This is a genomic window from Enterobacter sp. PL_is514 (genome assembly GCF_055816715.1).
Genome location: NZ_JBVPGN010000027.1, coordinates 57,672 through 114,107, shown reverse-complemented (window position 1 = coordinate 114,107; position 56,436 = coordinate 57,672). Strand labels below are relative to the sequence as shown.

Here is a 56,436-nt window from a genome sequence, read left to right as displayed (position 1 = left end):
TTTCTTTCAGCTCTTCCTGGGTTGGGTTCAGCACGTACTGGTCGTTGATGTAGCCAACGCGCGCGGCACCGATTGGACCATTGAATGGAATACCAGACAGTGACAGGGCAGCGGACGCACCGATCATCGCTACGATGTCCGGGTTAACCTGCGGGTTAACGGAAACAACGGTCGCGATAACCTGTACTTCGTTAACGAAGCCTTCCGGGAACAGTGGACGAACCGGGCGGTCAATCAGACGCGCGATCAGGGTTTCGCCTTCGCTTGGACGGCCTTCACGACGGAAGAAACCACCCGGGATTTTACCGGCAGCGTAGGTACGCTCCTGGTAGTTAACGGTCAGCGGGAAGAAGTCCTGACCTGGTTTAGCTTTTTTCTGGCCAACAACGGTAACGAATACCGCAGTGTCATCCATGCTTACCATAACGGCAGCAGTAGCCTGACGAGCCATCATGCCGGTTTCCAGCGTGACGGTATGTTGACCATACTGGAATTTACGAACGATCGGATTCAGCAAAGTTCTGTCCTTTCTTAAATGTTTGACAGCACACCACCGGTGTGCTGTCGATTTAACCCGACCTTCTTCGCATCCTCGCGACTAATGACAACCAACACCCCCATGGGTGAAGCCTCTCATTAGCCGCGCGAACCTCTGCAATGAAGATCATTTATAGCAACAATACAATAGTTTCCAGTGAATTGCTGCCGTCTGGTTGAAAAAAGGGGCCATCAGGCCCCCTTTTCTGAAACTCGCAAGACTTAGCGACGCAGACCCAGACGCTCGATCAGCGCGGTGTAGCGTGCAACATCTTTACGTTTCAGGTAGTCGAGCAGTTTACGACGCTGAGAAACCATACGCAGCAGACCACGACGGCTGTGGTGATCTTTTTTGTGCTCTGCAAAGTGACCCTGCAGGTGGTTAATCTGTGCAGTCAGCAGTGCAACCTGAACTTCGGTAGAACCGCTGTCGTTAGTACCACGACCAAACTCAGAAACGATTTTAGCTTTAGCTTCAACGCTTAGAGACATTTTCAAACTCCAAAGTATAAAGAATGTAAGGGTGCCGATCTCTAATTCAGCGACCCCATGTACGCCCCGCAGATTGTTAAACAATTTACCAGGCGTTAAGCGGCGATATTCTACTCGTCTCCCCTGCTTATCGCAAGGTGAGCCGTCATCACCGTCATGCTTCGATCGGATACTCGACGACCAGACGACGCGGCGCAACGCGCCCCTCACCATCCATTTCGCCCATACCGATGAATTTCCCTTCGTCACCTTCGGTCACGCGTACCAGTCCTTCCAGCGGCGCTTCCGCCGTACGAACCGGGTTGCCGTTCTTAAAGTAAACGGAGGATGTTAAAGGAAGATTAACAACCGGGAAGTCCGCTGCCGGACTGTCCATCGGCATCAGCAATGGATCCAGCAAATCTGCCGGCGCGATCCCCTGCACTTCCGCCTGTTCTACCAGCTCGCGCAGTTGCTCCAGGGTCACCATCCGCTCTACCGGGTACTTGCTCACCGCCAGACGACGCAGGTAAATCACATGTGCGCCGCAGCCCAGCTTTTCACCGAGATCGTCGATGATGGTGCGAATATAGGTCCCTTTCGAACAGTGCACTTCCAGCTCAAGCTCATCACCTTCGTGGCGAATAAACAGCAGCTCATACACGGTTATCGGACGGGCTTCACGCGGGACGTCAATGCCCTGGCGCGCATATTCGTAGAGCTTCTTGCCCTGATATTTCAGCGCCGAATACATCGACGGCACCTGCATCGTGTCACCACGGAAGCTTTCCAGCGCCGCATCAAGCTGCTCCGCGCTGAAGGTCACCGGGCGCTCTTCTACTACCTGACCGTCCGCGTCGGAGGTATCCGTGCGCTGGCCCAGTTTAGCGATAACGCGGTAACGCTTATCGGAGTCGAGCAGATACTGGGAAAACTTTGTCGCCTCTCCCAGGCAGACCGGCAGCATGCCGGTTGCCAGCGGATCGAGCGCGCCGGTGTGGCCCGCACGGTTGGCGTTATAAATACGCTTAACTTTTTGCAGCACGTCGTTGCTGGAAGCGCCCTGGGGTTTATCCAGCAGCAGCACACCATGCACGTCGCGACCACGACGACGAGGACGACTCATTAGTCCTCCTTGCTGTCGTCCGCCGGGTTAACACGACGCTCGTCGTCATGTTTAACCACGCTGGTCACCAGGTTGGACATACGCATACCTTCGACCAGCGAGTTGTCGTAGAAGAAGGTCAGTTCAGGCACGATACGCAGGCGCATCGCTTTGCCAAGCAGGGAGCGGATGAAACCAGAGGCTTCCTGCAGCGCTTTAATGCCGTTTTTCACTGCCGCTTCGTCCTGATCGTTCAGGAAGGTGACGAACACTTTGGCATAGGCCAAATCACGGGACATTTCGACACCGGAAACGGTGGTCATCATGCCGACACGTGGGTCTTTAATTTCACGTTGCAGAATGAGTGCGATCTCTTTCTGCATTTCCTGCGCTACGCGCTGAGGGCGACCAAATTCTTTCGCCATAATAAATTCTCCAGACAAAAAAGGGGCTAAAGCCCCTTTTTGAAATTATTGCCGGGTGGCGCTTCGCTTACCCGGCCTACGTCAACCAATCTTCAGCCGACGAAGATTACGCGATGGTACGCTGAATTTCGATGATCTCGAACACTTCGATCATATCGCCAACGCGAACGTCGTTGTAGTTCTTCACGCCGATACCACATTCCATGCCGTTACGGACTTCGTTAACGTCATCTTTGAAGCGGCGCAGGGATTCCAGCTCGCCTTCGTAGATAACCACGTTGTCACGCAGTACGCGGATTGGGTTGTGACGCTTGATGTTACCTTCGGTCACCATACAGCCCGCGATCGCACCGAATTTCGGTGATTTGAACACGTCACGTACTTCAGCCAGACCGATGATCTGCTGTTTCAGCTCAGGAGACAGCATACCGCTCATCGCGGCCTTCACTTCGTCGATCAGGTTATAGATGACGGAGTAGTAACGCAGATCCAGGCTTTCGGATTCAATCACTTTACGCGCAGACGCATCCGCACGAACGTTGAAGCCAACCAGGATAGCGTTAGAGGCAGCAGCCAGGGTAGCGTCGGTTTCGGTGATACCACCTACGCCCGAACCGATGATCTTCACTTTCACTTCGTCGGTAGACAGTTTCAGCAAGGAGTCGGAGATCGCTTCCACAGAACCCTGAACGTCGGCTTTCAGAACGATGTTCACTTCGTGAACTTCGCCCTCGGTCATGTTGGCAAACATGTTCTCGAGTTTAGATTTCTGCTGACGAGCCAGTTTAACTTCACGGAATTTGCCCTGACGATACAGTGCCACTTCACGCGCTTTCTTCTCGTCACGCACAACGGTCACTTCGTCACCGGCAGCCGGAACACCGGACAGACCCAGGATTTCCACTGGAATGGACGGACCCGCTTCCAGCACTTCCTGACCCAGTTCGTTACGCATCGCACGAACGCGGCCGTATTCGAAACCGCACAGAACGATATCGCCTTTATGCAGCGTACCTTCACGAACCAGAACGGTAGCAACCGGGCCACGACCTTTATCCAGGAAGGATTCGATCACCGCGCCGCTCGCCATACCGTTACGGATGGCCTTCAGCTCCAGAACTTCGGCCTGCAGCAGGATCGCGTCCAGCAGTTCGTCGATACCGGTACCCGCTTTCGCAGACACGTGTACGAACTGGCTTTCACCGCCCCACTCTTCCGGCAGGATACCGTACTGGGAAAGTTCGTTTTTAACACGATCGGGATCCGCTTCTGGCTTATCGATCTTGTTCACTGCAACCACAACTGGCACACCTGCAGCCTTCGCGTGCTGGATAGCTTCGATGGTCTGTGGCATCACGCCGTCGTCTGCGGCAACAACCAGAACAACGATATCCGTCGCCTGAGCACCACGAGCACGCATTGAGGTAAACGCGGCGTGGCCTGGGGTATCCAGGAAGGTGATCATACCGTTGTCAGTTTCTACGTGGTATGCACCGATGTGCTGGGTAATGCCACCCGCTTCACCCGAGGCAACCTTAGTAGAACGAATGTAGTCAAGCAGAGAGGTTTTACCGTGGTCAACGTGACCCATGATGGTCACAACCGGTGCACGCGGTTCAGCCGCAGCGCCAGTATCACGGTCGCTCATTACTGCTTCTTCCAGCTCGTTTTCACGACGCAGGATTACTTTGTGGCCCATCTCTTCAGCAACCAGCTGTGCGGTTTCCTGATCGATCACCTGGTTGATGGTCGCCATGGCGCCCAGTTTCATCATCGCTTTGATGACCTGAGAGCCTTTAACCGCCATCTTGTTCGCCAGTTCGCCAACGGTAATGGTTTCGCCGATCACAACGTCACGGTTAACGGCCTGAGCAGGCTTCTGGAAGCCCTGCTGCAGTGCGGAACCTTTACGCTTACCGCCTTTACCACCGCGAACAGCCGCGCGTGCTTCTTCACGGTCAGCTTTGGATTCAGCGTGCTTGTTGCCTTTTTTCGCCGGACGCGCAGCTTTTGCATTACGGCCACGGCCACGGCCGCCTTCTACTTCACGGTCGTTATCATCTTCTGCCTGACGTGCGTGCTGAGAAGTGGTCACGTGATAGTCGCTGGTGTCTTCAGACTGCTCAACGGTATCAACACCGTTCTTCTCATTTTCTTCTGCCATACGGCGCGCTTCTTCGGCGACGCGGCGAGCTTCTTCTTCCAGCTTACGGCGGGCTTCTTCTTCCGCTTTACGCTTCAGCTCGGCAGCTTCATTTTCACGGCGGGCTTTTTCAGCCTGGGCGGTTTTGGTCATTTCGTCTGTCTGTTGATTGCTCACTTTGTCTTTTTCCGCAGCGTCACGCTTCACTTTATCACTTGCGTCGCGTTTCGCTTTTTCTGCGGCCTCACGTTCAGCTTTTAATTCTGCTTCACGTTTGGCGGCTGCTTCCGCCTCACGCTGAGCTTGTTCTTCCGCTTCACGCTGTGCCTGCTCTTCCGCGGCAAGGCGTTCTGCCTCTTGCGGATCACGTTTTACAAAGGTGCGCGTCTTGCGGACTTCAATTTGTACCGATTTGCTTTTGCCACCGGTACCAGGGATGTTTAACGTGCTACGCGTTTTGCGCTGCAGCGTTAACTTGTCAGGCGTAGAGCCGTGTTCACGGTTCAGGTGCGTTAACAAGGTTTGTTTTTCTTGCGCGGTCACCGAGTCATCAGCGGACTTCGGGATCCCTGCATCAGCAAATTGCTGTACCAGGCGGTCCACGGAGGTCTGAATCTCAGCAGCCAGCGATTTTACAGTTACATCAGTCATGCTGTTCCTTCCTGCTACAGTTTATTACGCTTCGTCGCCGAACCAGCAAATATTACGTGCGGCCATGATGAGCTCGCCGGCTTTCTCGTCGGTTAAACCTTCGATATCAGCCAGGTCATCAACGCCTTGCTCAGCGAGATCTTCCAGCGTACAAACACCACGGGCAGCCAGCTTGAACGCAATCGCACGATCAAGACCTTCCAGATTCAGCAGGTCATCAGCCGGCTTCTTATCGCCAAGGCTTTCTTCCTGAGCCAGTGCCAGGGTGGTCAGTGCGTTTTTAGCGCGTTCACGCAGGGCTTCAACGGTTGGTTCATCCAGACCGTCAATTTCCAGCAGCTCTTTCATTGGCACATAGGCCAGTTCTTCCAGCGTAGAGAAACCTTCTTCAACCAGAACAGTGGCGAAGTCTTCGTCAATATCCAGGTATTTCGTGAAGGTATCGATCGCCGCATGGGCTTCAGCCTGATGCTTAGCCTGCAGGTCATCAACGGTCATCACGTTGAGTTCCCAGCCGCTCAGCTGTGACGCCAGGCGTACGTTCTGGCCGTTACGGCCGATTGCCTGCGCCAGGTTGCCCGCTTCAACAGCGATATCCATGGTGTGTTTGTCTTCGTCAACAACGATAGACGCCACATCAGCTGGAGCCATTGCGTTGATCACGAACTGCGCCGGGTTGTCATCCCACAGAACGATATCAATACGTTCGCCGCCCAGCTCAGTAGACACTGCCTGGACACGCGCACCGCGCATACCGACGCAAGCACCGACCGGGTCGATACGCTTGTCGTTGGTTTTCACCGCAATTTTCGCACGGGAGCCCGGATCGCGAGCCGCCGCTTTAATCTCGATAACTTCTTCACCGATTTCCGGTACTTCGATACGGAACAGTTCTACCAGCATTTCTGGTTTAGAACGGGTCACGAACAGCTGTGCGCCACGCGCTTCAGGGCGAACGGCGTACAGAACACCGCGAATACGGTCGCCTGGACGGAAGTTTTCACGCGGCAGCATATCTTCACGCAGGATCACGGCTTCAGCGTTACCCGGCAACCCTTCGGATTTGATCTCCAGGGAGATGTTGTCGCGGTTCACTTTCTTCACCACGCCGGTGATGATCTCGCCTTCCTGATCGCGGAACTGATCGACAACCAGCGCGCGCTCGGCTTCGCGCACTTTCTGCACGATAACCTGTTTAGCGGTCTGGGTGGTGATACGGTCGAAGGTCACAGATTCAATCTGATCTTCAACGTAGTCACCCACGTTCAGACTTTCGTCTTCAAAACGGGCGGCTTCCAGGGTGATCTCTTTGGTCGGCTGGGTCACTTCTTCAACGATTACCCAACGACGGAATGTATCGAAGTCACCGCTTTTACGATCGATTTCTACGCGAACATCGATCTCTTGTTCGTATTTTTTCTTGGTTGCTGTAGCCAGTGCACTTTCCAGCGCTTCAAAAATCTTTTCACGCGGCAGTGATTTCTCGTTGGAGACGGCTTCAACAACAGCCAAAATTTCTTTGTTCATCGCGGGCTTTTCACCTCAATCCAGACTGTTAAAAGTGGGGAACCAGGTTCGCCTTCTGGATATTACTCAGCGCGAACACTTCATCTTTGCCTTCGACTGTCACCGTGATCATTTCACCATCAACGGCTTTGATAATTCCCTGCCATTTACGGCGGTTCTGTACGGCCATACGCAGAACGAGAGCCACTTCTTCACCGGTAAAGCGCACATAGTGCTCGGCCGTGAACATCGGGCGATCGAGGCCAGGTGAGGAAACTTCCAGGTTGTACGCAACGGTAATCGGGTCTTCAACATCAAGAACCGCACTCACCTGGTGGCTGACATCAGCACAATCATCAACATTGATGCCATCTTCACTATCAATATAGATGCGCAGCGTCGATGTACGGCCGCGAACGAATTCGATGCCGACCAGTTCGTAGCCCAGTGCTTCGACCGGTGCAGTAATCATCTCTGTTAATTTTTGCTCTAATGTGGACAAGCCCACCCCCAAGACATAAAAAAAGGGCGTAAAGCCCAGTTATTCTGTAGTCAGATAACAAAAAACCCCGATAAATCGGGGCTTTAGATAACTGAACCCTATAGCCACAACTGTGGCCTGGAGCACTTTCCGAAAGAATTTTTTCAAATCCAGCTACGAAGGCTCTAAGTCTTCACAGTATATTTGAAAAAGAACTTTATGGGAAAGTGGTTGCGGGGGCCGGATTTGAACCGACGACCTTCGGGTTATGAGCCCGACGAGCTACCAGGCTGCTCCACCCCGCGCCTGAAACGTGGCAAATTCTACGCGTTTTGGACAGAATTTGCAAATAATGCTGGGATTTGGTACCGAAGACGGGACGTAAAATCGGCGTTTAGTATATTGATAGTTGACCCCACCTGTCAAGGCGACTTCCGCCAGATCGATCAGACCAAAATTTTTACAAAAAACGCATGACTCTCTTCCGGTCTTCGCCAAAAGATGATTAAATGAATACTCACTTATTTTGCATAAAAATGCACAAGAGAGCGAAAGCGGTCTCTAATCAGTCAATCAAGCAGGGTTTTATTCTATGACGACGATTCTCAAGCATCTTCCGGTAGGACAACGTATTGGCATCGCTTTCTCAGGTGGCCTGGATACCAGCGCTGCACTGCTGTGGATGCGCCAGAAGGGAGCGGTTCCGTATGCCTATACTGCGAACCTGGGTCAGCCGGATGAGGACGACTATGATGCCATTCCTCGTCGCGCTAAAGAGTATGGTGCAGAGAACGCGCGCCTGATTGACTGCCGTAAGCAACTTGTCGCGGAAGGTATCGCGGCTATTCAGTGTGGTGCATTCCATAACACCACCGGCGGTCTGACCTATTTCAACACCACCCCGCTGGGCCGTGCGGTCACCGGCACCATGCTGGTTGCGGCGATGAAAGAAGACGGCGTCAACATCTGGGGTGACGGTAGCACCTATAAAGGTAACGATATCGAACGTTTCTATCGTTATGGCCTGCTGACCAACGCCGAGCTGCAGATTTACAAACCATGGCTGGACACCGACTTCATCGACGAGCTGGGTGGTCGTCATGAGATGTCCGAGTTTATGATCGCCTGCGGTTTCGACTATAAGATGTCAGTCGAGAAAGCCTATTCCACCGACTCCAACATGCTGGGTGCGACGCACGAAGCGAAAGACCTGGAATTCCTGAACTCCAGCGTGAAGATCGTTAACCCGATCATGGGCGTGAAGTTCTGGGACGAGAACGTCAAAATCCAGGCAGAAGAAGTGACCGTGCGTTTCGAACGCGGCCATCCGGTTGCGCTGAACGGTAAAACCTTCTCTGATGATGTTGAGCTGATGCTGGAAGCTAACCGTATTGGCGGTCGTCACGGTCTGGGCATGAGCGATCAGATTGAAAACCGTATCATCGAAGCGAAAAGCCGTGGCATTTATGAAGCCCCGGGAATGGCGCTGCTGCACATCGCTTACGAGCGTCTGCTGACCGGCATTCACAACGAAGACACCATTGAGCAGTATCACTCTCATGGCCGTCAGTTGGGCAAACTGCTGTATCAGGGCCGCTGGTTCGATCCACAGGCGCTGATGCTGCGTGATGCGCTGCAGCGTTGGGTGGCGAGTGCAATCACCGGTGAAGTGACCCTGGAACTGCGTCGCGGTAACGACTACTCCATCCTGAACACCGTGTCTGACAACCTGACCTATAAAGCAGAGCGTCTGACTATGGAGAAAGGTGAATCTGTGTTCTCACCAGACGATCGTATTGGTCAGCTGACCATGCGTAACCTGGACATCACCGATACACGTGAGAAGCTGTTCAACTATGTTGAGAATGGCCTGCTCTCCGCCAGCTCCGGTAACGGCCTACCGCAGGTTGAAAACCTGGAACACAGCGATAAGAAGTAATCGACAGCAAGACATGCAAAAGGCGCCGACAGGGCGCCTTTTTTATTTGGTATTTGTAGGGCGGGTAAGCGCAGCGCCACCCGCCATTTTGCCCGCTACCACAATATACAGACGAAAAAAAAGACGTCTTTCGACGTCTTTCTTCTGGAATATTGGTACCGAGGATGGGACTCGAACCCACAAGCCCGTTAGGGCACTACCACCTCAAGGTAGCGTGTCTACCAATTCCACCACCTCGGTACAGAATACTTAGTGCGGGATATCGCTGGTTGGCTTAGCCGGTGCAGCTGGCTGAGTCTGCTCAGTTTTCGCTGGCGCGCTCAGGTTTTCCCACTCGCTTCCTTTGCTGGTCTTATTGCTGTTGATATTGCCAAGCACCAGACTGATGATGAAGAACAGCGTAGCCAGAATCGCCGTTGTGCGGGTCATGAAGTTCGCAGAACCACTTGAACCGAACAGCGTACCGGAAGCGCCTGCTCCGAAGGAGGCTCCCATATCAGCGCCTTTACCTTGCTGCAGCATAATCAGCGCTACGAGAGCGATGGCTACAATAAGGAAAACAACTAAAAGAGCTTCGTACATAATCAACCTGTTCCTTGCGGATTTGCCGCATACCAATGCTTCGACCAATTAGCAGGATTTTTGTTTCCCACTGAAGCGGGTGTGAATACTAACCAAAGCGAATCACCTTCGCAAGGGCATTTTCGACGCATTGTATCAACTGCGGAAAAAAACAGCAAAAAGCCATGAATTGCTTAAAACAAAGGCGGCAAACGCCGCCTTTTTAAACATTTAGCGTGCAAGATTATGCAGCTTTTACGGCATCCGCAATACGGTGCGCAAATTCGGTGACCTGCGCTTCGTCTTCACCTTCCACCATCACGCGGATCAGCGGTTCGGTACCGGACTTACGCAGCAGCACGCGTCCACGGCTGCCCAGAGCCGCTTCAACATCAGCCATCACCGCTTTGACGTTCTCATTTTCCAGCGGATCGCCTTTGCCAGCAGTAAAGCGCACGTTCACCAGGATCTGTGGGAACATTTTCATCCCGCTGCACAGATCGTGCAGGCTCATATGGTTGCGCGCCATCGCGGCAACCACCTGCAGCGCGGCCACGATACCGTCACCGGTGGTAGTTTTGTCGAGCAGGATGACGTGACCCGAGTTTTCTGCACCGATGCGCCAGCCCTTCTCCTGCAGTTTTTCCAGCACGTAGCGATCACCCACTTTCGCGCGCACGAACGGAATACCGAGCTGTTTCAGCGCCAGTTCCAGGCCCATGTTACTCATCAGCGTACCTACCGCACCGCCGCGCAGCTGGCCCTGACGCAGACCTTCACGTGCAATGATGTAGAGGATCTGATCGCCGTCGACCTTGTTACCTTCGTGGTCGACCATGATCACGCGGTCGCCGTCGCCGTCCAGCGCAATACCCAGATCGGCTTTCTCCGCCAGAACACGCGCCTGCAGAGCACGAACGTCAGTTGCACCCACCTGCTCGTTAATGTTCAGACCATCCGGCTCGCAACCAATGGCGATCACTTTCGCACCCAGTTCGCGGAAAACATTTGGGGCGATGTGGTAGGTCGCCCCGTTCGCACAGTCCACCACAATTTTCAGATGAGCCAGGCTCAGCTCATTCGGGAAGGTACCTTTACAGAATTCGATGTAACGCCCCGCCGCATCGACGATACGGTTCGCTTTACCCAGCTCTGCGGAATCAACACAGGTGATCTCTTTTTCCATTTCGGCTTCAATCGCCTCTTCCACGTCATCCGGCAGCTTGGTGCCGTCAATGGAGAAGAATTTAATGCCGTTGTCATAGAACGGGTTGTGAGAAGCCGAAATGACAATCCCCGCTTCCGCACGGAAGGTGCGCGTCAGATACGCAACTGCAGGCGTTGGCATTGGGCCCGTAAAGGAGGCGGACAGTCCGGCAGCCGCCAGACCCGCTTCAAGCGCGGACTCCAGCATATAGCCCGAAATACGGGTGTCTTTACCGATGATAATTTTACGTGAGCCATGACGCGCCAGTACCTTGCCAGCAGCCCAGCCGAGCTTCAGGACAAAATCAGGGGTGATGGGAGCATCGCCTACACGCCCACGGATACCGTCGGTACCAAAATATTTACGATTACTCATAGCGTTTGTTTTCCTTCGCTGCCAGTGTGGCTTCCACCACACGCATGGCTTCTACTGTTTCTTTGACGTCATGGACACGAATAATGTGCGCACCCTGCATCGCCGCAATCACTGCGCAGGCCAGGCTGCCGCTCAGGCGTTCGCTCGGCCCCACGTTCAACAACTGCCCAATCATCGACTTTCTCGACATCCCCACCAGTAACGGCAGGCCAAAATGATGGAATTCCGACAGGCGCGCAAGCAACGCATAATTGTGTGAGAGATTTTTACCGAAACCGAACCCCGGGTCGAGCAGCAATTTCTCTTTTGGGATACCTGCACGTTCACAGCGTGCAATATGCTCAATAAAGAAGCGATTCACGTCGGCAAAGACATCGTCATACTTCGGTGCTTCCTGCATGGTTTTCGGTTGGCCCTGCATGTGCATCAGGCATACCGGTAACCCCGTCTCTGCCGCGGCTTCAAGTGCGCCAGGCTCGGTGAGTGAGCGAATATCATTAATAATGTGAGCGCCCACTCTCGCCACTTCACGAATCACTTCGGGTTTAGAGGTATCAACGGAGATCCACACTTCAAACCGCTGTGCAATCGCTTCAACCACCGGCACGACGCGCGCCAGCTCTTCTTCCACAGACACGTCCGCCGCACCAGGACGCGTCGATTCGCCGCCAACGTCAATGATGGTAGCACCCGCATTAATCATTAAATTCGCGTGCTTAACCGCCTCGATAAGCGTGTTATGCGTGCCGCCGTCAGAGAAGGAGTCAGGGGTAACATTCAGGATCCCCATCACATGGGGATGTGAAAGATCGAGATGCGAGTCCTGAGCGAATAATTTCATGGCGAAATCCCTGATATCTATATGGTTAAACAGAAATGAAAAACCCCGGAGCAAGCTCCAGGGTTTGAGGTACAGACAAACGCGTCAACAGCAGTAACTTACTTATCGCCCAACTGTTCTGACATGGTGTTGCCCGGGTTTGGCGTACGCGGTTCATCAACCGGACGCGGCGCACGCGGGGTGCCATTGTTGTCAGAATTATTGGAAGCGCCTGGGTCTTCCCAGCCTGCTGGCGGACGTACTTCACGGCGCGCCATCAGGTCGTCAATCTGCGGTGCATCGATGGTCTCATACTTCATGAGCGCATCTTTCATCGAATGCAGGATGTCCATATTGTCGTTCAGGATCTGGCGAGCACGTGCATAGTTACGCTCTACCAGAGATTTTACTTCCTGGTCGATGATACGTGCCGTCTCATCGGACATATGTTTCGCTTTCGCCACAGAACGGCCCAGGAAGACTTCACCCTCTTCCTCTGCATACAGCAGCGGACCGAGTTTGTCGGAGAAGCCCCACTGCGTCACCATGTTACGCGCCAGGTTGGTCGCGACTTTGATGTCGTTGGACGCACCAGTAGAAACATGTTCCACACCGTAGATAATCTCTTCTGCCAGGCGACCACCGTAGAGGGTAGAAATCTGACTTTCCAGTTTCTGACGGCTGGCGCTGATCGCGTCGCCTTCAGGCAGGAAGAAGGTCACACCCAGCGCACGACCGCGCGGAATAATCGTCACTTTATGCACCGGATCGTGTTCCGGCACGAGGCGACCGATAATCGCGTGACCCGCTTCGTGGTATGCCGTGGACTCTTTCTGCGCCTCCGTCATCACCATGGAGCGACGTTCCGCACCCATCATGATTTTGTCTTTCGCTTTCTCGAACTCCACCATGGACACCACGCGCTTGTTACCGCGAGCGGCAAACAGAGCTGCTTCGTTGACCAGGTTAGCCAGGTCCGCACCGGAGAAGCCAGGGGTACCGCGCGCAATGATTGCCGCGTCGATATCTGGTGCCAGCGGTACGCGACGCATGTGAACTTTCAGAATCTGTTCACGACCGCGAACGTCCGGCAGACCCACAACAACCTGACGGTCGAAACGGCCTGGACGCAGCAGCGCAGGGTCAAGTACGTCCGGACGGTTAGTCGCCGCGATAACGATAATGCCTTCGTTACCTTCGAAGCCGTCCATCTCAACCAGCATCTGGTTCAGCGTCTGTTCACGTTCATCATGACCACCGCCCAGACCTGCGCCACGCTGGCGGCCTACGGCGTCGATTTCATCGATGAAGATAATGCACGGTGCTGCCTTCTTGGCCTGCTCGAACATGTCACGCACACGAGATGCACCGACACCCACGAACATTTCAACGAAGTCAGAACCTGAAATAGTAAAGAACGGCACCTTCGCTTCGCCCGCAATGGCTTTCGCCAGCAGGGTTTTACCGGTACCCGGAGGGCCAACCATCAGCACGCCTTTCGGGATCTTACCGCCCAGCTTCTGGAAACGGCTCGGTTCACGCAGGTATTCAACCAGTTCGCCGACCTCTTCTTTCGCTTCGTCACACCCGGCAACGTCTGCAAAAGTGGTCTTGATCTGATCTTCCGTTAACATACGCGCCTTGCTCTTACCGAACGACATGGCACCTTTGCCACCGCCGCCCTGCATCTGGCGCATAAAGAAGATCCAGACGCCGATAAGAAGCAGCATCGGGAACCAGGAAATGAAGATAGAAGCCAGCAGGCTTGGTTCTTCTGGCGGCTCGCCAACTACCTTGACGTTTTTGGTCAGAAGGTTATCAAGCAGCTTAGGATCGTTCACCGGGATGTAAGTCGTGTAACGGTTACTATCTTTCTTGGTAACGTTGATCTCACGTCCGTTGATACGCGCTTCGCGAACCTGGTCCTGATTGACCTCCTGCAGGAAGGTAGAATAATCCACCTTGCGGCCATTCGACTCGCTGGGCCCAAAGCTCTGGAATACTGACATCAGCACAACGGCAATGACCAGCCAGAGTATTAGGTTTTTCGCCATGTCACTCAAGGGATTAACCTCATATTACAACTGTGTTAAAAACAGCGTCAGGATACTCTATATCCAGTTTCATTCAAACTTTCGTCTGAAATCTCCCGGTTATCATTTTCGCCCGGTCGCTACAATATACACTTCACGGGAACGGGCCCGGGAAGAGTCCGGCTTACGAACTTTGACCTTCGCAAACAGGGAGCGAATTTCCTTAAGATACTCCTCGAAACCTTCGCCCTGAAACACCTTCACAACAAAACTACCACCAGGCGCTAGTACATCACGACACATTTCTAACGCTAGCTCCACCAGATACATGGCGCGGGGGATATCCACCGCCGGTGTTCCGCACATATTTGGTGCCATATCTGACATGACAACCTGGACCTTACTGTCACCTACACGATCAAGTAACGCTTTCAGCACTAATTCATCACGAAAGTCGCCCTGAAGGAAGTCGACACCGACGATGGGATCCATTGGTAAAAGATCGCACGCGATGATTCGGCCCGTTCCGCCGATCTGCGTGACCGCATACTGGGACCATCCGCCAGGTGCCGCACCGAGGTCAACAACCGTCATCCCCGGCTTAAAAAGTTTGTCACTTTGCTGTATTTCATCAAGTTTAAACCAGGCACGGGAACGCAACCCCTTTTTCTGTGCCTGTTGAACATATTTATCGCTAAAGTGTTCCTGGAGCCAGCGGCTGGAGCTGGCAGAACGCTTTTTACCTGTCATTTAACATTTCCGTCCTGGTTCATCGTTGCTTGCCTGTGACGTAAATTTCTACGCAGCTATTTGGCGATATAAGGGAGATGGCGGTAGAATGAACCGTTTTCAATCCCAACGTAAGCAAAAATATACGATGAATCTGAGTACTAAACAAAAACAGCACCTTAAAGGTCTGGCACATCCGCTCAAGCCTGTAGTGATGCTTGGCAACAATGGTTTGACCGAAGGGGTGCTTGCCGAGATTGAACAAGCGCTGGAACACCACGAGCTGATCAAGGTGAAAATCGCCTCTGAAGACAGAGACACTAAAAACCTGATCGTGGAAGCCATCGTGCGCGAAACCGGCGCCTGTAATGTACAGGTCATCGGTAAAACGCTGGTGCTCTACCGCCCGTCTAAAGAGCGTAAAATCTCGCTGCCACGTTAAGGATATCCTGAATTAAACACATTTTCTGTGTGAAACGAGGGATTTCTGTCAGCAGGCGAGCAAAATGCCATGCTCCTTGAGTTGATAAAAGGCCGCTACGCGGCCTTTTTCTTTTCTTTACAATGTATCAACATCTTAGTAGAGAAGCGAATTACAGGTATTCAACCTTAATAATTTCGTATTCTACTTCACCGCCAGGGGTGCGGATGGTGACGACATCGTCCTGCTCTTTGCCAATCAGGCCGCGAGCAATCGGCGAGTTCACCGAAATCAGGTTCTGTTTGAAGTCGGCTTCATCATCACCCACGATGCGATAGGTCTGCTCTTCGTCGTTGTCCAGGTTTAGCACGGTCACGGTAGAACCAAAGATCACACGCCCGTTGTTAGGCATTTTGGTGATGTCGATAACCTGTGCATTGGACAGTTTTGCTTCGATATCTTTAATACGCCCTTCACAAAAGCCCTGCTGCTCACGCGCGGCGTGGTATTCAGCATTCTCTTTCAGGTCGCCATGCTCGCGCGCATCCGCGATAGCGGCGATGATTTCAGGACGACGCACGGATTTCAGGAAATCCAGCTCTTCGCGCAGTTTTTCGGCACCACGTAAGGTCATCGGAATAGCTTGCATTTGTTATACCTCTTAAACATTCCTGTTGGGAGCAGTGTTCCCTGCTCCTGCCCCCCTAAGCGGGCAAGAAGCAAAAAGAAAACCGACCCGGGAGCAATGCCCCAGGTCAGCAGCAATTTTTCAATTTGATATGCATTTTACCGCGAAGTTCACTATGGGTCATCGTTTACTTTGCAGTGCCATGCACCGTAGTATGACGGTTTGTTTTCGGGTTGTTAGCGCGAGATTATGCGATTTTCCAGATTTATCATCGGATTGACTACCAGTATAACGTTCACCGCCCAGGCCGCGAATGTTGATGAGTACATTAATCAGCTCCCCGCAGGCGCGAACCTTGCCCTGATGGTGCAGAAGGTTGGCGCACAGGCTCCCGAGATTGACTATCACAGTCAACAGATGGCGCTGCCTGCCAGTACCCAAAAGGTGATCACTGCCCTCGCCGCCCTGCTCCAGCTCGGGCCTGACTTCCGTTTTACCACCACTCTTGAAACCAAAGGTAACGTTGAGGGTGGCGAACTGAAAGGCGATCTTATCGCCCGTTTTGGCGGCGATCCGACCTTTAAGCGCCAGGATATCCGCAATATGGTTGCGGTGCTGAAAAAATCTGGCGTGCAGAAAATTGATGGCAATGTGCTGATCGACACGTCCATCTTTGCCAGCCACGATAAAGCCCCAGGCTGGCCGTGGAACGACATGACCCAGTGCTTTAGCGCCCCGCCCGCCGCCGCGATTGTCGACCGTAACTGCTTCTCGGTTTCGCTTTACAGCGCGCCAAAGCCGGATGATTTAGCGTTTATCCGCATAGCGTCCTACTACCCGGTCACGATGTTTAGCCAGGTCCGCACGCTGGCGAAAGGCTCCCCGGATGCGCAATATTGTGAGCTGGACGTCGTACCAGGCGATCTTAACCGCTTCACGCTGACCGGCTGCCTGACCCAGCGAGCCGATCCGCTGCCGCTGGCATTTGCGATACAGGATGGCGCAAGCTATGCAGGCGCCATTCTGAAAGATGAACTGAAACAAGCGGGAATAACCTACTCGGGCACGCTGCTTCGTCAGACGCAGGTCAACCAGCCCGGTACGGTCATCGCCAGCAAACAGTCTCCACCGCTGCACGATTTATTGCGCATCATGCTGAAAAAGTCGGACAACATGATTGCCGATACGGTGTTCCGCATGATTGGTCACGCCCGTTTCGGCGTGCCGGGAACCTGGCGCGCGGGTTCAGACGCGGTTCGGCAGATCCTGCGCCAGCAGGCGGGGATCGAACTGGGTAATACCATCGCTGTCGATGGCTCCGGACTATCGCGCCATAATTTGATCTCTCCGGCCACGATGATGCAGGTGCTTCAGTACATTGCACAGCATGACACTGAGCTAAACTTTATTTCAATGCTGCCGCTGGCCGGGCATGACGGTTCACTGCAGTACCGCGCCGGGCTTCACGCTGCTGGTGTGGATGGCAAAGTATCCGCTAAAACAGGCTCACTGCAGGGGGTTTACAACCTTGCAGGCTTCATCACTACCGCCAGCGGACAGCGCATGGCATTCGTGCAGTATCTTTCCGGCTATGCCGTCGAACCGACCGACCAGCGCAATCGTCGTATTCCACTGGTTCGCTTCGAAAGCAGGCTTTATAAGGACATCTACCAGAATAACTAGCGATGAAACTACTTATAGTTGAAGACGATCTGTTATTGCAGGAAGGGCTGGCGCTGGGGCTGGCCAATGAAGGGTATGCCCTCGACTGTGCCGGCACCGCAGCGGAGGCGGACGCCCTGATTCAGAGCGGCGAATACAGTCTGGTGATCCTCGATTTGGGCTTGCCTGATAAAGACGGCGCCACGCTGCTCAGCCAGTGGCGACGCCGCGGTATCGCCAACCCGGTGTTGATCCTGACGGCACGCGATGCCATTGAGGATCGCATCACCGGCCTCGATGCAGGCGCAGATGATTACCTGGTGAAGCCTTTTGCGCTTGCGGAGCTGCAGGCTCGGGTGCGAGCGTTGATTCGCCGCTATCAGGGACATAGTGATAACTTACTGACCGACGGCGATATTACGCTGAATCTGCAAACCCAGCAGGTACTGCGCCAGGATCAGGCGGTCGAGGTAACACCAAAAGAGTTCGCCTTGCTTACGCGTCTGATCATGCGCAGCGGGCAAACGGTGCACAGAGAAACGCTCCAGCAGGATATCTACTCCTGGCAGGACGATCCGGGGTCAAATACCCTTGAAGTCCACATTCACAACCTGCGTCGTAAGCTCGGCAAGGACAGAATCAAAACCGTCCGTGGCGTTGGCTATCGCCTGGAGAGCCAGAAATGAACAGCATGCGTCGGCGTTTGATGGTGCTGCTGGCGGTCATTCTGTTATTTTTCCAGCTGATAAGCGTCATCTGGCTGTGGCATGAAAGCCGTGAGCAGATTAGTTTCCTGGTCAGTGAAACGCTGTCAGCAAAAGCGCGTAATAACCATGTCGAGAAAGAGATCCGCGAGGCGATTGCCTCGCTGCTGGTCCCTTCTCTGGTGATGGTCGGTTTTACCCTGCTCTTCTCCTTCTGGGCGGTCACCTGGATCACCCGGCCCCTGAATAAACTGCGTGTCAGCCTGGCTAACCGTTCGGCGGATAACTTAACCCCGCTTCCTATGTATTCCGACATGGAAGAGATCGGCGCGGTGACGACTTCCCTGAACCAGCTCCTCGCCCGGCTGGACAATACCATTCAACAGGAGCGTCTCTTCACTGCAGACGCCGCGCACGAGCTTCGAACGCCTCTTGCCGGTATCCGGCTCCATCTGGAGCTGATGTCGCAGTCTGGTGCGCCACAGGCGGCAACGCTGATTAGCCGTATCGATCAGCTCATGCATACCGTCGAACAGCTGCTGATGCTGGCCCGGGCCGGACAGGCAATGGCGAGCGGCCACTACGAAACCGTAAGCTGGACGGAAAATATCATTGAACCTCTCGGCCTTGGTCATGAAGCCAAAGAGCATACGGTAATTTGGCCCGCTAAAAGCGCGCTCACGGTTCAGGGAGACGCCGTGCTCCTGCGCCTGATGCTGCGCAACCTGCTGGAAAATGCAGGACGCTACAGCCCGGCAGGGACAACGATTACAGTGACGTTAACCGAGGTCGACGGGGGGACGCAGATCAGCGTTATCGATCAGGGCCCAGGGATTGATGAAGCGCACCGGCAGTCCATTACCGAGCCATTCCGCCGTCTTGACCAGCGCTACGGCGGCAGCGGTCTGGGGCTGAGCATCGTGCAGCGCATCGTCCAGCTTCACCACGGCAGGCTCACGCTTGAGAATGGCGCTGAAGGCGGTTTAATCGCCAGCTGCTGGCTGCCTGCGACGCTGGAATAAAAAAAGCCCCCATAATGGGGGCTTTGGACAGATATTAGTGCTTGTAGATGAACTCGACGCCTTCTTCGTCGTCTTCATCCCAGTCATCGTCCCAGTCTTCATCGTCTTCTTCTGCTTCCAGCTCTTCGAGCTGCTGGCGGTGGTAGTCATCCCACATGAATTCGACTTTTTCAGGCTGTTTGGCTTCTTCCGCCTGAACGATTGGGTTCTCAATGATGAAGGTCATCACATCCCAGCACAGATCTTTCACGCCAACCTGGCTTGCCGCAGAGATCAGGTAGTATTTATCTTCCCAACCCATCGCTTCAGCAATGGCTTTCGCTTTTGCTTCCGCTTCGGCTTTGTCCATCAGGTCGATCTTGTTGAAGACCAGCCAGCGTGGTTTATTCGCCAGCTTTTCGCTGTATTTTTCCAGCTCACCGATGATGATGCGGGCGTTTTCAACCGGATCGGAACCATCGATAGGATCGATATCAATGAGGTGCAGCAGTACGCGGCAACGCTCAAGGTGTTTCAGGAAGCGAATACCCAGACCCGCGCCTTCCGCAGCGCCTTCAATCAGACCCGGAATATCGGCAACCACAAAGCTCTTCTCGTTATCCATGCGGACAACGCCCAGGCTTGGTACCAGCGTGGTAAACGGATAGTCCGCCACTTTCGGTTTCGCCGCAGAGACGGCACGAATGAACGTTGATTTACCGGCGTTTGGCATACCCAGCATGCCCACATCTGCCAGAAGCATCAGCTCCAGCTGCAGGTCGCGCTTATCGCCCGGGGTACCCATCGTTTTCTGACGCGGCGTACGGTTAACGGAAGATTTGAAACGGCTGTTACCCAGACCGTGCCAGCCGCCTTTCGCTACCATCAGGCGCTGACCGTGTTTGGTCATGTCACCCATGGTTTCACCGGTTCCCTGGTCAATCACACGCGTACCGACCGGAACCTTAATGGTGACGTCTTTACCGCGTTTCCCGGTACAGTCACGGCTCTGGCCGTTCTGGCCACGTTCAGCGCGGAAGGATTTTTCGAAACGGTAGTCGATCAGCGTGTTGAGGTTCTCATCCGCCTCCAGCCACACGTCACCACCATCCCCACCGTCGCCGCCATCAGGGCCGCCACGAGGGATATACTTTTCACGGCGGAAGCTCACGCAACCGTTGCCGCCATCACCAGCCACGACCAGAATCGTCGCTTCATCAACAAACTTCATTTTACTCTCCGTAACTCATTCGCCTGAGCGGGGGACTACTACAACCGCTTCATTTTTGCGCCAACGTCCCCAAAGACGATGACCAATGGCGGAATACATCGCGCCCGCAACCACGACAAACGCACCGAGATAGCCCAACAGGTTGAGCATCGGTCTGACGAAGACATCGGGCCAGGCCATTGATAACAAATCTGAAAATAACAGCGTAAACAGCGGAGTAAGCGTAATTAACGCGCTCACCTGTGCTGCCTGCCAGCGCGCCATCGCTTCGGCCAGCGCGCCATAACCGACCAGCGTGTTCAGCCCACAAAAAATGAGGCACGCCAGTTGCCAGTCGCTAAGCTGAGTAATCACACCCGGCTTCGCTAATGGCAGCAATGCTATTGTACACAAAGTGTACAGCAAAAAGAGGATCTGCTGTGAGGCAAGTCGACGCAATAACACCTTTTGTGCGACGCCATAGCTCACCCAGACCGTTGCTGCCCCCACACCGAAAATGACACCCCATGTGTAATCCGTCAGGCGGGTAAAAATCTCGATCAGACTGGTGTTGAAGAACATCACCAGACCGCACAGCAGCATGCTCGCCCCGATAATCTGCGTACCGCGCATCTTCTCCTTGAGGATAAAGACGCTGGCGACCATCATGCCCACCGGTGAAAGCTGACCAATCACCTGCGACGCCGTGGGGCTGAGATATTGCAGGGAAGAGCTGAACAGGATGAAGTTACCGAACAGACCGCCCGTCGCGATAGCCAGCAGCACCAGCCAGCGCGGTTTACGGAAGAGCCGCAAGGGTGGAAGCTTACCTTTGACGGCCAGAATGGCCCCGAGGCCAATGCTTGCCATCAGAAAGCGATAAAAGACCACCGTAGGCGGCTCCATCACTTCCAGCACCTGCTTCATTGCAATTGGCAACGCACCCCAGCACATTGCGGTGGTGAGCGCCAAAAGAATTCCTATGCCGGCCTGCTGCTTCATGCCCGTTTTCCCTACAGAAAAAATTACCGGGTTTCCAATGTAAAAAGCCCCGCAACAGGGTGCGGGGCTTTAATCCGTTACCGGACCGAGAAAACCTTACTCAGCAACGATGCTGATGTATTTACGGTTGTTCGGGCCTTTAACTTCAAATTTCACTTTACCGTCTGCTTTAGCAAACAGAGTGTGGTCACGACCGCAACCTACGTTGTTGCCAGCGTGGAATTTGGTACCACGTTGACGAACGATGATGCTACCCGCCAGAACGGATTCGCCACCGAAACGCTTAACGCCCAGGCGTTTAGCTTCTGAATCGCGACCGTTACGTGTGGAGCCGCCAGCCTTTTTATGTGCCATTTAAATCTCTCCTCAGGTCTTAGGCGCTGATGCCAGTAATTTTCACATCAGTGAACCACTGACGGTGGCCCTGCTGCTTACGGTAGTGCTTACGACGACGAAACTTAACGATTTTAACTTTCTCGCCACGACCGTGTGCAACAACTTCAGCTTTGATAACGCCGCCATCAACGAAAGGAACGCCGATTTTGACTTCTTCACCGTTTGCGATCATCAGAACTTCTGCGAACTCAACAGATTCGCCAGTTGCGATGTCCAGCTTTTCCAGGCGAACGGTCTGACCTTCGCTTACTCGGTGTTGTTTACCACCACTTTGGAAAACCGCGTACATATAAACTCCGCTTCCGCGCACATCCTCGTATGATTCAGAGTGCGCTATAAATATTCACAATAGGGCGCGAATATTACGCAAAACGCGAGCCTTTGACAAGTGCTACCGTCAATACATGAAGAAAAAAAACACAACACGTACGGTAACGTTTATCTGAGCCGTTTTTTCAGTACAATCAGCACTACTATTGATAAACCGAAACCCTTCGTTACCCCATTGAAGATGGGATCAACAGGATAAAAAGCCCGGCTTTTGCGATGAATTTAGAAAAAATCAACGAGTTAACCGCGCAAGATATGGCGGGTGTGAATGCAGCAATCCTGGAGCAACTCAACTCTGACGTCCAGTTGATCAATCAGTTGGGCTATTACATTGTCAGCGGCGGTGGTAAACGCATTCGTCCGATGATCGCCATTCTGGCTGCCAGAGCCGTTGGTTATCAGGGAAATGCCCACATCACTATCGCAGCGCTCATCGAATTTATCCACACGGCGACGCTTCTGCACGACGATGTGGTGGATGAATCGGATATGCGTCGTGGCAAAGCCACGGCTAACGCCGCGTTCGGGAACGCAGCCAGCGTACTGGTGGGGGACTTTATCTACACCCGCGCCTTCCAGATGATGACCAGTCTGGGCTCCCTGAAAGTGCTGGAAGTGATGTCCGAAGCCGTAAACGTCATTGCTGAAGGCGAAGTGCTGCAGCTGATGAACGTCAACGACCCGGACATCACCGAAGAAAACTACATGCGCGTGATCTACAGCAAAACCGCGCGCCTGTTTGAAGCGGCGGCCCAGTGTTCCGGCATTCTGGCTGACTGTACCGAAGCACAGGAAAAAGGCCTGCAGGACTATGGTCGCTATCTGGGTACGGCATTCCAGCTGATTGATGATTTGCTGGACTACAGTGCGGACGGCGAGACGCTCGGCAAAAACGTGGGAGATGACCTTAATGAAGGCAAACCGACCCTGCCGCTGCTCCATGCCATGCGTAACGGAACAGCCGAACAGGCGAAAATGATCCGTGAAGCGATTGAGCAGGGAAATGGCCGCCATCTTCTGGAACCTGTGCTGGAAACCATGGCTATCTGCGGATCGCTGGAATGGACGCGGCAGCGTGCGGAAGAAGAAGCCGACAAAGCCATCGAAGCTCTCCAGGTCATTCCCGACAGCCCCTGGCGCGAGGCATTGATAGGTCTTGCCCACATCGCCGTTCAGCGCGACCGTTAACCCTCCTTGTTTCTCCCCGCGACCATGGCGGGGGGATTCCAGAAAAATCCTGTAAATTACGTATTCCTGTAAATCCATCGGTTTAGAGACCGCATGAATAAAGCCATGTCTTATTCTGAATATCCCTTCAAGTAACGCGAACTTTTTAGAACAAAAGCTTGAAATGGGTATATTAACCCCGTCGTTTCAGAAGAAACGGCGTAGGTGAATCCGAACTTAAGGACGGTGTTATGGATACGAAATTTATCGACTGGCACACGGCTGATATTATTGCCGCACTGCGCAAAAGAGGCACTTCACTGGCAGCAGAGTCCCGCCGCCATGGACTGAGTTCTTCAACTCTGGCAAACGCCCTCACCCGCCCCTGGCCCAAGGGAGAATTAATCATCGCGACGGCGCTGGATACGCATCCGTGGGTGATTTGGCCTTCGCGCTACCACGATCCCATCACCCATGAATTTATCGACAGAACACGCATGATTCGCCAGAGAAAGGCAAAAAGAGAACCGCAGGAGTAATGCGTTTTTGACAGGAACAGCAACCCCCCGGTCATTGCTGGCAGGGGGCTGCCTGAACGATTACTCGCCCTTCACACGCTCGATATTGGCACCCAGCGCGCGCAGTTTATCTTCGATACGCTCATAACCACGATCGATGTGATAAATACGATCCACGATCGTTGTGCCTTCCGCGATACAACCCGCCAGCACCAGGCTTGCAGACGCACGCAGATCGGTTGCCATCACCTGAGCACCTGACAGTTTCTCAACGCCATGGCAAATCACGGTATTACTTTCGATCTCAGCATGCGCACCCATACGGATCAGCTCCGGTACGTGCATAAAGCGGTTTTCGAAAATGGTTTCTGTGATGAAGCCAGTACCTTCGGCGACCAGGTTCAACAGGGTGAACTGCGCCTGCATGTCCGTTGGGAACGCCGGATGCGGTGCCGTCCGCACATTGACCGCTTTTGGACGCTGGCCGTGCATATCAAGGCTGATCCAGTCTTCACCGATTTCGATATCCGCACCCGCATCGCGCAGTTTCGCCAGCACCGCATCCAGGGTATCGGGCTGCGCGTTGCGACAAACAATCTTACCGCCAGAGATCGCGGCAGCGACCAGGAAGGTACCGGTTTCGATACGGTCCGGCAGAACGCGATAAACACCACCGCCCAGACGCTCAACGCCTTCGATGGTGATACGGTCGGTACCCTGACCGGTGATCTTCGCACCCAGCGCCACGAGGAAGTTGGCGGTATCCACAATTTCCGGTTCGCGCGCGGCGTTTTCGATGATAGTGGTCCCTTCTGCCAGCGTCGCCGCAGACATAATGGTCACCGTTGCGCCCACGCTCACTTTGTCCATGACAATGTGCGCGCCTTTCAGACGACCATTGACGGACGCTTTAACGTAGCCTTCTTCCAGCTTGATCTCTGCGCCCAGTTTTTCCAGACCAAAGATGTGCAGGTCAACCGGACGCGCACCGATAGCGCAGCCGCCCGGCAGAGAGACCTGACCCTGACCAAAACGCGCCACGAGTGGGCCAAGCGCCCAGATGGATGCACGCATGGTTTTCACCAGATCGTAAGGGGCAGAGAAGTTGTTCACCTTGCTGGCGTCGATCCAGACGGAACCGTTACGCTCGACTTTCGTGCCCAACTGGGTGAGCAGCTTCATGGTGGTATCGATATCTTTCAGCTTCGGTACGTTCTGAATTTCTACCGGCTCTTCCGCGAGCAGCGCAGCAAAGAGGATTGGCAGCGCGGCGTTTTTCGCGCCAGAAATTGTGACTTCGCCCTGGAGACGCGTTGGCCCCTGTACACGAAATTTATCCATTGTGTGCTCTCTTATAAATTCAACCGTGCTGCGGGCCTGTCGCCCTCAGCTCAAAAACCGTTTAGTTTGCGATCGCGTGCCCACTCTTGCGGGGTGAACGCTTTAATCGACAGGGCGTGGATGCGGTTATCCGCAATATATTCCATCAGCGGCGCGTACACAGCCTGCTGTTTCTTCACACGGCTCATACCGTCGAACATCTCACCCACAGCAATAACCTGGAAGTGACTGCCATCGCCAGTGACGTGGGCTTCCTGAAGGGAGAGTGCATTCATCAGCACTGTCTGGATTTCATGATTTTCCATGGGTTCTTAATCATCTGATAGTGAAAACAAGCCCAACATCTTAGAGCAAAGTGGCGTCGTCTTAAACAAGCAAAAAGCCCCGACGATGAAACTGTCAGGGCTTTCGGAAGTAACGCACTGAAAATATTAACGAGGCAATACGTCCTGAGGCAGATTGTAGAGCTGCGCCAGGGTAACGACATTATCGCTCGCGCCGCGAAGCGTGACGCTCGCCCCCTGCTTTTTCCCTACCGCAACCAGATGGGCAAGCAGCGCAACGCCTGCCGTATCGACCCGTGTGATGTCGGTTAAGTCAATAAGCGTCACGCCCTGCATAGCCTCATGGCGTTTATCCCATAAGGGGTTCAGCAGATCCTGATCCAGCTCACCGGACAGCTTTAATGTCTCGCCTTCACGCGACCAGCTGAGTTGCTGTGACATTACTTCTTCTCGTCCAACGTGATTTTCTGACGAGCAATGGACTGCAGCTGCGCGGTCAGGCCATCAATACCCTTAGTGCGCAGCAGGTCACTCCACTCGTTCTGTTTGGTGGTGATCATGCTTACTCCTTCGGCGATCATGTCATACGCCTGCCAGTGGCCGGTCTGGCTGTTTTTACGCCACTGGAAATCCAGACGAACCGGCGGACGGCCGTTAGGATCGTTGATCGTTACGCGGATAGGCACGATGGTCGCATCACCCAGCGGCTGCTCAGGCGCAATCTGATAGGTCTGACCGTGGTACATCGCCAGCGCCTGGCCATAAGCCTGTTTCAGGTATTCACGGAACGCGGCAAAGTAGGCCTCACGCTGCGCAGGGGTCGCGTCTTTGTAATAACGTCCCAGCACCAGCGCACCCGCATATTTTATCTGCACATACGGCAGCAGTTCCTGGTCAACGACTTCACGCAGATAATCAGGATTAGCACGAATTTTAGGCTGTTCGTTTGTAAGACGGTCGAAGGTCTTCTTCGCCGCTTCGTCCATCAGTTTGTACGGGTTACTCTGATCCGCAGCGTGGGCGGCGGTAAGAGGGGCGATGACCAGCATGGCAACCATTAACAGTCGTTTAAACATGAATGACTTCTCCTGAAATTAATTCGCAGCACCAGGTGTCGGTGCGGCGTCGGTATGCTCTTCGCTCTGCGCAGGGGCTGCATCGGATTTTTTCTCATCCCCTTTGCTGTTGTAAAGGAACTGACCAATCATATCCTCCAGAACCATCGCGGATTTCGTATCCTGAATGACGCTACCGTCTTTAAGGATAGTCGTTCCCAGCTCGGGGTCTTCAAAACCGACGTTAAGCGCCAGATATTGTTCACCCAGCAGGCCGGAAGTACGGATAGAAAGGGAACTGGTGTCCGGGATATGGTTATAACGCTCTTCGATATCCATCGCGACGCGTGGCAGATAGGTTTTCTCATCGAGCGTAATGTCCGTTACGCGTCCGATCACCACGCCGCCAATACGGACCGGTGAACGCGCCTTCAGCCCGCCGATGTTATCGAAGGTGGCATAGATGCGATACGTCGGCTCGGTGCGCACAGACGTAATATCCGCCGCTCTCAGGCAGATGAACAGCGCGGCCAGCAGCGCCAAAAGCAGGAATACACCGACCCAAATTTCATTTTTTCTCGTTTGCATGAACTCAATTCCCAAACATCAGTGCGGTGAGCACAAAATCCAGACCCAGTACGGCCAGCGACGAATGTACGACGGTACGTGTAGTTGCACGGCTAATGCCCGCCGACGTCGGGATGGCATCGTAACCATTGAACAATGCAATCCACGTGACCGTAATGGCAAATACCACGCTTTTAATCAGGCAGTTAACCAGATCCATTCGCAGGTCAATGGCGTCCTGCATCGCGGACCAGAAGAAACCGGCATCAATGCCTTTCCAGTGCACGCCAACCAGCGAACCGCCCCAGATACCCACGGCGACAAACAGAATAGTCAGTAACGGTAAAGAGATCACCCCAGCCCAGAAACGCGGCGAGATCACGCGACGTAGCGGATCGACCGCCATCATCTCCATGCTGGAGAGCTGCTCGGTCGCACGCATCAGGCCAATTTCTGCCGTTAATGCTGACCCCGCACGCCCGGCGAACAACAGCGCCGCCACAACCGGCCCCAGTTCTCGCAGCAGCGAGAGTGCCACCAGCATCCCGAGGCTGGTTTCCGCACTGTAGGTTGTCAGAACAAGATAGCCCTGTAGCCCAAGCACCATACCGATAAAAAGACCGGAGACAATGATGATGAGCATCGACAGCACGCCGACATTATAAAGCTGCCGCACCAGCAGCGGTGCGTGCTTACGGAATTCCGGCTTGCCGACCAGCGCGTTGAATAACATCAATCCGGCACGCCCGAACGTCCTGATGGTTTTTATGCCACGGTGTCCGAGAGCGGCCAACGCATTTAACAGCATGAGTGGCTTAACTCCCTATTCCCAGTAAATCGTCACGATAGTCGCCCGCCGGGTAGCGGAACGGCACAGGGCCATCGGCAATACCGTCGAGGAACTGCCGCACGCGCGGATCGCAATTCTCCTGCAGCGCCTGGGCGCTACCGTGCGCGACGATCTTTTTGTCCGCCACGATATAGGCGTAATCGGCAATGCTCAATACTTCCGGTACATCGTGAGATACCACAATGCAGGTGACGCCAAGCGCACTGTTCAGTTCAGAGATGAGCTTCACCAGCACGCCCATCGTGATGGGATCCTGTCCAACGAACGGTTCGTCAAACATGATTAAATCAGGTTCGAGTGCAATGGCTCGCGCCAGCGCGGCGCGGCGCGCCATCCCCCCGGATAGCTCTGAAGGCATCAGTTTCGCGGCGCCCCGCAAACCGACGGCTTCAAGCTTCATCATCACCGTGCTTTTCAGCAGTTCAGGCGGCAGGCTGGTATGCTCGCGCAGCGGATAGGCCACGTTATCAAAGACATTCATGTCGGTGAACAAGGCTCCAGACTGAAAGAGCATGCTCATGCGTTTGCGGACAGTATACAGGCGCGAGCGTGACATCTCCGGGATGTTTTCGCCATCAAAGAGAATTTCACCGCTATCCGGTGGGATCTGCCCACCAATAAGGCGCAACAGGGTCGTTTTACCGATCCCGGACGGCCCCATTATGGCAGTGATCTTGCCACGCGGTACGGTCAACGAAATATCATCAAATATCAATCTGTTGGCGCGAGAAAAACTCACACCGCGAACATCGACTAAATTCGCCATCGTTTGGCTCATTTATGGTTCCTTTATTACCCTGCTCACATTAAGGCATGCTGCCTGAATCAGCCCTCAACTCCGCATTTTTACAGAATAATAGCCGTTGAGGTTAGCGAAAGCTGGCATTTGTTTTACTTTTCCGGCGCATAAAGTCAAAATTAGGAATTCGTTACGCCTCAGACTGTATGCAGTCCAGCCATTTCCGCGCGATGGACCGACGAGTATACCTGAAGAAAGGACTTTTGATGCTTTTAGCAACAGCACTGTTAATAATTGGTTTACTTTTGGTGGTCTACAGTGCTGACCGTTTAGTGTTTGCTGCATCTATCCTGTGTCGCCTGACGGGCGTACCGCCTGTCGTCATCGGGATGACCGTGGTCAGTGTTGGAACGTCACTTCCTGAAATCATCGTCTCTGTCTCGGCATCGCTGCATGGCCAGTTAGACCTGGCAGTCGGCACTGCGATTGGCTCTAACATCGTCAATATACTCTTGATTTTAGGCCTGGCGGCACTGCTCCATCCATTTCGCGTGCATTCTGATGTTCTGCGCCGTGAATTGCCGCTAATGTTAATCGTAAGTCTGCTGGCAGGGTGCGTATTTTACGATGGTGTACTGAGCTACAGCGACGGCATTTTCTTGCTGGCGCTGGCCGTTATTTGGCTGCTGTATAGTGTTAAAATCGCCCGTCTGGCTGAAAAGCAGGGCCAGGATAGCCTCACGCGTGAGCAGGTCGCCGAACTTCCGCGAGAAGGCACGCTGCCTGTTGCCCTGCTGTGGCTTGGTGTTGCGCTGATCATCATGCCGATGGCAACGCGTATGGTCGTGGATAACGCGACGGTGCTGGCGAACTATTTCGCCATCAGTGAACTGACCATTGGCCTGACGGTGATTGCCATCGGTACCAGCCTGCCGGAGCTGGCCACGGCCATTGCGGGGGCACGCAAAGGTGAGGATGACATTGCCATTGGTAATATCATCGGTTCCAACATATTTAATATCGCCATTGTGATGGGGCTGCCGGCCCTGATTACGCCAGGGCCCTTTAATCCCCTGGCGTTCTCACGCGACTACGGCGTGATGTTATTGGTCAGCGTGATATTTGCCCTGCTCTGCTGGCGGCGGCAACGACAGATCGGCAAAGGCGCAGGCGCGCTGCTGACGGGTGGATTTATCGTATGGATGGCGATGCTGTACTGGCTCTCGCCTCTTCTCTCTGGGTAACGGAAACGCATTATGTCGCAAATAGAATTGCAGCCGGGTTTTGACTTTCAGAAAGCAGGCAAAGACGTTCTGGAGATTGAACGTGAAGGTCTGGCGCAGTTAGATCAGTACATTAATCAGGATTTTAGTCTGGCATGTGAGAAGATATTCTACTGTGCCGGCAAAGTCGTGGTGATGGGGATGGGTAAGTCCGGCCACATTGGACGCAAAATGGCGGCAACCTTTGCCAGCACCGGCACCTCGTCCTTCTTTGTGCACCCGGGGGAAGCCGCGCATGGCGACCTGGGTATGGTCACGCCGCAGGATATCGTCATCGCGCTCTCCAACTCCGGTGAGTCCAATGAGATCCTGGCGTTGATTCCGGTACTGAAGCGCCTGCAGGTGCCGCTTATTTGCATGACCAGCCGTCCGGAAAGCAGCATGGCGCGTGCGGCCGACATTCACCTGTGCGTGAAAGTGCCCAAGGAGGCCTGTCCGCTCGGCCTGGCGCCGACGTCCAGCACCACCGCCGCGCTGGTCATGGGTGATGCGCTTGCCGTCGCGCTGCTCGAAGCCCGTGGTTTTACGCCGGAAGATTTCGCGCTTTCCCACCCGGGCGGTGCGCTGGGGCGCAAGCTGCTGCTTCGGGTAAACGATATTATGCACACCGGGGATGAGATCCCTCACGTCAGTAAAGAAGCCTCCCTGCGTGATGCGCTGCTGGAAATCACCCGCAAGAATCTGGGGATGACGGTCGTGTGCGACGATCTGATGAAAATTCAGGGGATCTTCACCGATGGCGACCTGCGTCGCGTGTTCGACATGGGTGTCGATGTCCGCACGCTCGGCATTGCCGACGTGATGACGCCAGGCGGTATCCGCGTGCGTCCGGGTACGCTGGCCGTGGATGTGCTGAACCTGATGCAGTCCCGCCATATCACCTCCGTTATGGTTGCCGATGGCGACCAGTTGCTGGGTGTGGTACATATGCATGATCTGCTGCGCGCAGGCGTAGTGTAATGAAGGATAAGACAATGAGTAATGCGGGTGCATCCCTTGCAACCTGTTATGGTCCGGTCAGTACCCAGATGATGGCAAAGGCGGAAAACATTCGTCTGCTCATCCTGGATGTGGATGGGGTACTCTCCGATGGCCTGATTTACATGGGCAATAATGGTGAAGAGCTGAAAGCGTTTAACGTTCGCGACGGCTACGGTATCCGCTGTGCGCTCACCTCAGGTATTGAGGTGGCTATCATCACCGGGCGAAAAGCTAAACTGGTAGAAGACCGCTGTGAAACCTTAGGCATTACCCATCTGTATCAGGGGCAATCCGATAAGATGGCGGCGTTTAAAGATTTACTGGGTAAACTGGCTATCGCACCGGAAAACGTGGCCTACGTCGGGGACGATCTGATTGACTGGCCCGTGATGGCTGAAGTTGGGCTGAGCATCGCCGTTGCCGATGCGCATCCGCTGCTGATCCCGCGCGCTGACTATGTTACCCATATCAACGGGGGCCGCGGTGCCGTACGTGAAGTCTGCGATCTGCTCCTGCTGGCGCAGGGCAAGCTTGATGAGGCCAAAGGGCAATCGATATGAGTAAAACCAGACGTTGGATTATCATTTTGCTTTCGCTTGTCGCACTGGTATTGATTGGCGTGAACCTTGCCGATCGCGACGATACGCAAACGGAAGTGATCAACAATAACGATCCAACCTATAAAAGCGATCACAGCGACACCGTGGTCTACAGCCCTGAAGGCGCGCTGAACTATCGCCTGATTGCCCAGCATGTTGAATATTTTTCAGATGATGGTATTTCGTGGTTTACCCAACCTGTCATGACCACATTTGATAAGGACAAAGTGCCGACGTGGTCAATTAAGTCAGATCGGGCAAAACTGACAAATGACCGTATGCTTTATCTGTATGGCCACGTTGAAGTCAACGCCCTGACCGCTGACTCGCAGCTACGAAAAATTACGACGGATAATGCCCAGATCAACCTGGTAACCCAGGACGTGACGTCGCAGGATCTGGTCACACTGTATGGCACAACATTTAATTCCAGCGGTTTGAGAATGCGCGGGAACTTACGCAGCAAAAACGCCGAGCTGATTGAAAAGGTTAGAACCTCCTATGAAATTCAAAACAAACAAACTCAGCCTTAAAGTAATTATCGCCAGCGCGATGCTGGCGACCAGTCTCCCCGCGCTTGCTGTAACGGGCGATACCGACCAACCGATCCATATCGAGTCCGATACCCAGTCTCTCGATATGCAGGGCAACGTCGTCACCTTCACGGGTAACGTCGTCATGACTCAGGGCACCATCAAAATTAACGCGGACAAAGTGGTCGTGACCCGTCCGGGTGGCGAGCAAGGCAAAGAGATCATTGATGGTTACGGTAACCCGGCCACCTTCTACCAGATGCAGGACAACGGCAAGCCGGTGAAAGGTCACGCTACGCACATGCACTATGAGCTGGCGAAGGACCTGGTCATCCTGACCGGTAATGCGTACCTGGAACAGCTGGACAGCAACATTACCGGCGACCAGATTACCTATCTGGTGAAAGAGCAAAAAATGCAGGCCTCCAGCGAGAAAGGCAAACGCGTCACCACCGTACTGGTTCCGTCGCAGCTGCAGGACAAAGGCAAAGGCCAGGCCCCGGCACAGAAGAAGAGTAACTAATTCGTTATGGCAACATTAACTGCAAAAAATCTCGCGAAGGCCTATAAGGGCCGCCGTGTCGTAGAAGATGTCAGTCTGACCGTCAACTCCGGCGAAATTGTAGGGCTGCTTGGCCCTAACGGTGCGGGTAAAACCACCACTTTCTACATGGTCGTTGGCATTGTGCCGCGCGATGCCGGCAACATTGTCATTGACGATGAAGACATCAGTCTTCTGCCGCTGCACGCACGCGCACGTCGCGGGATCGGCTACCTGCCGCAGGAAGCCTCCATTTTCCGTCGTCTTAGCGTTTACGATAACCTGATGGCGGTCCTGCAAATTCGTAACGATCTGACCAGCGAACAGCGTCAGGATCGTGCCAACGAGCTGATGGAAGAGTTCCACATTGAGCATCTGCGCGACAGCCTCGGTCAGGCTCTCTCCGGGGGCGAACGCCGCCGCGTTGAGATTGCCCGTGCGCTGGCCGCAAACCCGAAGTTTATCCTTCTGGATGAACCGTTTGCGGGCGTTGACCCGATCTCGGTTATCGACATTAAACGTATCATTGAACACCTGCGTGACAGCGGGCTTGGCGTACTGATCACCGACCACAACGTCCGTGAAACGCTGGCCGTGTGTGAACGCGCGTATATTGTGAGCCAGGGCAATCTGATCGCCCACGGTACGCCACAGCAGATCCTCGAAGACGATCATGTTAAGCGCGTCTATCTTGGGGAAGACTTCAGACTCTGATAGGGTAGAGGTAACGTAACGCCGAACCGGAGAAAAATGCTCTGAACATGAAGCAAGGTTTGCAATTAAGGCTCAGCCAACAACTGGCGATGACGCCGCAGCTACAGCAGGCAATTCGCCTGTTGCAACTGTCCACGTTAGAACTTCAGCAGGAGCTCCAGCAGGCGCTGGACAGCAACCCCCTGCTGGAACAAACCGATCTTCATGACGAGGTAGATACCCAGCAATCGCAGGATACAGAAGCGCTCGACACCGCGGATGCACTCGAACAAAAAGAGATGCCGGACGAGCTTCCGCTGGATGCCAGCTGGGATGAAATCTACACCGCCGGAACCCCTTCCGGTACGCGTGCAGACTACCAGGATGATGAGCTACCGGTCTACCAGGGCGAAACCACCCAGTCACTGCAGGATTACCTGATGTGGCAGGTGGAACTCACACCCTTCTCCGATACCGACCGCGCGATTGCCACCTCAATTGTCGATGCCGTTGACGACACTGGCTATTTGACCGTCACGCTGGACGATATTCTGGAAAGCATGGGCGACGACGAGATAGAGCTTGAGGAAGTTGAAGCCGTTCTGAAGCGCATCCAGCGTTTCGATCCGGTAGGCGTGGCCGCAAAAGATCTGCGCGACTGCCTGCTGATCCAGCTTTCTCAGTTCAGCAAAGAGACGCCGTGGCTCGACGAGGCGCGCTTAATCATCAGCGATCATCTGGATCTGTTGGCTAACCACGATTTCCGCTCCCTGATGCGCGTCACGCGCCTGAAGGAAGAGGTGCTGAAAGAAGCGGTGAATCTGATCCAGTCGCTCGATCCGCGCCCGGGACAGTCGATCCAGACCAGCGAGCCCGAGTACGTCATCCCGGATGTGCTGGTCAGAAAACACAATGGCCGCTGGGTCGTTGAACTGAATTCAGACAGCATCCCTCGCCTGCAAATCAACCAGCAGTATGCCTCCATGTGCACCAGCGTGCGTAACGACTCCGACAATCAATATATTCGTAGCAATTTGCAGGAAGCGCGATGGCTGATCAAAAGTCTGGAGAGCCGAAATGATACGCTGCTACGCGTCAGCCGCTGTATTGTCGAACAGCAGCAGGCGTTCTTTGAGCAGGGCGAAGAGTATATGAAACCGATGGTACTGGCGGATATCGCCCAGGCCGTCGAAATGCATGAATCAACCATTTCCCGTGTCACCACGCAGAAGTATCTGCACAGTCCACGCGGTATTTTTGAGCTTAAGTATTTCTTCTCCAGCCATGTGAATACCGAGGGCGGCGGCGAAGCGTCGTCAACGGCCATTCGTGCCCTGGTGAAGAAGTTGATCGCCGCGGAGAATCCCGCGAAGCCACTAAGCGACAGTAAGTTAACCACCATGCTGTCCGATCAGGGTATTATGGTGGCACGTCGTACTGTTGCGAAGTATCGAGAGTCTTTATCCATTCCGCCGTCCAACCAGCGTAAACAGCTGGTCTGACACAACCGATAAGGAAGACACTATGCAGCTCAACATCACTGGACAAAACGTCGAAATTACTGAGGCTTTACGCGACTTTGTGAACGCGAAGTTTGCAAAACTCGAGCAGTATTTCGAAAGGATCAATCAGGTCTATATTGTGTTGAAAGTGGAGAAAGTGACTCATATCTCGGATGCCACCCTGCATGTTAACGGGGGTGAACTGCATGCCAGTGCGGAAGGGCAAGACATGTACGCTGCTATCGACGGCTTGATTGATAAGCTTGCACGACAGCTCAATAAACATAAAGATAAACTGAAACAACACTAATTGTCCGGGCAGTTAACGGGTGCAGGACGGCCTGTTGTGAAACACAACAGGCCATTTGTACAGTTAGCGCTTAGGTGAAATTATGATGAACAACGATTCCGCTCTTCAACTGAGCAATGTCCTTAACCAGGAATGTACCCGCAGTGCGGTTCACTGCCAGAGCAAAAAACGTGCGCTGGAAATCATCAGTGAACTGGCCGCAAAACAGCTGGGCCTGCCGCCGCAGGTGGTATTCGAAGCGATTCTGACCCGTGAAAAAATGGGCAGTACCGGTATCGGCAACGGCATCGCGATACCGCACGGCAAACTGGAAGAGGATACCCTGCGTGCCGTTGGTGTGTTTGTGCAGCTTGAAACACCCATCGCCTTCGATGCCATTGATAACCAGCCCGTCGATCTCCTCTTCGCGCTGCTGGTGCCTGCCGACCAGACGAAAACCCATCTGCATACGCTGTCGCTGGTCGCAAAACGTCTGGCCGATAAAACCATTTGCCGTCGGCTGCGCTCGGCCCAAAGTGATGAAGAGCTCTATCAGATTATCACTGAAGCAGAAGGCAATCAGGATGATGCATAACCAGGAGATGGCCTTCACATCTGTTGTCCTGAGGAGAAACGGAACATGGTGCTGATGATTGTCAGTGGCCGTTCAGGGTCGGGGAAATCCGTTGCTCTGCGCGCGCTGGAAGACATGGGTTTTTACTGCGTCGATAACCTGCCGGTCGTGTTATTGCCTGACCTGGCCCGTACGCTTGCGGAGAGGCAAACCTCTGCCGCCGTCAGCATCGACGTCCGTAACATGCCTGAATCGCCAGAGATCTTCGAGCAGGCCATGAGCAACCTGCCTGATGCGTTCTCGCCTCAGCTGCTTTTCCTTGATGCAGACCGCAATACGCTGATCCGTCGCTACAGCGATACCCGTCGTTTGCACCCGCTTTCCAGTAAGAACCTCTCTCTGGAGAGCGCTATCGATGAAGAGAGCGACCTGCTGGAGCCGCTGCGTTCTCGTGCCGACCTGATTGTCGACACCTCTGAGATGTCCGTTCACGAGTTGGCGGAAATGCTGCGTACCCGACTGTTGGGCAAGCGCGAGCGCGAACTGACGATGGTGTTCGAATCCTTCGGCTTTAAGCACGGTATTCCAATTGATGCGGATTACGTTTTCGACGTGCGCTTCCTGCCTAACCCACACTGGGATCCGAAGCTGCGTCCCATGACCGGTCTGGATAAACCCGTCGCGGCCTTCCTCGACCGGCACACAGAAGTTCACAATTTTATCTACCAGACGCGAAGCTACCTTGAGCTATGGTTACCTATGCTGGAAACAAACAATCGTAGCTACCTGACGGTGGCAATTGGCTGTACCGGCGGTAAACATCGTTCGGTTTATATCGCCGAACAGCTGGCCGACTATTTCCGCTCGCGCGGGAAGAACGTTCAGTCCCGTCATCGCACGCTGGAAAAACGTAAAACATGACCGTAAAACAAACCGTTGAGATCACCAATAAGCTGGGTATGCATGCACGCCCGGCAATGAAACTGTTTGAGCTGATGCAGGGTTTCGATGCTGAGGTTCTGCTGCGGAATGACGAAGGTACCGAAGCGGAAGCGAACAGCGTGATCGCCCTGCTAATGCTGGATTCCGCCAAAGGGCGCCAGATTGAAGTGGAAGCCACCGGGCCTCAGGAAGAAGAAGCGCTGGCGGCGGTGATTGCCCTGTTTAACGCCGGCTTTGACGAAGACTAACGTTCGCCCCTCGGCGGGTGGCGCTGCGCTTACCCGCCCTACATAAGATTATTACGCTGCATAAAACCCTCTCCACCCAGCTGATTCATCTGGCGTAGGATCCACGCCTGACGGCTTCGCACGTACCCTGATGGGGCACTGGCTTTAAAGCGGATGGGATTCGGTAAGACAGCGGCCAGAAGTGCTGCTTCTGACATGCTCAGACGGCTGGCTGGCTTATTGAAATAACGCTGCGCGGCAGCTTCCACGCCAAAAATACCGTCGCCAAATTCAGCGACGTTGAGATAGACGGTCAGAATGCGCTTTTTGCTCCAGACCGTTTCCATCCCCAGGGTCAACCCCGCTTCCAGCCCCTTTCGCACCCAGCTGCGGCCGTCCCACAGAAACAGATTTTTGGCCATCTGCTGCGACAAGGTTGAGGCACCGCGCACGCGGTTTTCATGGCGTTCGTTATGGGCCAGCGCCTTCTCAATGGCCGCCACGTCGAACCCCCAGTGCTCCGGGAATTTCTGGTCCTCCGCCGCGATGACCGCCAGCCCCATGAAAGGCGAGATCTCGTCCATGCTTACCCAGTCAGAGTGGGCAACATAGCTGAAATCGCCGCTGAGCCACGCGCCGAGCTGGCGCTCAACCATCACGGCAGAGAACGGGACTGGCATAATGCTGAACAGGGCGAGTCCACCCCCCCAAAACACCGCCAGCACCAGAACGATGCGCAACAGGGTACGTTTTACCAACGCGCCAGCACCGGATTGACGACTCATTCAGCCAACACCAGCACGCGGGCGACCAGCTTTTCGATCCCCATAGCCGCTTCTGCAATATTCTTCGCCAGCATATACGCAGGCGTGGTGACAATTTTGTTATCTTCATCAACCACAATGTCATCTACCGGGCACGGAACGTGTTCGCCCCCCATTTCCTCGACGATCTCTGCGGTATCGATATCCGTCCCGATAGTCAGGCGCAGCGGGAAATCAAAAATCTTAGGCAACATCGCGGGTGCGATACAGATAAAGCCCAGCGGCTTTCCTGCCGCATGCATGGCCTGTGACAGCGCTTTCAGATGAGGATCGATCTGACACTCCGCGCCCTGCGCAGCAAAGGTACTGAGATTTTTGGCCGCGCCAAACCCACCCGGCACAATGAGGGCATCAAGCTCTGTAGGGTCTGCCTGAATAAGAGGATGGATATCACCTCGCGCAATACGCGCGGCTTCAATCAGTACATTACGGGTTTCCACCATCGGCTCACCGGTCAGATGGTTAATCACATCCGCCTGATTTTTGTCTGGCGCAAAACAAATCACCTCTGCTCCCTGCTTAGCCAGGGCCAGCAGTGTGATTACGGCTTCATGTATTTCAGAACCATCGTAAACACCGCATCCGCTCAGCACGACACCAATCTTTTTCATCATGACAATCCTTTTCTGCAACTTGCTGAAGCACATTAATAATTTTGATTAAAACGCTATGCTTCACACATTTCACTGATTCATGTAACAAACCATTTAAGATTTGCTATCTTATCTGCGTGCGGCCTAAATTTTTCAGGCAGCGCCCTTTCGAAAATAACGTTTAAAAACAGGCGCAGCCACGATTTCCCTGGTGTTGGCGCAGTATTCGCGCACCCCGGTTAATCCGGGGTCATTTTTTTCTGGCGTCAACCCAGGCTTTAAGCACCGCCACATCGTTTTGCCACTCTTGCTTCATCTCTTCAACCCAATCACCCACGTTATCTTCCCATGCAGGTAAATCAGGTGACTGAATCTGTTGACCCAACTGCTGCAGGTGGCGTAGGCCAACCGAACCGGCGGCACCTTTAATTTTATGTCCTTCTTCCACGATGCCCTTCTGGTCACGCGCCGTCAGGTTTGATTCCAGCACGCTCAGATAGCCCGGCATCATTTTTTCGAACACCGCCAGACCATCGGTAATCAGTTTCGGGCCGACCAGATCGATGTACTGCTCCAGCATCGCGGTATCGAGTATCGTTTGGGCTTTTGCGTTATCAACAGACGTCATGGTGCTCTCCTCTTCATTACGGGTATCCCAGAACTTCTTAATCATGGCGGTCAGAGCAGGCACCGCCAGCGGCTTGCTGAGTACATCGTCCATACCGGCATCGAGATACTCTTTTTTATCTTTCAGCACGTTCGCCGTCAGGGCAACCAGCGGCGGCAGTTCGTCGGCCGCGTACTGACGCGTCAGCTCGCGCGAGATATCCAGCCCGGTCATATCCGGTAACTGAATATCCAGCAGAACAAGATCGTATTCGCCGGGTTTAAACATCTCCAGCGCGGCTTTGCCGGTCATCGCGACATCGACGCTGTTGCCCAGTTTTTCCAGCACGGAGCGCGCCACGATCACGTTCAGCTCAATGTCTTCCACCAGCAGGACGTGCAGCGCAGGCAGCGGCATATCGTCATTTTCAAAGGTATCTTCTACCTCTTCTGCCACCGCCGGCGCATGGACCGTCAGCGTGAAGGTTGACCCTTTACCCGGCTGGCTGGCAACGGTGATATCGCCCCCCATGCTCTTCGCCAGTCGTTTAGAGACCGCCAGGCCAATGCCCGTTCCTGTCGCCGGTTTCCCGCCGTTGCTGTCCTTCACCTGGTAGTACATGGCGAAGATTTTGTCCTGCTCCTCCTGCGGAATACCCATCCCGGAGTCCTCTACCTCGAAGTGCAGCATGTCGCCTTCGTCAAAGCGGATGCGCACCGCAACCTGCCCCTTCTGGGTAAATTTCACCGCGTTGCTGATCAGGTTCCACAGGATCTGGCGCAAACGCGTGCCGTCAGTCACCACTTTATGCGGCAGCGGCAGGGTTGGCTCCATGACAAAACTTAGCCCCTTCTGCTGCGCCTGCAGGCCGGACAGGTTTTCCAGATCGGCAAGGAAGCTGGTGAAATCAACAGGCTGATTATCAAGCTGAACTTTACGGCGCTCCATCTTATCCATATCAATAATATCGTTGAAGATATTACCCAGCGTGACCGCCGAAACATGGATAGTCTTGAGGTATTTTTCCTGCTCTGCGGTCAGGTCGGTATCCAGCAGAATACGGCTCAGCCCGACAATGCCGTTAAGCGGCGTACGCAGCTCGTGGCTGATAGTAGAGATAAAGGTGGTCTTGTCGCGGCTGGCGCGCTCCAGGGCATCCTGATAGCGCTTACGCTCGGTGATATCGCGGCCAAAGCCCATCAGGCCATGGCGTTTCCCCACGCGGTCATAGTAGGGCACCTTACGGATCTCAAAGCAGGCTTTGCGTCCGTCCGGGTAATCCAGCCACTGTTCATAGGTCAGCGAGACGTTATGACGGAAGACTTTTTCATCCGTCTCCATGACCTTGGCCGCCGCCTCTTCAGAGTAAACGTCCTGCGGTTTCAGGTTAATCAGCTGCTTCTCGCTTTTCCCGGTGAGCAACTCCATCGCCCGGTTACAGCCGGAAAACTCTTTATCTTCATTACGGTAAAACACCAGATCCGGCGACGCATCCAGGAACGACCGCAGGAAGGAGGATTGCTGCTCAAGCTGGATCTGCGTGACCTCGCGCTCTTTCATTTCGATTTTCAGCTGCTCCAGCGTGGCCTGGCGCTCGGCCTCCGCCTTCTCACGATCTGAAATCTCCTGGTTCAGCTGCGCAATGTTGTCTTTAAGCTGGACGTTGAGCTTCAGGTCCCGCTCGCGCATCTCTTCCAGTTTATCGACCAGCTTAGACAAACGCTGACGGGACTCTTCCAGCTGTTCAACCACCACGGAAAGGAAGTAGACCGCCCAGGGGGTAATAAGCAAGCCAAAGAAGATGGAGCGGATGACGTCGATACTCTCGACCTGGCCATGCAGAACCATGGTGACGGCCATTTGCACGACAATGGCCAGAACGACCAGCGCCAGCGCAAGCAGCATAGAGAAACGCACCAGCCCAAGCTTCATCATCAGGTCGACGTAATACTGGGCAAGCATTCGAATTTGCTTCATAGAGGATCCCTTCACGACTTTATCGCTCAATAATACTCAAATTCAGGGCGAGGCGTTGAAGGTTGTGAGAAAAAGTGCGGGGTGAAACAGGAGATTAGCCTCGCTCCCGGTGAACCGGAAGCGAGGAGAGGTCAATCAGGAGCGTTTCAACAACAGCCAGAGGCTGATCAGGAGGAAACTGGCGCTTGGCAGCAGCGCACCAATTATCGGCGGAATGCCATAAACCAGCGTCAGCGGACCGAAGATCTGGTCGAGCACGTAGAACACAAAGCCGAAACTGATACCGGTCACGACGCGCACGCCCATCGGCACGCTGCGTAACGGGCCGAAGATAAACGACAGCGCCATCAGCATCATCACCGCCACGGACATCGGCTGGAAGATTTTGCTCCACATGTTGAGCTGATAACGTCCCGCATCCTGCCCGCTCGACTTCAGGTATTTCACATAGTTGTGTAAACCGCTGATGGAGAGCGCGTCTGGATCCAGCGCCACGACCCCGAGCTTATCGGGCGTCAGGTTGGTCTTCCACGTCCCGGTTACCGTCTGAGAACCCGTAATCTGTTTCGGATCGGTCAGGTTAGATTCATCAACCTGGGACAACCGCCACTGCTTATGTTCGGCGTCAAATTTCGCCGAAGAGGCGTGGCGAACGGACTCCAGACGGCGCTGGTCATCGAAAGCGTAGATGCTCACCCCACCCAGTTCGTCATTCCCCTTTACCCGCTCGATGTAGACGAAGTTTTTACCGTCTTTCGCCCATAAACCTTGTTGAGTCGAGAGCAGTGAGCCACCGTACATTGCCTGCGCACGGTAGTTACGCGCCATCTGTTCGCCCTGCGGCGCGACCCACTCGCCGATCGCCATGGTCAACAGCACCAGTGGGATCGCGGTTTTCATTACCGACAGCGCGACCTGCATGCGGGTAAAGCCTGAGGCCTGCATAACGACCAGCTCACTACGCTGCGCCAGCATTCCCAGCCCCAGCAGCGCGCCCAGCAGGGCCGCCATCGGGAAGAAGATCTGCACATCTTTCGGCACGCTGAGCAGGGTATACATCCCCGCGCCCATCGCGTCATAGCTCCCCTGCCCGGCTTTTTTCAGCTGATCGACAAATTTGATAATGCCGGAGAGCGACACCAGCATGAACAAGGTCATCATGATGGTGGTAAAAATGGTTTTACCGATATAGCGATCAAGAACGCCAAACGCCTGCATTAGATGGCTCCTTTACGCGAGAATCGGGCACGTATGCGGCGCACAGGCACCGTATCCCACAGGTTTAACCCTAGCGCCAGTAAGATGTACAGGCTGTTGACGAACCATGTCCAGACCATAGGGTCCAGCTTACCCTTCGCGCCGTTAGAACGAATCGAGGTTTGCAGCAGGAAATAGATCAGGTAAAGCAGCATCGCCGGCAGCATAGAGAGCACGCGTCCCTGGCGAGGGTTCACCACGCTCAGCGGAACGACAATCAGCGCCATCATAAACACGGTGAAGACGAGCGTAATACGCCAGTGGAACTCAGCGCGCGCTCTGTCGGTATCGGTATTCCAGAGGGTCCGCATGTCCATTTGCTCGGTATCCGTTGGATCGAGCGCCACCGCCTGATGGCCGATAATGGCCTGATAGTTCTGGAAATCCGTGATACGGAAGTCGCGCAGCATCGCGGTGCCTTCGAAACGGGTGCCTTTATTCAGCGTCACGATCTGAGAACCATCTTTGCGCTGAGCAAGCTGACCGGAATCTGCAACCACCACGGAAGGACGCGCGTTACCTTTGGGACGTAACTGCGCCAAGAAGACGTCGTTGAATTTACTGCCGTCAACGCTCTCAATAAACAGCACGGAGTTGCCGTCGGTCGCCTGCTGGAACTGCCCCTGGGCTAACGCCGCCATGCCGGGGTTGGCTTTCGCTTCGGCCAGCACTTCGTCCTGATGACGGGAAGACATGGGGCCCGCCCACATCACATTCACCGCGGCAACAATACCCGTGAACAGCGCCAGTATCATGGCCGCTTTCACCAGTACCGCTTTGCTCAGGCCACAGGCATGCATCACCGTGATTTCACTCTCGGTGTAGAGTTTCCCAAGCGTCATGAGCAGGCCAAGGAAAAGACTTAGCGGCAGGATGAGCTGCGCCATTTCCGGGATCCCTAAACCAAGCAGGGAAAGCACCAGATTTGTTGGAATTTCGCCGTCAACGGCCGCACCGAGGATCTTAACCAGCTTCTGACAGAAAAAAATCAGCAGCAGGATGAAGAGGATCGCCAGTTGGCTTTTGAGCGTCTCCCGCACCAGATATCTTATGATTATCACTTTAAATACGCCCGTAAAAACCCGTCTCTTTGCAGGAATTTCGCTTGTTTCATGGCTTAAACGTCATTTATTCTCTTGAGTCGTCGAAATCATCGCTAAGATTAAAACATCCAGCGGATTCACGCTTCAGGACTTTTTCTGACGTGTCGAAACCGTAGTAACGTAAGATTAACACGAAGTCACCACAACAGCGGACATGAGTTACGAAAGGTTTCAATTCTATCCGTAGCAGCCGCCGTTGTCTTTAAGATTCAGGAGCGTAGTGCATGGAGTTCAGTGTAAAAAGCGGTAGCCCGGAGAAACAGCGGAGTGCCTGCATCGTTGTGGGCGTCTTTGAACCACGCCGACTCTCCCCGATCGCCGAGCAACTCGATAAAATCAGTGACGGCTATATTAGCGCCCTGCTGCGCCGTGGCGAACTGGAAGGCAAACCTGGGCAGACGCTGTTACTGCACCATGTTCCGAACGTACTGTCAGAGCGTATTCTGCTGATTGGCTGCGGCAAAGAACGCGAGCTGGATGAACGTCAGTATAAGCAGGTGATTCAGAAAACAATCAATACGCTGAATGATACCGGCTCAATGGAAGCCGTCTGCTTCCTGACTGAATTGCACGTCAAAGGGCGTAACACCTACTGGAAAGTGCGTCAGGCGGTCGAAACGGCAAAAGAGAGCCTCTACAGCTTCGATCAGTTGAAGACCAATAAAAGCGAGCCGCGTCGTCCGCTGCGTAAAATGGTCTTTAACGTGCCAACCCGTCGCGAACTGACCAGCGGCGAACGCGCGATCCAGCACGGTCTGGCGATCGCAGCCGGCATTAAAGCGGCCAAAGATCTCGGCAACATGCCGCCTAACATCTGTAACGCGGCGTACCTGGCCTCTCAGGCGCGTCAGCTGGCCGACGCCTACAGCAAAAACGTCATTACCCGCGTCATCGGCGAACAGCAGATGAAAGAGCTCGGGATGCACTCTTACCTGGCGGTCGGTAACGGCTCGCAGAATGAATCCCTGATGTCCGTCATCGAGTACAAGGGCAACCCGGCCGAAGACGCGCGCCCTGTCGTGCTGGTCGGTAAAGGCCTGACCTTCGATTCCGGCGGTATCTCCATCAAGCCTGCCGAAGGCATGGACGAGATGAAATACGATATGTGCGGCGCGGCGGCGGTTTACGGCGTGATGCGCATGGTCGCTGAACTTCAGTTGCCGATTAACGTTATCGGCGTACTGGCGGGCTGCGAAAACATGCCTGGCGGGCGTGCTTATCGTCCGGGTGACGTGCTGACCACCATGTCCGGCCAGACCGTTGAAGTGCTGAATACGGATGCCGAAGGCCGTCTGGTGCTGTGTGACGTGCTGACCTATGTGGAACGCTTCGAGCCTGAAGCGGTGATTGACGTCGCCACCCTCACCGGTGCCTGCGTGATTGCGCTGGGTCACCACATCACCGGCCTGATGTCGAACCACAATCCGCTGGCGCACGAGCTTATCGGCGCCTCGGAACAGGCCGGTGACCGCGCATGGCGTCTGCCGTTGGGTGACGAATATCAGGAGCAGCTGGAGTCTAACTTCGCGGATATGGCAAACATCGGTGGACGTCCTGGCGGGGCGATCACCGCGGGCTGCTTCCTGGCACGCTTCACCCGCAAGTACAACTGGGCGCACCTGGATATCGCGGGCACCGCATGGCGCTCCGGCAAAGCCAAAGGCGCAACCGGTCGTCCAGTGGCGCTGCTGTCGCAGTTCCTGCTCAATCGCGCGGGTTTTAACGGCGACGAATGATGTAAAACGCCGGGTGGCGGCTTCGCCTTACCCGGCCTACAGCGTCACTCAACCGTAGGCCGGGTAAGCGTAGCGCCACCCGGCTTTGCCTTTAAATCCACGACAAGAAGCCCCATATATGAAGAATGCAACGTTCTACCTTCTGGACAACGACACCCATCAGGATGGCCTCAGCGCCGTCGAACAGCTGGTGTGTGAAATTGCCGCAGAACGTTGGCGCGCAGGTAAACGCGTTCTGATTGCCTGTGAAGATGAACAGCAGGCTATTCGCCTTGATGAGGCGCTGTGGGCGCGTCCGCCGGAGAGTTTTGTCCCGCATAACCTGTCGGGCGAAGGCCCGCGCGGTGGAGCACCCGTTGAAATTGCCTGGCCGCAAAAGCGCAACAGCAGCGCGCGCGATATTCTGATTAGCCTGCGGATAGATTTTGCAGATTTTGCCACCGCTTTCACAGAAGTGGTAGACTTTGTCCCTTACGAAGAATCTTTGAAACAACTGGCGCGCGAACGCTATAAAGCGTACCGCCTGGCTGGTTTTAACCTGAATACGGCAACCTGGAAATAATGGAAAAGACATATAACCCACGCGATATCGAACAGCCGCTTTACGAGCACTGGGAACAGCAGGGCTATTTCAAGCCTAACGGCGACGAAAGCAAAGAGTCCTTCTGCATCATGATCCCGCCGCCGAACGTCACCGGCAGTTTGCATATGGGTCATGCTTTCCAGCAGACCATCATGGACACCATGATCCGCTACCAGCGCATGCAGGGTAAAAACACCTTGTGGCAGGCGGGGACTGACCACGCGGGTATCGCGACCCAGATGGTGGTTGAGCGTAAAATTGCCGCTGAAGAAGGAAAAACCCGCCACGACTACGGTCGCGACGCGTTCATCGACAAAATCTGGCAGTGGAAAGCGGAATCCGGCGGCACCATTACCCGTCAGATGCGCCGCCTTGGCAACTCCGTGGACTGGGAGCGCGAGCGCTTCACCATGGATGAGGGCCTGTCCAACGCCGTGAAAGAAGTCTTCGTGCGCCTGTATAAAGAAGACCTGATTTACCGCGGCAAGCGCCTGGTAAACTGGGATCCAAAACTGCGCACCGCCATCTCTGACCTGGAAGTGGAAAACCGCGAGTCTAAAGGCTCCATGTGGCACATTCGCTATCCGCTGGCCGATGGCGCAAAAACCGCCGACGGTAAAGATTACCTGGTGGTCGCAACCACCCGTCCGGAAACCCTGCTGGGCGATACCGGCGTGGCCGTTAACCCGGAAGATCCACGTTATAAAGATCTGATCGGCAAATTCGTGGTGCTGCCGCTGGTAAACCGCCGTATTCCGATTGTGGGCGACGAACACGCCGACATGGAAAAAGGCACCGGCTGCGTAAAAATCACCCCTGCGCACGACTTCAACGACTATGAAGTCGGTCGTCGTCACGCCCTGCCAATGATCAACATCCTGACCTTCGACGGCGATATCCGCGAAAGCGCAGAAGTGTATGACACCAAAGGCGAAGAGTCTGACGTTTACTCCAGCGACATCCCGGCGGAGTTCCAGAAGCTGGAACGCTTTGCCGCGCGTAAAGCCATCGTGGCTGCCGTCGACGCTCTCGGCCTGCTGGAAGAAATTAAACCTCACGATCTGACCGTGCCGTACGGCGACCGTGGCGGCGTGGTTATCGAGCCAATGCTGACCGACCAGTGGTATGTGCGTGCCGACGTGCTGGCGAAACCGGCTGTTGAAGCGGTTGAAAACGGCAGCATTCAGTTCGTGCCGAAGCAGTACGAAAACATGTACTTCTCCTGGATGCGTGACATTCAGGACTGGTGTATCTCCCGTCAGCTGTGGTGGGGTCACCGTATTCCGGCGTGGTACGACAACGACGGCAACGTCTACGTTGGCCGCACCGAAGACGAAGTGCGTCAGGAAAACAACCTGAGCGCGGACGTTGCGCTGCGTCAGGACGAAGACGTGCTGGATACCTGGTTCTCCTCCGCACTGTGGACCTTCTCCACCCTCGGCTGGCCAGAAAACACCGACGCGCTGCGTCAGTTCCACCCGACCAGCGTGATGGTGTCCGGCTTCGACATTATCTTCTTCTGGATTGCCCGCATGATCATGATGACCATGCACTTCATCAAAGACGAAGACGGCAAGCCGCAGGTTCCGTTCCATACCGTCTACATGACCGGTCTGATCCGCGACGACGAAGGCCAGAAGATGTCCAAGTCCAAGGGTAACGTTATCGACCCGCTGGACATGGTTGACGGTATCTCTCTGGAAGAGCTGCTGGAAAAACGTACCGGCAACATGATGCAGCCGCAGCTGGCGGAGAAAATCCGCAAGCGCACCGAGAAACAGTTCCCGAACGGCATCGAGTCTCACGGTACCGACGCCCTGCGCTTCACCCTGGCGGCACTGGCCTCGACCGGTCGTGACATCAACTGGGACATGAAGCGTCTGGAAGGTTACCGTAACTTCTGTAACAAGTTGTGGAACGCCAGCCGCTTCGTGCTGATGAACACCGAAGATCAGGATTGCGGCTTCAACGGCGGCGAAATGACCCTGTCTCTGGCGGACCGCTGGATCCTGGCGGAATTCAACCAGACGGTGAAAGCGTTCCGCGAGGCGCTGGACAGCTACCGCTTCGATATCGCGGCGGGCATCCTGTATGAATTCACCTGGAACCAGTTCTGCGACTGGTATCTGGAGCTGGCGAAGCCGGTGATGAACGGCGGTACTGAGGCGGAGCTGCGCGGCACGCGCAACACGCTGATTACCGTTCTGGAAGGTCTGCTGCGCCTGGCGCATCCGGTCATTCCATTTATCACCGAAACCATCTGGCAGCGCGTGAAGGTGATTGCAGGCATCAACGCTGACACCATCATGCTGCAGCCGTTCCCGGAATTCGATGCGGCTAAGGTTGATGAAGCGGCGTCGGCGGATACCGAGTGGCTGAAACAGGCGATCGTGGCGGTGCGTAACATTCGTGCTGAAATGAACATCGCCCCTGGCAAACCGCTGGAACTGCTGCTGCGCGGCTGCAGCGAAGCGGCTGTTCGCCGTGTCACCGAGAACAACACCTTCCTCAAGACCATGGCGCGTCTGGAAAGCATCACCGTGCTGCCTGCGGATGACAAAGGTCCGGTTTCCGTGACCAAAATCATCGACGGCGCCGAGCTGCTGATCCCAATGGCAGGTCTGATCGACAAAGACGCTGAGCTGGCTCGTCTGGCGAAAGAAGTGGCGAAAGTCGACGTGGAAATTGGCAAAATCGAAGGCAAGCTGGCGAACGAAGGCTTTGTCGCCCGCGCGCCGGAAGCGGTCATCGCGAAAGAGCGTGAGCGTCTGGTTGCCTTCGCCGATGCGAAGACCAAGCTGATTGAGCAGCAGGCGGTTATCGCCGCGCTGTAATGCTTTTACCCCTTACGCTTCAGGGCGTAAGGGGTAACCTTCCTGAAAACTCCTCGCTTGCACTCCCCCTTCTGCGGTGCTATTAACAGCAGTTATGTGTCAATTTTTGTAATGAGTAATGCTATGAGCGTGATTACCCCCGTCGCGACGACGATGCGTCGGATCACTGAGCAGGATAATCCGGCTATCGCCGCCGTTATCCGCACCGTTTCTGCCGAATATGGCCTGACGGCTGACAAAGGCTACACGGTTGCGGACCCGAACCTGGACGCGCTTTTCCAGCTCTACAGCCAGCCAGGGCATGCCTACTGGGTAATCGAGCAGAATGGCCAGGTGGTGGGCGGTGGCGGCGTGGCGCCCCTCAGTTGCAGCGAGCCGGACATCTGCGAACTGCAGAAAATGTATTTCCTGCCAGCGGCGCGCGGACAAGGACTGGCAAAAAAGCTGGCGCTGATGGCGCTGGACCACGCGCGCAAGCAGGGCTTTACCCGCTGCTACCTGGAAACGACCGCCTTCCTCAAAGAGGCCATCGGCCTGTATGAACATCTGGGCTTTGAGCATATCGATGCGCCGCTGGGCTGTACCGGCCATGTTGATTGCGAAGTCAGGATGCTGAAAAGTCTGTAAATATCTTTGCTGCCCCCTTCTGTTAAGCGGCGCTGAACTGAATACTCTACACTCTCAGTTCACACCACAACGGGGGAAACACGATGTCGAAGATAAAAAGCTACGCCGCACCGCAGGCGGGTGCAGAACTTGAGCTGTACGAGTACGACGCGGGCGAACTAAAAGCAGAAGACGTCGAAGTACAGGTTGATTACTGCGGGATCTGCCACTCGGATCTCTCGATGATCGACAACGAATGGGGCTTTTCAAGCTATCCACTGATTGCCGGGCACGAGGTCATTGGCCGCGTTGTCGCGCTCGGTAGCGCCGCGCAGGACAAAGGGCTGAAAGTGGGCCAGCGCGTGGGCATTGGCTGGACGGCACGCAGCTGTGGTCACTGCGATGCCTGTATCAGCGGTAATCAGATCAACTGCCTCGAAGGCGCCGTTCCCACCATTCTGAACAAAGGCGGTTTCGCCGACAAGCTGCGCGCCGACTGGCAATGGGTCATCCCGCTGCCGGACAGCATTGATATCGAATCCGCTGGTCCGCTGCTGTGCGGCGGTATCACCGTCTTCAAACCCCTGCTGATGCACCATATCACCGCCACCAGCCGCGTGGGCGTCATCGGTATTGGTGGCCTTGGGCATATTGCCATCAAACTGCTGCACGCGATGGGCTGCGAAGTCACGGCGTTCAGCTCGAACCCGGCGAAAGAGAAAGAAGTGCTGGCGATGGGTGCGGATAAAGTCGTGAACAGCCGCGATCCTGAAGCACTGAACGCGCTGGCGGGCCAGTTTGACCTGATCATCAACACCGTTAACGTCGATCTCAACTGGCAGCCGTACTTTGAAGCGCTGGCCTATGGCGGTAACTTCCATACCGTAGGTGCCGTGATGAAGCCGCTGCCGGTTCCGGCGTTTACCCTGATCGGCGGCGATCGCAGCGTGTCAGGCTCTGCGACCGGCACGCCGTTCGAGTTGCGCAAACTGATGAAGTTTGCCGGACGCACCAAAGTGGCGCCGACTACGGAACTGTACCCGATGTCGAAAATCAACGAAGCCATCCAGCACGTGCGCGACGGCAAAGCCCGCTACCGCGTGGTGTTGAAAGCGGATTTCTGATGTGAGTTTGCCGGGTGGCGGCTTCGCCTTACCCGGCCTACTTTCACTGCTACGCCAATACGTTAAATACTTCCGCTACCGCGACCGCTCCCGGATCCATCACCCCATCCAGGTTCTCTTTATTGACATACGACGAGCGTCCCGCGCCGGCTTTTGCCATTTTCGACGTTGCTTCTGCGCCCTGCTGCGCGGCCTGCGCTGCCGCCTGAATATTGCCTTTCTGTAACGCCTCCAGCGCCGGTTGCAGCGCATCGATCAGCGTGCGATCGCCGAGATCTGCCCCGCCGTACTGCTTCATCTGCGCCAGTCCGCTCAACAGCGCATCCGGCAGGGCGTGTCCGTCATGCAGCTTTTGCCCGGCCGCCGTAAAGAAGATCGACATCAATACGCCGCTTGATCCGCCCATCACCGTTGCCAGCCGCTCGCCAACCAGCAGCAGCAGCTTAGGCACGTCATTAAGCGGGAGCGTGTTCTGCTCCAGGCGCTGCGCAATATCCCGCGCGCCTTGCGCAAAGGTAGAGCCGGTATCACCGTCGCCCACTTTGGCATCCAGCGCGTTCAGGCGGTTTTCCAGCTGGATCAGCGTTGTCGACACGGAGGAGACAAACGCACGCACCTGCGGATTGTCAGAGGGGGTATACTCCACACGGTCATGAATGGCGCTATGCGCCACGGTGCGCAGCGGCGCAAACGCCACGGGCTTCTGCCAGCCCAGCGTTTCAACCTCGGCGTGAATCGCCTTTTCGAAGAAATCGTTAAGCTTCAGCAGCGTAAGCGAAAAGCCCTTCATGTCCAGCGCGCTCACCAGCGGCGCGGGGCCTATCAGATACGCGATCTCCTCTTTCAGCGCCGAATGCGCCAGCTCTTTGGTCAGCAGCGCCATCTCCAGCGCCGATACGCCGCCAAGATTGTTAATCAATACCGCAAAGCGCCCCTCTCCCGCCTGCGCGCGTAGCGGCGTCACCAGCGTGTCGATAATCGCTTTGCTGTTCTGCGTATCTACGACGGAAGCGCCGGGCTCGCCGTGAATGCCCAGACCCAGCTCGACGTGGCCTTGCTTAATGCGCCCCTCTTCATCGTCACTGCCCGGCAGGTTGCAGGTTTGCATCGCCACGCCCAGGCTCCAGAGGTTATCGCAGGCCTGTTGCGCAATATCCCGCACCTCGCTCAGCGATTTCCCCTGCTCCGCCGCATAGCCCGCAATCTTGTGCACCAGTGCCGTACCGGCAATACCGCGCGGCTGCTTGTTGTCCGGCAGCGCGATATCGTCTGCCACAATCACCATCTCCACCTTCAGGCCATAGCGCTTGGCCTTTTCGGCCGCCAGACCAAAGTTCAGGCGGTCGCCGGTGTAGTTTTTGACGATCAGCAGACAGCCGCGATCGCCCGTGACCGCCACAATGGCATTCAGCACCGCATCCACGCTCGGCGAGGCAAACAGATCGCCGCACACTGCCGCCGTCAGCATCCCTTTGCCGACAAACCCGGCGTGTGCGGGTTCGTGGCCTGAGCCGCCGCCGGAGATCACCGCCACGCGGCTTTTGTCCCAGTCGCCGCGTGCGACGATCCTGATGGCCGGATCGATATCAAGCTTGACGAGATTGGCATGTGGCGCAGAAAGCAGTATGCCTTCAATGGCATCGTTGACCAGCTGTTTGCGATCGTTAAAGAAGAATCTGGACATAGTTTCCCACTATTTTGTGAACCGTATGCAAAAGCATAGTCCGCGCTGGATAATGCGCCGCAAAGTCAGGAATTTACTCAACCAAATTGCTATCAGGTTGCCTATACTCCACCCAGGACTAAGAGAGGAAGCGCATCATGAGTACACCATTGTTAATTGCCCGGACGCTGGAAAAAGAGCTGTATTTACTGCCCGCGATGGCGAACCGCCACGGTTTGATCACCGGCGCGACCGGGACGGGGAAAACCGTCACCCTGCAAAAGCTGGCGGAGTCGCTTTCGGAGATTGGCGTGCCGGTCTTTATGGCTGACGTGAAAGGCGATTTAACCGGTGTCGCTCAGGAAGGGACGGCCTCTGAAAAACTGCTCGAACGGCTGAAGAATATAGGCATCACGGACTGGACGCCGCATAACAATCCGGTAGTGGTGTGGGATATCTTTGGTGAGAAAGGCCATCCGGTGCGCGCCACCGTCTCCGATCTCGGCCCGCTGCTGCTGGCCCGTCTGCTTAACCTCAATGACGTGCAGTCCGGCGTGCTGAATATTATCTTCCGCATTGCCGACGATCAGGGGCTGTTGCTGCTTGATTTTAAAGATCTGCGCGCCATTACCCAATACATCGGCGATAACGCTAAATCCTTCCAGAACCAGTACGGCAACATCAGCAGCGCCTCGGTGGGCGCCATTCAGCGTGGGCTACTGACCCTGGAGCAACAGGGTGCCGAACACTTCTTTGGCGAGCCAATGCTGGATATCAAAGACTGGATGCGCACCGACAGCAGCGGCAAAGGCATCATCAACATTCTGAGTTCGGAAAAACTCTACCAGATGCCAAAGCTCTACGCCGCCAGCCTACTGTGGATGCTCTCCGAACTGTATGAACAGCTACCGGAAGCGGGCGATCTGGAAAAACCGAAGCTGGTGTTCTTCTTTGACGAGGCGCATCTGCTGTTTAACGACGCGCCGCAGGTATTGCTGGATAAAATTGAACAGGTCATTCGCCTGATCCGCTCCAAAGGCGTCGGCGTCTGGTTTGTCTCGCAAAACCCGTCGGATATCCCGGATAACGTGCTCGGTCAGCTCGGTAACCGCGTGCAGCACGCCCTGCGCGCCTTTACGCCGAAAGATCAGAAAGCGGTGAAAGCCGCCGCGCAAACCATGCGCGCCAATCCTGCCTTTGATACTGAAGCGGCGATTCAGGCGTTAGGCACTGGTGAAGCGCTGATCTCTTTCCTGGATGCGAAGGGCAGCCCGTCCGTGGTGGAACGCGCCATGGTGATTGCCCCCTGCTCGCGCATGGGGCCGGTTACCGACGATGAACGTAACGGCCTGATTAACCACTCTCCGGTTTACGGGAAGTACGAAGACGAGGTGGATCGCGAGTCCGCTTTTGAGATGCTGCAAAAAGGGGTACAGGCGACCACCGAATCGCAGGATGCGCCCGCCGCTAAAGGACAGTCTGTCGCCGTGGATGACGGTATTCTCGGGGGGCTCAAAGACATCCTGTTCGGCAGCACCGGGCCGCGTGGCGGCAAGCGCGACGGCGTGGTACAGACCATGGCGAAAAGCGCGGCGCGACAGGTCACCAATCAGATCGTGCGCGGCATGCTGGGGAGTCTGTTAGGCGGCCGTCGCCGGTAGACGGGGAATCCACGGGCGGCCCAGCGCCGAACCCTGTACACCGTTCTCCTGCAGATAGCGGTCGATTTCCACCATCCCCGTCCAGCGGTTCTCACACCATAGCGGTGCCAGAAGCGTTGGACGGCGGGCGCTGGCCGAAATACGGTGGTAGACAATTTCCGGCGGCGTGTGGCGAATCATCTCCCCCGCCGTCACTGAATAGTCCTCAAGCGCAATACCGCTTAACCGCCCCGCTTCCCAGGCTTTCGCCATAATGCTTCCCTTCACGATATGCAGCGGGTGCAGCTTAATGCCGTCCACGCCGGTCTCAACTACCCTCTCCAGCGTTTCAAGGCCATGCTGTTGACCTTCGCCGGGCAGACCGACAATCAGATGCGAACAGACCTTCAGCCCGCGCTCACGGGCCAGGCGCGTGGTGCGCTGGTAGCAGGCGAAATCATGGCCACGGTTAATACGGTGCAGGGTTTTGTCGTGCGCGGTTTGCAGGCCCAGCTCCAGCCAGATCTCGTAGCCTTGTTCTTTATACTCGCTGAGCAGGTCCAGCACCGCGTCCGGCACGCAGTCCGGGCGCGTGCCCACGCACAGCCCAACGATGTTAGCCTGGCTGACGGCCTGCTGATACATAGAGCGCAGCACCTGCACCTCCGCCCACGTGCTGGTGTAGGCCTGGAAATAGGCCAGATACTGCTTCGCGCGATTCACCAGGCTGGCCTGATGGGCAAGCTGTTCCGCGATAGATTTATGCTGCTGGGCTTCGTCAGCAAAGGACGCAACGTTACAGAAGGTGCAGCCGCCGCGCCCGATGGTGCCATCACGATTCGGGCAGCTAAACCCGCCGTGCAGCGTCAGCTTGTGAACCTTTTGCCCGTACCGCTGCAAAAGATCCCCACCAAACATATTGACTAATTTCTGTAACTGCATAATCTGATAGACCGTCCCGGAGAAAGGGGACAAGCCTGCCACTTTTAGCCTCTGTCGGCGATGACCTGGATCAATCGCCCTGGACGGCCTTTATCTATATGAATAAATACTCAGGATTACTGCAATTTCATTCACGCCATTCGTGATTACTTTTCCTTATGTTCTGATTGTTTTTTTCATTTATAGCGCCGCCACTGAAAAACAGTGACTTTATGCGGGTTTGAAGACAATGCCAGATTATTATTCTGCTATAAAACTGCTATTCAGCACGCTACATTGATAATACCGCTTACATATAGTGAGTCAGATCACACTCCGCTGCGTCCTGCCAGGGCATACAATCAATGTAAAAATAGTTAAATAGCCTTTAATTACAATCGGATAAACTCTCTTTAGCACATTTTTGTATAAATAAGATTGCCATTTGACCTGTGTACCAATTCCCGATAAGTTGGAAATCCGCTGGAAGCTTTCTGGATGAGCGGCCTGCTCATCATATTTATGCAGTAATTGAGATTCCCTCTGAAGCAAGTCCTCAAACTTGTTTACCTGCGCGAAAGGATGAAAAAGAGGGCGAATGCGAGGTCCGCGTATGAAACGCAAACCCCGTCGCCATGCTCTTTCTGTGCCTGTGCGCCACGGTAAAGTTCAGTGGGAAGCCCGACGAGCCTGGGGAGGTTCACTGATATGTTGTACGATAAATCCCTTGAGAAGGATAACTGTGGTTTCGGCCTGATCGCCCACATAGAAGGCGAACCTAGCCACAAGGTAGTGCGTACCGCTATTCACGCACTGGCCCGTATGCAGCACCGTGGCGCCATCCTTGCCGATGGTAAAACCGGCGACGGTTGCGGCCTGCTGCTGCAAAAACCGGATCGTTTCTTCCGCATCGTGGCGGAAGAGCGCGGCTGGCGTTTAGCCAAAAACTACGCTGTCGGCATGCTGTTCCTGAATCAGGATCCTGAAAAGGCTGCCGCCTCACGCCGCATCGTCGAAGAAGAACTTCAGCGTGAAACCCTGTCGATTGTCGGCTGGCGCAATGTGCCAACCAACGAAGGGGTACTCGGTGAAATCGCCCTCTCCTCGCTGCCTCGTATTGAACAGATTTTCGTCAACGCGCCTGCGGGCTGGCGTCCGCGTGATATGGAACGCCGTCTGTTTATTGCCCGCCGCCGTATTGAAAAACGTCTCCAGGACGATAAAGAGTTCTACGTCTGTAGCCTCTCTAACCTGGTGAACATCTATAAAGGTCTGTGTATGCCGGCTGACCTGCCGCGCTTCTACCTGGACCTGGCGGACCTGCGTCTGGAATCGGCCATTTGCCTGTTCCACCAGCGCTTCTCCACCAACACCGTTCCACGCTGGCCGCTGGCTCAGCCGTTCCGCTACCTGGCGCACAACGGCGAGATCAACACCATCACCGGTAACCGCCAGTGGGCCCGCGCCCGTACCTATAAGTTCCAGACGCCACTGATCCCCGATCTGCACGATGCCGCACCGTTCGTGAACGAAACCGGCTCTGACTCCAGCTCGATGGATAACATGCTGGAACTGCTGCTGGCGGGCGGGATGGATATCGTGCGCGCCATGCGTCTGCTCGTGCCACCGGCCTGGCAGAACAACCCGGATATGGATCCTGAGCTGCGCGCGTTCTTCGACTTCAACTCCATGCACATGGAGCCGTGGGACGGCCCGGCGGGCATCGTCATGTCCGACGGCCGTTTTGCCGCCTGTAACCTGGACCGTAACGGTCTGCGTCCGGCGCGCTACGTCATCACCAAAGACAAGCTCATCACCTGCGCCTCTGAAGTCGGTATCTGGGATTACCAGCCTGACGAAGTGGTCGAGAAAGGCCGCGTCGGTCCGGGCGAGCTGATGGTAATCGACACCCGCGGTGGGCGCATCCTGCACTCCGCCGAAACCGA

At 54.9% G+C, this 56,436-nt stretch carries 56 protein-coding genes and 2 tRNA genes (2 of these 58 running past the window's edge); 25 read left to right on the top strand and 33 right to left on the bottom strand.

What is annotated here, in order from left to right:
• From pnp to AC0TNG_RS04580, 8 genes are all read right to left on the bottom strand, one after another.
• Positions 1-517, bottom strand: the 5' end (the start) of a protein-coding gene (gene pnp, locus AC0TNG_RS04615; RefSeq protein WP_024906369.1) for a polyribonucleotide nucleotidyltransferase. 1,622 nt of this gene lie to the left of the window's left edge; 517 of the gene's 2,139 nt are visible here — the first part of the coding sequence; the start codon lies at positions 515-517; its stop codon lies beyond the left edge, outside the window.
• A gap of 242 nt (positions 518-759) precedes the next feature.
• Positions 760-1,029 (bottom strand): 30S ribosomal protein S15, encoded by a 270-nt coding sequence (rpsO, locus tag AC0TNG_RS04610; protein ID WP_003861789.1) that lies wholly within the window; start codon positions 1,027-1,029, stop codon positions 760-762.
• Between the two features lie 154 nt (positions 1,030-1,183).
• Positions 1,184-2,134 (bottom strand): tRNA pseudouridine(55) synthase TruB, encoded by a 951-nt coding sequence (truB, locus tag AC0TNG_RS04605; RefSeq protein WP_048992082.1) that lies wholly within the window; start codon positions 2,132-2,134, stop codon positions 1,184-1,186.
• Positions 2,134-2,538: a 30S ribosome-binding factor RbfA gene (rbfA, locus tag AC0TNG_RS04600; RefSeq protein ID WP_003024988.1), complete on the bottom strand. Its 405-nt coding sequence runs from the start codon at positions 2,536-2,538 to the stop codon at positions 2,134-2,136. The genes truB and rbfA overlap by 1 nt, the downstream gene beginning before the upstream one ends.
• A gap of 106 nt (positions 2,539-2,644) precedes the next feature.
• Complete coding sequence (gene infB / locus AC0TNG_RS04595; protein ID WP_024906367.1) at positions 2,645-5,332, bottom strand: translation initiation factor IF-2; 2,688 nt, start codon at positions 5,330-5,332, stop codon at positions 2,645-2,647.
• A 24-nt stretch (positions 5,333-5,356) separates the two neighbouring features.
• Positions 5,357-6,859, bottom strand: a complete 1,503-nt coding sequence (gene nusA, locus AC0TNG_RS04590; protein ID WP_003861798.1) for a transcription termination factor NusA — start codon at positions 6,857-6,859, stop codon at positions 5,357-5,359.
• A gap of 28 nt (positions 6,860-6,887) precedes the next feature.
• Positions 6,888-7,340: a ribosome maturation factor RimP gene (gene rimP / locus AC0TNG_RS04585; protein WP_014833432.1), complete on the bottom strand. Its 453-nt coding sequence runs from the start codon at positions 7,338-7,340 to the stop codon at positions 6,888-6,890.
• Between the two features lie 207 nt (positions 7,341-7,547).
• Positions 7,548-7,624 (bottom strand) — tRNA-Met (locus AC0TNG_RS04580).
• Between the two features lie 287 nt (positions 7,625-7,911).
• Here AC0TNG_RS04580 and argG point away from each other — a divergent pair.
• Positions 7,912-9,258, top strand: coding sequence for an argininosuccinate synthase (gene argG / locus AC0TNG_RS04575; protein ID WP_024906366.1), 1,347 nt, complete (start codon positions 7,912-7,914; stop codon positions 9,256-9,258).
• A 153-nt stretch (positions 9,259-9,411) separates the two neighbouring features.
• Here the strand turns inward: argG and AC0TNG_RS04570 are convergent.
• From AC0TNG_RS04570 to rlmE, 6 genes are all read right to left on the bottom strand, one after another.
• Positions 9,412-9,498: transfer RNA gene (locus AC0TNG_RS04570), tRNA-Leu, on the bottom strand.
• 9 nt (positions 9,499-9,507) lie between these two features.
• Complete coding sequence (gene secG, locus AC0TNG_RS04565; RefSeq protein ID WP_023309338.1) at positions 9,508-9,840, bottom strand: preprotein translocase subunit SecG; 333 nt, start codon at positions 9,838-9,840, stop codon at positions 9,508-9,510.
• A gap of 223 nt (positions 9,841-10,063) precedes the next feature.
• A complete protein-coding gene (glmM, locus tag AC0TNG_RS04560) occupies positions 10,064-11,401 on the bottom strand; it encodes a phosphoglucosamine mutase (RefSeq protein WP_024906365.1) in 1,338 nt (445 codons plus the stop codon).
• Entirely contained in the window at positions 11,394-12,242 is an 849-nt protein-coding gene (gene folP, locus AC0TNG_RS04555; RefSeq protein ID WP_024906364.1) for a dihydropteroate synthase, read from the bottom strand. Before folP ends, glmM begins: the two co-directional genes overlap by 8 nt.
• 98 nt (positions 12,243-12,340) lie before the next feature.
• Positions 12,341-14,275: an ATP-dependent zinc metalloprotease FtsH gene (gene ftsH, locus AC0TNG_RS04550; protein WP_010436002.1), complete on the bottom strand. Its 1,935-nt coding sequence runs from the start codon at positions 14,273-14,275 to the stop codon at positions 12,341-12,343.
• Between the two features lie 102 nt (positions 14,276-14,377).
• The gene (gene rlmE, locus AC0TNG_RS04545) at positions 14,378-15,004 is read right to left on the bottom strand and encodes a 23S rRNA (uridine(2552)-2'-O)-methyltransferase RlmE (protein WP_003861812.1); all 627 of its coding nucleotides are present in this window, start codon (positions 15,002-15,004) and stop codon (positions 14,378-14,380) included.
• 127 nt (positions 15,005-15,131) lie between these two features.
• On the opposite strand from rlmE, the gene yhbY reads away from it, so the two are divergent.
• Positions 15,132-15,425 carry a ribosome assembly RNA-binding protein YhbY gene (gene yhbY, locus AC0TNG_RS04540; protein WP_003861814.1) on the top strand — a complete coding sequence of 98 codons (294 nt, stop codon included), beginning with the start codon at positions 15,132-15,134 and terminating at the stop codon, positions 15,423-15,425.
• Positions 15,426-15,576: 151 nt separating this feature from the next.
• Here yhbY and greA read toward each other — a convergent pair whose 3' ends face one another.
• Positions 15,577-16,053 (bottom strand): transcription elongation factor GreA, encoded by a 477-nt coding sequence (gene greA / locus AC0TNG_RS04535; protein ID WP_014171793.1) that lies wholly within the window; start codon positions 16,051-16,053, stop codon positions 15,577-15,579.
• A gap of 228 nt (positions 16,054-16,281) precedes the next feature.
• Here greA and dacB point away from each other — a divergent pair, with 228 nt between their 5' ends.
• From dacB to pmrB, 3 genes are read left to right on the top strand one after another with little or no spacing between them, the layout of a single operon-like run.
• Positions 16,282-17,715 (top strand): serine-type D-Ala-D-Ala carboxypeptidase, encoded by a 1,434-nt coding sequence (gene dacB / locus AC0TNG_RS04530; RefSeq protein ID WP_029739625.1) that lies wholly within the window; start codon positions 16,282-16,284, stop codon positions 17,713-17,715.
• Positions 17,716-17,717: 2 nt separating this feature from the next.
• Positions 17,718-18,380, top strand: coding sequence for a two-component system response regulator PmrA (pmrA, locus tag AC0TNG_RS04525; RefSeq protein ID WP_024906362.1), 663 nt, complete (start codon positions 17,718-17,720; stop codon positions 18,378-18,380).
• Positions 18,377-19,420 carry a two-component system sensor histidine kinase PmrB gene (gene pmrB / locus AC0TNG_RS04520; RefSeq protein WP_024906361.1) on the top strand — a complete coding sequence of 348 codons (1,044 nt, stop codon included), beginning with the start codon at positions 18,377-18,379 and terminating at the stop codon, positions 19,418-19,420. The genes pmrA and pmrB overlap by 4 nt, the downstream gene beginning before the upstream one ends.
• A gap of 34 nt (positions 19,421-19,454) precedes the next feature.
• Here the strand turns inward: pmrB and cgtA are convergent, their stop codons facing one another.
• From cgtA to rplU, 4 genes are all read right to left on the bottom strand, one after another.
• Complete coding sequence (gene cgtA / locus AC0TNG_RS04515) at positions 19,455-20,630, bottom strand: Obg family GTPase CgtA (protein WP_023333597.1); 1,176 nt, start codon at positions 20,628-20,630, stop codon at positions 19,455-19,457.
• Between the two features lie 15 nt (positions 20,631-20,645).
• Complete coding sequence (locus AC0TNG_RS04510) at positions 20,646-21,611, bottom strand: DMT family transporter (RefSeq protein ID WP_014833443.1); 966 nt, start codon at positions 21,609-21,611, stop codon at positions 20,646-20,648.
• Between the two features lie 96 nt (positions 21,612-21,707).
• Positions 21,708-21,965, bottom strand: coding sequence for a 50S ribosomal protein L27 (gene rpmA / locus AC0TNG_RS04505; RefSeq protein ID WP_004385076.1), 258 nt, complete (start codon positions 21,963-21,965; stop codon positions 21,708-21,710).
• A gap of 19 nt (positions 21,966-21,984) precedes the next feature.
• The gene (rplU, locus tag AC0TNG_RS04500; protein WP_003025032.1) at positions 21,985-22,296 is read right to left on the bottom strand and encodes a 50S ribosomal protein L21; all 312 of its coding nucleotides are present in this window, start codon (positions 22,294-22,296) and stop codon (positions 21,985-21,987) included.
• 257 nt (positions 22,297-22,553) lie between these two features.
• Between rplU and ispB the strand changes: the two genes are divergently transcribed.
• A complete protein-coding gene (ispB, locus tag AC0TNG_RS04495; RefSeq protein WP_048989794.1) occupies positions 22,554-23,525 on the top strand; it encodes an octaprenyl diphosphate synthase in 972 nt (323 codons plus the stop codon).
• A gap of 230 nt (positions 23,526-23,755) precedes the next feature.
• Positions 23,756-24,043 carry a DNA-binding transcriptional regulator SfsB gene (sfsB, locus tag AC0TNG_RS04490; protein WP_032650388.1) on the top strand — a complete coding sequence of 96 codons (288 nt, stop codon included), beginning with the start codon at positions 23,756-23,758 and terminating at the stop codon, positions 24,041-24,043.
• A gap of 60 nt (positions 24,044-24,103) precedes the next feature.
• On the opposite strand, the gene murA is transcribed toward sfsB, so the two are convergent.
• The 7 genes from murA to mlaF all read right to left on the bottom strand — a co-directional run bounded on the left by murA (position 24,104) and on the right by mlaF (position 28,897).
• The gene (gene murA / locus AC0TNG_RS04485) at positions 24,104-25,363 is read right to left on the bottom strand and encodes a UDP-N-acetylglucosamine 1-carboxyvinyltransferase (protein ID WP_024906358.1); all 1,260 of its coding nucleotides are present in this window, start codon (positions 25,361-25,363) and stop codon (positions 24,104-24,106) included.
• A 50-nt stretch (positions 25,364-25,413) separates the two neighbouring features.
• Positions 25,414-25,668, bottom strand: coding sequence for a BolA family iron metabolism protein IbaG (gene ibaG / locus AC0TNG_RS04480; protein WP_008501458.1), 255 nt, complete (start codon positions 25,666-25,668; stop codon positions 25,414-25,416).
• A 126-nt stretch (positions 25,669-25,794) separates the two neighbouring features.
• Positions 25,795-26,088 carry a lipid asymmetry maintenance protein MlaB gene (mlaB, locus tag AC0TNG_RS04475; protein ID WP_024906357.1) on the bottom strand — a complete coding sequence of 98 codons (294 nt, stop codon included), beginning with the start codon at positions 26,086-26,088 and terminating at the stop codon, positions 25,795-25,797.
• The gene (gene mlaC / locus AC0TNG_RS04470) at positions 26,088-26,723 is read right to left on the bottom strand and encodes a phospholipid-binding protein MlaC (protein WP_148770239.1); all 636 of its coding nucleotides are present in this window, start codon (positions 26,721-26,723) and stop codon (positions 26,088-26,090) included. Before mlaC ends, mlaB begins: the two co-directional genes overlap by 1 nt.
• 18 nt (positions 26,724-26,741) lie before the next feature.
• Entirely contained in the window at positions 26,742-27,290 is a 549-nt protein-coding gene (mlaD, locus tag AC0TNG_RS04465) for an outer membrane lipid asymmetry maintenance protein MlaD (RefSeq protein ID WP_024906355.1), read from the bottom strand.
• Between the two features lie 4 nt (positions 27,291-27,294).
• Positions 27,295-28,077 (bottom strand): lipid asymmetry maintenance ABC transporter permease subunit MlaE, encoded by a 783-nt coding sequence (gene mlaE, locus AC0TNG_RS04460; protein ID WP_010436044.1) that lies wholly within the window; start codon positions 28,075-28,077, stop codon positions 27,295-27,297.
• Positions 28,078-28,084: 7 nt separating this feature from the next.
• The gene (mlaF, locus tag AC0TNG_RS04455) at positions 28,085-28,897 is read right to left on the bottom strand and encodes a phospholipid ABC transporter ATP-binding protein MlaF (protein WP_024906354.1); all 813 of its coding nucleotides are present in this window, start codon (positions 28,895-28,897) and stop codon (positions 28,085-28,087) included.
• Between the two features lie 227 nt (positions 28,898-29,124).
• Here mlaF and AC0TNG_RS04450 point away from each other — a divergent pair, with 227 nt between their 5' ends.
• The 11 genes from AC0TNG_RS04450 (at position 29,125) to npr (ending at position 37,043) form a co-directional block, all read left to right on the top strand.
• Complete coding sequence (locus AC0TNG_RS04450) at positions 29,125-30,102, top strand: calcium/sodium antiporter (RefSeq protein WP_023309354.1); 978 nt, start codon at positions 29,125-29,127, stop codon at positions 30,100-30,102.
• Between the two features lie 12 nt (positions 30,103-30,114).
• The gene (gene kdsD, locus AC0TNG_RS04445; RefSeq protein ID WP_008501450.1) at positions 30,115-31,101 is read left to right on the top strand and encodes an arabinose-5-phosphate isomerase KdsD; all 987 of its coding nucleotides are present in this window, start codon (positions 30,115-30,117) and stop codon (positions 31,099-31,101) included.
• A 14-nt stretch (positions 31,102-31,115) separates the two neighbouring features.
• Positions 31,116-31,682 (top strand): 3-deoxy-manno-octulosonate-8-phosphatase KdsC, encoded by a 567-nt coding sequence (gene kdsC / locus AC0TNG_RS04440; RefSeq protein ID WP_023309356.1) that lies wholly within the window; start codon positions 31,116-31,118, stop codon positions 31,680-31,682.
• A complete protein-coding gene (lptC, locus tag AC0TNG_RS04435; RefSeq protein ID WP_024906353.1) occupies positions 31,679-32,254 on the top strand; it encodes an LPS export ABC transporter periplasmic protein LptC in 576 nt (191 codons plus the stop codon). The genes kdsC and lptC overlap by 4 nt, the downstream gene beginning before the upstream one ends.
• On the top strand, positions 32,223-32,777 hold the full coding sequence (lptA, locus tag AC0TNG_RS04430; RefSeq protein WP_024906352.1) for a lipopolysaccharide ABC transporter substrate-binding protein LptA: 555 nt from the start codon (positions 32,223-32,225) through the stop codon (positions 32,775-32,777). The genes lptC and lptA overlap by 32 nt, the downstream gene beginning before the upstream one ends.
• A 6-nt stretch (positions 32,778-32,783) precedes the next feature.
• A complete protein-coding gene (gene lptB / locus AC0TNG_RS04425) occupies positions 32,784-33,509 on the top strand; it encodes an LPS export ABC transporter ATP-binding protein (RefSeq protein WP_025756692.1) in 726 nt (241 codons plus the stop codon).
• Between the two features lie 47 nt (positions 33,510-33,556).
• The gene (gene rpoN / locus AC0TNG_RS04420; RefSeq protein WP_032650397.1) at positions 33,557-34,990 is read left to right on the top strand and encodes an RNA polymerase factor sigma-54; all 1,434 of its coding nucleotides are present in this window, start codon (positions 33,557-33,559) and stop codon (positions 34,988-34,990) included.
• Positions 34,991-35,012: 22 nt separating this feature from the next.
• On the top strand, positions 35,013-35,300 hold the full coding sequence (gene hpf, locus AC0TNG_RS04415) for a ribosome hibernation promoting factor (RefSeq protein ID WP_008501444.1): 288 nt from the start codon (positions 35,013-35,015) through the stop codon (positions 35,298-35,300).
• An 82-nt stretch (positions 35,301-35,382) separates the two neighbouring features.
• Positions 35,383-35,874, top strand: a complete 492-nt coding sequence (gene ptsN, locus AC0TNG_RS04410) for a PTS IIA-like nitrogen regulatory protein PtsN (protein WP_008501443.1) — start codon at positions 35,383-35,385, stop codon at positions 35,872-35,874.
• 45 nt (positions 35,875-35,919) lie between these two features.
• Positions 35,920-36,774 (top strand): RNase adapter RapZ, encoded by an 855-nt coding sequence (rapZ, locus tag AC0TNG_RS04405; protein WP_014885397.1) that lies wholly within the window; start codon positions 35,920-35,922, stop codon positions 36,772-36,774.
• Positions 36,771-37,043 carry a PTS phosphocarrier protein NPr gene (gene npr / locus AC0TNG_RS04400; RefSeq protein ID WP_003861872.1) on the top strand — a complete coding sequence of 91 codons (273 nt, stop codon included), beginning with the start codon at positions 36,771-36,773 and terminating at the stop codon, positions 37,041-37,043. Before rapZ ends, npr begins: the two co-directional genes overlap by 4 nt.
• Before the next feature lie 38 nt (positions 37,044-37,081).
• Here the strand turns inward: npr and mtgA are convergent, their stop codons facing one another.
• From mtgA to lptF, 5 genes are all read right to left on the bottom strand, one after another.
• The gene (gene mtgA, locus AC0TNG_RS04395; RefSeq protein WP_473712476.1) at positions 37,082-37,807 is read right to left on the bottom strand and encodes a monofunctional biosynthetic peptidoglycan transglycosylase; all 726 of its coding nucleotides are present in this window, start codon (positions 37,805-37,807) and stop codon (positions 37,082-37,084) included.
• On the bottom strand, positions 37,804-38,457 hold the full coding sequence (gene elbB / locus AC0TNG_RS04390; RefSeq protein ID WP_061716459.1) for an isoprenoid biosynthesis glyoxalase ElbB: 654 nt from the start codon (positions 38,455-38,457) through the stop codon (positions 37,804-37,806). Before elbB ends, mtgA begins: the two co-directional genes overlap by 4 nt.
• Positions 38,458-38,689: 232 nt before the next feature.
• Positions 38,690-41,023 carry an aerobic respiration two-component sensor histidine kinase ArcB gene (gene arcB / locus AC0TNG_RS04385; protein WP_473712477.1) on the bottom strand — a complete coding sequence of 778 codons (2,334 nt, stop codon included), beginning with the start codon at positions 41,021-41,023 and terminating at the stop codon, positions 38,690-38,692.
• A 135-nt stretch (positions 41,024-41,158) separates the two neighbouring features.
• A complete protein-coding gene (gene lptG, locus AC0TNG_RS04380) occupies positions 41,159-42,241 on the bottom strand; it encodes an LPS export ABC transporter permease LptG (RefSeq protein ID WP_024906346.1) in 1,083 nt (360 codons plus the stop codon).
• Positions 42,241-43,341, bottom strand: coding sequence for an LPS export ABC transporter permease LptF (gene lptF / locus AC0TNG_RS04375; protein WP_024906345.1), 1,101 nt, complete (start codon positions 43,339-43,341; stop codon positions 42,241-42,243). Before lptF ends, lptG begins: the two co-directional genes overlap by 1 nt.
• Before the next feature lie 266 nt (positions 43,342-43,607).
• Here lptF and pepA point away from each other — a divergent pair, with 266 nt between their 5' ends.
• The 5 genes from pepA to ahr all read left to right on the top strand — a co-directional run bounded on the left by pepA (position 43,608) and on the right by ahr (position 50,266).
• Positions 43,608-45,119 carry a leucyl aminopeptidase gene (pepA, locus tag AC0TNG_RS04370; RefSeq protein WP_024906344.1) on the top strand — a complete coding sequence of 504 codons (1,512 nt, stop codon included), beginning with the start codon at positions 43,608-43,610 and terminating at the stop codon, positions 45,117-45,119.
• A gap of 118 nt (positions 45,120-45,237) precedes the next feature.
• Complete coding sequence (holC, locus tag AC0TNG_RS04365; protein WP_008502815.1) at positions 45,238-45,681, top strand: DNA polymerase III subunit chi; 444 nt, start codon at positions 45,238-45,240, stop codon at positions 45,679-45,681.
• Complete coding sequence (locus AC0TNG_RS04360) at positions 45,681-48,536, top strand: valine--tRNA ligase (RefSeq protein WP_032650401.1); 2,856 nt, start codon at positions 45,681-45,683, stop codon at positions 48,534-48,536. Before holC ends, AC0TNG_RS04360 begins: the two co-directional genes overlap by 1 nt.
• A gap of 123 nt (positions 48,537-48,659) precedes the next feature.
• Entirely contained in the window at positions 48,660-49,163 is a 504-nt protein-coding gene (locus tag AC0TNG_RS04355) for a GNAT family N-acetyltransferase (protein ID WP_024906342.1), read from the top strand.
• Between the two features lie 83 nt (positions 49,164-49,246).
• Positions 49,247-50,266 carry an NADPH-dependent aldehyde reductase Ahr gene (gene ahr, locus AC0TNG_RS04350; protein WP_032650403.1) on the top strand — a complete coding sequence of 340 codons (1,020 nt, stop codon included), beginning with the start codon at positions 49,247-49,249 and terminating at the stop codon, positions 50,264-50,266.
• A gap of 49 nt (positions 50,267-50,315) precedes the next feature.
• On the opposite strand, the gene AC0TNG_RS04345 is transcribed toward ahr, so the two are convergent.
• Positions 50,316-51,950 (bottom strand): dihydroxyacetone kinase subunit DhaK, encoded by a 1,635-nt coding sequence (locus AC0TNG_RS04345; protein WP_473712478.1) that lies wholly within the window; start codon positions 51,948-51,950, stop codon positions 50,316-50,318.
• Positions 51,951-52,087: 137 nt separating this feature from the next.
• On the opposite strand from AC0TNG_RS04345, the gene AC0TNG_RS04340 reads away from it, so the two are divergent.
• Entirely contained in the window at positions 52,088-53,590 is a 1,503-nt protein-coding gene (locus AC0TNG_RS04340) for a helicase HerA-like C-terminal domain-containing protein (protein ID WP_023309371.1), read from the top strand.
• Here AC0TNG_RS04340 and mnmL read toward each other — a convergent pair.
• Positions 53,570-54,511: a tRNA modification radical SAM protein MnmL/YtqA gene (mnmL, locus tag AC0TNG_RS04335; protein WP_473712482.1), complete on the bottom strand. Its 942-nt coding sequence runs from the start codon at positions 54,509-54,511 to the stop codon at positions 53,570-53,572. The two genes, AC0TNG_RS04340 and mnmL, sit on opposite strands and share 21 nt — an antisense overlap.
• Before the next feature lie 687 nt (positions 54,512-55,198).
• On the opposite strand from mnmL, the gene gltB reads away from it, so the two are divergent.
• Positions 55,199-56,436: the 5' portion of a glutamate synthase large subunit gene (gene gltB / locus AC0TNG_RS04330; RefSeq protein WP_032650412.1), read on the top strand. The gene runs 3,223 nt beyond the window's last position; only the first 1,238 of its 4,461 coding nucleotides appear in the window; its start codon is at positions 55,199-55,201; its stop codon lies off the right edge, out of view.

Excerpts from the sequence above, each read along its gene's own strand:
- rpsO (WP_003861789.1), bottom strand. The coding sequence starts at position 1,029 with ATGTCTCTAAGCGTTGAAGCTAAAGCTAAAATCGTTTCTGAGTTTGGT.
- truB (WP_048992082.1), bottom strand. The coding sequence starts at position 2,134 with ATGAGTCGTCCTCGTCGTCGTGGTCGCGACGTGCATGGTGTGCTGCTG.
- rbfA (WP_003024988.1), bottom strand. The coding sequence starts at position 2,538 with ATGGCGAAAGAATTTGGTCGCCCTCAGCGCGTAGCGCAGGAAATGCAG.
- infB (WP_024906367.1), bottom strand. The coding sequence starts at position 5,332 with ATGACTGATGTAACTGTAAAATCGCTGGCTGCTGAGATTCAGACCTCC.
- nusA (WP_003861798.1), bottom strand. The coding sequence starts at position 6,859 with ATGAACAAAGAAATTTTGGCTGTTGTTGAAGCCGTCTCCAACGAGAAA.
- argG (WP_024906366.1), top strand. The coding sequence starts at position 7,912 with ATGACGACGATTCTCAAGCATCTTCCGGTAGGACAACGTATTGGCATC.
- secG (WP_023309338.1), bottom strand. The coding sequence starts at position 9,840 with ATGTACGAAGCTCTTTTAGTTGTTTTCCTTATTGTAGCCATCGCTCTC.
- glmM (WP_024906365.1), bottom strand. The coding sequence starts at position 11,401 with ATGAGTAATCGTAAATATTTTGGTACCGACGGTATCCGTGGGCGTGTA.
- folP (WP_024906364.1), bottom strand. The coding sequence starts at position 12,242 with ATGAAATTATTCGCTCAGGACTCGCATCTCGATCTTTCACATCCCCAT.
- ftsH (WP_010436002.1), bottom strand. The coding sequence starts at position 14,275 with ATGGCGAAAAACCTAATACTCTGGCTGGTCATTGCCGTTGTGCTGATG.
- rlmE (WP_003861812.1), bottom strand. The coding sequence starts at position 15,004 with ATGACAGGTAAAAAGCGTTCTGCCAGCTCCAGCCGCTGGCTCCAGGAA.
- yhbY (WP_003861814.1), top strand. The coding sequence starts at position 15,132 with ATGAATCTGAGTACTAAACAAAAACAGCACCTTAAAGGTCTGGCACAT.
- greA (WP_014171793.1), bottom strand. The coding sequence starts at position 16,053 with ATGCAAGCTATTCCGATGACCTTACGTGGTGCCGAAAAACTGCGCGAA.
- dacB (WP_029739625.1), top strand. The coding sequence starts at position 16,282 with ATGCGATTTTCCAGATTTATCATCGGATTGACTACCAGTATAACGTTC.
- pmrA (WP_024906362.1), top strand. The coding sequence starts at position 17,718 with ATGAAACTACTTATAGTTGAAGACGATCTGTTATTGCAGGAAGGGCTG.
- pmrB (WP_024906361.1), top strand. The coding sequence starts at position 18,377 with ATGAACAGCATGCGTCGGCGTTTGATGGTGCTGCTGGCGGTCATTCTG.
- cgtA (WP_023333597.1), bottom strand. The coding sequence starts at position 20,630 with ATGAAGTTTGTTGATGAAGCGACGATTCTGGTCGTGGCTGGTGATGGC.
- AC0TNG_RS04510 (WP_014833443.1), bottom strand. The coding sequence starts at position 21,611 with ATGAAGCAGCAGGCCGGCATAGGAATTCTTTTGGCGCTCACCACCGCA.
- rpmA (WP_004385076.1), bottom strand. The coding sequence starts at position 21,965 with ATGGCACATAAAAAGGCTGGCGGCTCCACACGTAACGGTCGCGATTCA.
- rplU (WP_003025032.1), bottom strand. The coding sequence starts at position 22,296 with ATGTACGCGGTTTTCCAAAGTGGTGGTAAACAACACCGAGTAAGCGAA.
- ispB (WP_048989794.1), top strand. The coding sequence starts at position 22,554 with ATGAATTTAGAAAAAATCAACGAGTTAACCGCGCAAGATATGGCGGGT.
- sfsB (WP_032650388.1), top strand. The coding sequence starts at position 23,756 with ATGGATACGAAATTTATCGACTGGCACACGGCTGATATTATTGCCGCA.
- murA (WP_024906358.1), bottom strand. The coding sequence starts at position 25,363 with ATGGATAAATTTCGTGTACAGGGGCCAACGCGTCTCCAGGGCGAAGTC.
- ibaG (WP_008501458.1), bottom strand. The coding sequence starts at position 25,668 with ATGGAAAATCATGAAATCCAGACAGTGCTGATGAATGCACTCTCCCTT.
- mlaB (WP_024906357.1), bottom strand. The coding sequence starts at position 26,088 with ATGTCACAGCAACTCAGCTGGTCGCGTGAAGGCGAGACATTAAAGCTG.
- mlaC (WP_148770239.1), bottom strand. The coding sequence starts at position 26,723 with ATGTTTAAACGACTGTTAATGGTTGCCATGCTGGTCATCGCCCCTCTT.
- mlaD (WP_024906355.1), bottom strand. The coding sequence starts at position 27,290 with ATGCAAACGAGAAAAAATGAAATTTGGGTCGGTGTATTCCTGCTTTTG.
- mlaE (WP_010436044.1), bottom strand. The coding sequence starts at position 28,077 with ATGCTGTTAAATGCGTTGGCCGCTCTCGGACACCGTGGCATAAAAACC.
- mlaF (WP_024906354.1), bottom strand. The coding sequence starts at position 28,897 with ATGAGCCAAACGATGGCGAATTTAGTCGATGTTCGCGGTGTGAGTTTT.
- AC0TNG_RS04450 (WP_023309354.1), top strand. The coding sequence starts at position 29,125 with ATGCTTTTAGCAACAGCACTGTTAATAATTGGTTTACTTTTGGTGGTC.
- kdsD (WP_008501450.1), top strand. The coding sequence starts at position 30,115 with ATGTCGCAAATAGAATTGCAGCCGGGTTTTGACTTTCAGAAAGCAGGC.
- kdsC (WP_023309356.1), top strand. The coding sequence starts at position 31,116 with ATGAGTAATGCGGGTGCATCCCTTGCAACCTGTTATGGTCCGGTCAGT.
- lptC (WP_024906353.1), top strand. The coding sequence starts at position 31,679 with ATGAGTAAAACCAGACGTTGGATTATCATTTTGCTTTCGCTTGTCGCA.
- lptA (WP_024906352.1), top strand. The coding sequence starts at position 32,223 with ATGAAATTCAAAACAAACAAACTCAGCCTTAAAGTAATTATCGCCAGC.
- lptB (WP_025756692.1), top strand. The coding sequence starts at position 32,784 with ATGGCAACATTAACTGCAAAAAATCTCGCGAAGGCCTATAAGGGCCGC.
- rpoN (WP_032650397.1), top strand. The coding sequence starts at position 33,557 with ATGAAGCAAGGTTTGCAATTAAGGCTCAGCCAACAACTGGCGATGACG.
- hpf (WP_008501444.1), top strand. The coding sequence starts at position 35,013 with ATGCAGCTCAACATCACTGGACAAAACGTCGAAATTACTGAGGCTTTA.
- ptsN (WP_008501443.1), top strand. The coding sequence starts at position 35,383 with ATGATGAACAACGATTCCGCTCTTCAACTGAGCAATGTCCTTAACCAG.
- rapZ (WP_014885397.1), top strand. The coding sequence starts at position 35,920 with ATGGTGCTGATGATTGTCAGTGGCCGTTCAGGGTCGGGGAAATCCGTT.
- npr (WP_003861872.1), top strand. The coding sequence starts at position 36,771 with ATGACCGTAAAACAAACCGTTGAGATCACCAATAAGCTGGGTATGCAT.
- mtgA (WP_473712476.1), bottom strand. The coding sequence starts at position 37,807 with ATGAGTCGTCAATCCGGTGCTGGCGCGTTGGTAAAACGTACCCTGTTG.
- elbB (WP_061716459.1), bottom strand. The coding sequence starts at position 38,457 with ATGAAAAAGATTGGTGTCGTGCTGAGCGGATGCGGTGTTTACGATGGT.
- arcB (WP_473712477.1), bottom strand. The coding sequence starts at position 41,023 with ATGAAGCAAATTCGAATGCTTGCCCAGTATTACGTCGACCTGATGATG.
- lptG (WP_024906346.1), bottom strand. The coding sequence starts at position 42,241 with ATGCAGGCGTTTGGCGTTCTTGATCGCTATATCGGTAAAACCATTTTT.
- pepA (WP_024906344.1), top strand. The coding sequence starts at position 43,608 with ATGGAGTTCAGTGTAAAAAGCGGTAGCCCGGAGAAACAGCGGAGTGCC.
- holC (WP_008502815.1), top strand. The coding sequence starts at position 45,238 with ATGAAGAATGCAACGTTCTACCTTCTGGACAACGACACCCATCAGGAT.
- AC0TNG_RS04360 (WP_032650401.1), top strand. The coding sequence starts at position 45,681 with ATGGAAAAGACATATAACCCACGCGATATCGAACAGCCGCTTTACGAG.
- AC0TNG_RS04355 (WP_024906342.1), top strand. The coding sequence starts at position 48,660 with ATGAGCGTGATTACCCCCGTCGCGACGACGATGCGTCGGATCACTGAG.
- ahr (WP_032650403.1), top strand. The coding sequence starts at position 49,247 with ATGTCGAAGATAAAAAGCTACGCCGCACCGCAGGCGGGTGCAGAACTT.
- AC0TNG_RS04345 (WP_473712478.1), bottom strand. The coding sequence starts at position 51,950 with ATGTCCAGATTCTTCTTTAACGATCGCAAACAGCTGGTCAACGATGCC.
- AC0TNG_RS04340 (WP_023309371.1), top strand. The coding sequence starts at position 52,088 with ATGAGTACACCATTGTTAATTGCCCGGACGCTGGAAAAAGAGCTGTAT.
- mnmL (WP_473712482.1), bottom strand. The coding sequence starts at position 54,511 with ATGCAGTTACAGAAATTAGTCAATATGTTTGGTGGGGATCTTTTGCAG.